Below are 56,419 nucleotides of genomic sequence, written 5' to 3' on the forward strand. Positions count from 1 at the left end.
TTGGTGACGACCCAGAGGCCGCCGTTGTGTTGCAGGACCATGCCGGGCTTGATGGTGTTGCCGTTGATTTTCATAGAAACCGCTGGATGTGAGGGCTGGAGGCGGCCCGGCCGCTCGTGGGCGGGCGCGCGAAATCGCGGCGAGCCGTAGAGGAACAGCGGAAAAAGGGCAATGGGCGCCGATCGTCGGTCTGCGGATCTAGTGGACGGTGGGGCCTTCGCGCAGCCTGGCCTCGGCGCGGTTGGCCAGGCGGACGCCCATGCCGGTGGGGGAGGCCAGCTTGCCCGCGCCGGGGTCCAGCTTGCGCGCCTCGTGGGCGAAGGCCGCCGCCAGACCCGCCGAGGACATGGCGGCGGCGATCTGGGTGCCGCGCTGCGTGGGGCGAACCGCCAGCCAGACGGCGCTGACGGCCTGGGCCGCGATCCACAGGGCCATGGCGGTTCGACGTTCCGGGCGGGCAGGCGCGTTCCAGACCCGCACGGCGGACAGGGTGGTGGCCGAGAAGACGGCCGGCAGGATCAGGCTGAGAGGGCCGCGCGGCCGCTCGGTGATCGGCGCGTCTCCGCCCAGAGGCTGAAGCGCACGGCGAGGCTGTGGCCGGATCAGCTTTGACGCCGCCGTCGTCGCCGCCAGGGCGAAGCCGGCGGTCAGGGCCACGCCCAGCGCCACATGAGTCCAGTTGCGGCCGTCGGCGTTGAGGAAGTCTGCGGCCTGGTCGCGGGCGGTGTCGAGGGCGTCTTCGATGCGGGTCATGGGACCGGAATGGCCGGACGGGGAAACTCGTTCCCGCGCCCGGCGTCCGGAAGGCGGATCAGTTGCCGGTGGCGGCGCCGTCGGTCTTGATCTCGCTCATGGCGGACTGAAGATAGTTCTGGGCGCCCAGCAGTTCGATCAGCTTGTGCTGGTTCTCCAGGAAGTCGACGTGCTCCTCGGTGTCGGCCAGGATCTTCATCAGCAGGTCGCGGCTGACGTAGTCGCGGGCCGCCTCGCACTGGGTGACGGCGTCGCGGGTCGTGGCCCGGCTGTCGATCTCCAACTGCAGATCGGCCCCCAGGCATTCGATCGGCTCTTCGCCGACCTTGAGCTTGTGCAGGTCCTGCAGGTTGGGAAGGCCGTCGAGGAAGAGGATGCGCTTGATCAGCATGTCGGCGTGTTTCATCTCGCCGATGGATTCCTGATAGATCACGTCGCCCAGGTGGCTGAGGCCCCAGCTTTCGAACATGCGGGCGTGCAGGAAATACTGGTTCACCGCCGTCAGTTCATTGGTCAGAACTGCGTTCAGGGTGCGGATGATCGCCGGATCGCCCTTCATGGTCGTCGCCTTTCGTCATGGGCGGCGACGGGAGGCCAGGGAAAGGCGCTCCAGACTCGATCGCTGCCGGATGCGCAGGCTTTTACCACGGCGAAGGCGTCGTGGATTACTTGCGAGTACTTATCACTGCATTGATAGTGCGAGTGAATTTCGCTTCAGGCGGTGTCGCGGCTATTCGGCGGCGAGGGCGAAGGCGGCCTGGGTGTCCTGAATCATCTGGCGCATTTCACAGACGCATTTGGCGCACTGGGCAGCGCATTGATTGGACGCGAAAATATCCTTGGGACGGGTCGCGCCCGCCTCGATGGCTTGGGCGACGTCGCGTCGGCGAAGGCCGTTACAGTTGCAGACGTACAAGGCGGCGAGCCCCGAAGCAGTTACTGAGAATGGCTCGCTATAGCATTTCTTAAGGCGAGTGCAAATCGTTCGCATGAGTTTGCGAGATTGACGACCGGCGCGGGGACGGGCAGGGCGGGGTCATGGCTCGTCAACCTGCAACTCCCGCCCGCCCGCCCTGTCAGCTGTATCTGATCACGCCGCCGGCGCTCGCCGACCTGGAGGCCTTTGCGGGCCTGCTGGAGCAGGCGTTGTCGGCCGGCCCCGTGGCGGCCCTGCAGATCCGGCTGAAGGACGCCCCGGACGATCAGATCCGGGCCGCCGTAGCGCGGCTGGCGCCGGTCGCCCAGGCGCACGGCGTGGCGGTGATCCTCAACGACCGCCCGGACCTGGCCAGGGCGACCGGCTGCGACGGCGTGCATGTGGGGCAGGAGGATGCGCCGGTGGCCGAGGCGCGGCGCATCATGGGCCCGGACGCCATGATCGGCGCCACCTGCCATGACAGCCGCCATCTGGCGATGGAGGCGGCCGAGGCCGGCGCGGATTACGTCGCCTTCGGCGCCTTCTTCCCGACCGACACGAAGGCCACCACGCACCGGCCGGAGCTGGTCGAGCTGACCATCTGGCAGGAAACCATGGAGACCCCCTGCGTCGCCATCGGCGGGATCACGGTCGAGAACGCCGCCCAGGTCGCGGCCGCCGGGGCCGATTTCGTCGCGGTCAGCGCCGGCGTCTGGAACCATCCCGAGGGGCCGGCGGCGGCGGTTCGGGCCTTCAATGCGGTGCTCGAAAGCGCCTTCTGACTTCAGAGGATATTTAGGAAGCTCGGTCAGGGTAGGGTGTTAGTCGCGTATATCGGACCCGATCATGAACATGAGCCGAGCGCTCGACAGGGCTGAAACCGTGCTTGCCGCCTCCGTGGACGGCGACGCCCCCCTGACTGCGCCTAACGCCGCCTTCTTCCGCCAGCCCCTGGCGCCGATCCTGACGGCGGTGGGCATGGCCGTGCTGGTGGTGCTGGCGATCAGCTTTGCCCGCACGAACGGCCTGGTCGCCGCCCTCTGGGGCGCGGGCGGGCTGGCCATGGCGGTCTGGCTGCGCGGCGGTCGCGGCATGACCTATGATCTGGCGTTCGGCGCCCTGGTGTCCGTCGGCGTGCTGGCCGGCGAGTTCCTGGTCGGCAACGGTCCGGCGCTGTCCGTCATGTTCACCGCCGTGAACCTGCTGGAGATCAGTCTGGCCGTGGTTCTGGCGCGCCGTTTCGTCCCCGGGTTGAGCGTCAATTCCGTCGAGGGTCTGGCGCGGTTCCTGGTGGTCTGCGCGGTCGCGCCGCTGCCGTCCGCGATCCTGAGCGCCGTGGCGCTGGACGCCATGGTGGGCGCGAGCCCGATCGACGGCTTCCGCATCTGGTGGTGCGGCCATGCTCTCGGACTGGCGGTGCTGGGCGCCTTTGGCCTGGCGGTGCAGCGCCGTCATCTGGTGATCGTTCGTCGCCCGGCCCGTCTGGCCGAGGGGGGCGCCCTGCTGGGGCTGATCGGCGCGGCCTGCTATGCGATCTTCTCACATCTGAGCCTGCCTTACGGCTTCTTGCTGATGCCGCTTCTGCTGATGATGGCGGTCAGGTTCCGGGTGGCCGGCATTGCTGCTGCTCTGGTCGTGGTGACGATCATGGCCATTGGCGGCACCATGGCGGGGCACGGTCCCTATCATTCCTTCAACGCCCAGAACCGCGCCCTGCTGGCGCAGCTTCTGGTGCTGCTGGGCTATATGCCCATTCTGATGGTGGCCGCCCTGCTGGAAGAGCGGGACCGGTTGGCCGAGCGCGCGCGGGCGGGGCGGGAGCGGGCCGAACGGGCCTCGGCCGCCAAATCCCGGCTGCTGGCCAATGTGGCGCATGAGATCAAAAGCCCGGTCGGGGGCATCATCGGCATCGGCGAACTGTGGGCCGGCGGCCAACTGGGCGCGACCTCGGCTGAACAGGTCGAGATGGCGCAGATGCTGGTCAAGACGGCGCGTCAGGTGGAGACCCTGGCCCATGACCTGCTGGACGTGGCGCGCGCCGAGTCCGGAGCGGTCAAGGTCGAACTGCGTCCCACCGATGTCGCGGGGCTGCTGGAAGACGTGCGACGCGGCCTGATCCTGAAATCTGAAACACGCGGCATCAACGTCGAAGTCCTGGTCGAGGGCGACGCCCTGATCGCGCAGGCGGACTCGCAGCGTCTGGCCCAGGTCATCGGCAACCTGGCGGGAAATGCGGTCAAGTATGGCGCGTCCGGCGGTCGGGTTCTGCTGAGGACCGCCTGGGCCGACGACCGCGTGCGGATCGAGGTGGTGGACTTTGGTCCGGGCCTGACGCTGGAAAAACAGGCGCAGTTGTTCGAGCCGTTCAATCGCCTGGGGCTGGAACGCTCCGCCATCGAAGGACACGGCATCGGCCTGGCGCTGGCCAAGCGTCTGACCGAACTGCAGGGCGGCGAGATCGGCGTCATTTCGGCGCCGGGGCAGGGCGCGACCTTCTGGGTAGAGCTGGCGGCGGCTTGACCGTCGGGCGGCGCGGGGGCCAAGGTTCTGTGATGAAAACCATCCTCCTCGCCTCGATCCTTTTGAGCACGGCGCCCGTCATAGCTCAGGCTCAGTCCCAGAGCGCTGAAGACCTGACCCGGCGGCTGAACGGCGGGCCGCCCGCCGCAGCCCAGGCCGCGCCGCAAGCGCAGGCTCCGGCGGCACGCCCGGCGCCTGCGACGCCTACGTCAAGCACTGCAGCATCAGCGGCGCGGCCAGCCCCGGCCCCGACAGCTGCCGCCACGCCCGTGCGCAGGCCCGCCGCTGCCCCGTCGGCTGCGGCCACATCGGCTGCGGCTCCGCCTGCGACGACGCCGAGAGCACCCGTGACGGCCCCCGCTGCGGCGCCTGTCGCTGCGTCCCAGACGCCGCCTGCCGCTGCGCCCGCCGCCGGCGCGCTGAACGCCGCGGCGATCGCCGGCCTGCCGTTCCGCATCGAACTGCCGAGCGGCGTCCAACTGTTCGAGGGGCGTGCGGCGCCGAACGCCAAGGTCTGGTCCGTCCGTAAGGCGGGCAAGACGCTGGCCATGATCTACGCCGGGCCGTCGTCGCAGTTTCCGATCTACCACGGCGAGCAGGTGACGGCGGCGGGCCGCGTTTCGGTGGTCGTGCCCGAGGGGACGCGTCGCGTCGCCATGGAGCATCTGTTCCAGCGCCCGGTCGCTCCGACCGAAATCCACGTCTGGGTCATGAGCCCGGATGGCGCCGACCGTGACGCCGCCGAGCGCATCGCTCAATCGGTGGATCCCAAGTAGCGCGACGGCTACTCGGACCAGACGGCCAGGTCGTTGCCGGACGGATCTCGGAAGTGGAAGCGCCGTCCGCCCGGGAAGGCGAAGATCGGGTGGGTGATTTCCCCGCCCGCCGCCTGAACCCGGGCCAGCATGGCCTCCAGATCCTGTGCGTAGAGGATGGGCAGCGGCTTGGGCGTCATGGCCTCAGTGGTGAAGCCGCCGTCCAGCCCCTCGCCGAAGGCGGCGTAGCCCGGGCCGTAGTCCTGAAACGCCCAGCCGAAAGCCGAGGCGTAAAAGGCCTTGTGCGCCGCCATGTCGGTGGCGGGCAGTTCGAGATAGTCCAGTTTTCCGTCTTCGCGCATGGAGCGCTCCTCTCAGGCTGTCGAAGTTGACGCTTGCACAGCGTCCGACTCTGCGCAAACCTGCAATTGGTTCGCAAATGCAGGAGTCGCCCATGATCGTCCTGAGTGCAGGATGCGCTTCGCTGGCGCAGTTGATGCGCGCCGACCAGGGGGCGCAGACCTTGTCGTTGACCGCGCCGACGCCCTCCAATCGAACGCGATCGGAAGGGCGTCCCCGGTTGGCGGTCTGCGTCTCGCCGGCGCGCCAGACGCGATAGGCTCAGACCAGTTCCACGGCCATGGCCACGGCTTCGCCGCCGCCGATGCAGAGGGAAGCCACGCCCTTCTTGCCGCCGCGCGCCTGAAGCGCCGCCAGCAGGGTGGAGAGGATGCGCGCGCCCGAGGCGCCGATGGGGTGGCCCAGAGCGGTCGCGCCGCCGTTGACGTTCAACTTGGCGCGGTCGATGCCGAGTTCCTGCTGAGCGATCATGGCGACGACGGCGAAGGCCTCGTTGACCTCCCACAGGTCCACGTCCTCGACCGACCAGCCGGCCTTCTTCAAGGCCTTCTGCATGGCGGGGACCGGGGCGGTGGTGAACAGGCCCGGCTCATGGGCGTGGGCGGCGTGGGCGACGACACGGGCGACGATGGGCAGGCCGAGCGTCTTGGCCGTGCTTTCGCGGGTCATGACCAGGGCCGCCGCGCCATCCGAGATCGAGGAGGCGTTGGCGGCGGTGATGGCGCCGTCCTTGGTGAAGGCAGGACGCAGGGTCGGGATCTTGGCGGGGTCGGCCTTGCCGGGCTGTTCGTCCTCGCTGACCGTCACGGGGCCTTTGCGCGTGGCGACCTCGACCGGGACGATCTCGGCCTTGAAGGCGCCCGAGGCGATGGCGGCCTGGGCGCGGGTCAGGCTCTCGATGGCGTATTCGTCCATCGCTTCGCGCGTGAACTGATACTGGGCGGCGGCGTCCTCGGCGAAGACGCCCATGGCCTTGCCGGGGGAGTAGGCGTCTTCCAGACCGTCCATCATCATGCTGTCGACGATGACGTCGTGGCCGATGCGGGCGCCGCCGCGGTGCTTGTTCATCAGGTAGGGGGCGCCGGTCATGGACTCCATTCCGCCGGCGACGATGACCTCGGCGGTGCCGGCCAGCAGGGCGTCATGCGCCATCATGGCGGCCTGCAGACCCGAGCCGCACATCTTGTTCACGGTGGTGGCCTCGACGTGCTTGCCGAGGCCAGCGCCGATGGCGGCCTGACGGGCCGGGGCCTGACCCAGACCGGCCGGCAGGACGCAGCCCATGAAGATCTGCTCGACCTTTTCAGGAGCGACGCCGGCGCGCTCGACGGCGGCCTTGACCGCGGCGGCGCCCAGGTCGGTGGCCTTGACCGGCGACAGCGCGCCCTGGAAGCCGCCCATGGGCGTGCGGGCGAAGGAGACGATGACGACGGGATCGGATGCGGCGGTCATGAGGGGCGTTTCCAGTATGAATCGTTTCGCCGGGGATTAGGGGAGGCGAAGGGGCGCTGGCAAGGTCAGAGCAGCTTGCGGCGCTGGCGGGCCAGGGCCAGGGGCCGGCCATCCGCGCCCCAGGCGACGGCTTCGTCCACCGACCAGCCGAGGCCGTGGTCCAGCAGCCGGTACTCGAAGAAGGCCCAGCCGTCGGGCGCGGTCTCCGGCGTCGGATCGGCCAGGAAGTCGTAGCGCAGATCGACCGTGGTCATCATCGGCGGCGCCGTGAAGGCGGTCCAGGCGGGCGGGTAGAGGGCGTCCAGCAGGTAGCAGAGCCGCAGTTCGTCCAGCGGCGCGCCGTCCTTCGTTCGCATCCACACCCGCTCGACGACGGGCTTGCCCTCGTTGCCGCCGAGGATGTTGGGACCGCCGTCGAAGCGATAGTCGACGTGCTGGGAAAAGCGCGGGGCCAGCGGGCCGCTGATGCCGGGCGCGTGCTTGAGGCTGTCAAGGGACGGGGGCGCGGCGAGCAGGGGGCTAAGCGGCTGGGGCGTTTCGCCATCGGCGCCATAGGTGGCGCTGGCGTGGTGGGTCAGGCGCGCGCCCTGGCCCCCCTCGACCACGGCGTAGGCGACGTTGCGGCCGCCGCGCAGCAGACGGGGGCGGAACTGGATGGCCTGACCGTAGCGGGCGGCGGCCAGATACTGGACGTTGAGGCTGCGCAGCGGCGCCTTCAGGTCCAGGCCCTGACGCATGGCCCCGGCGCAGAGAGCCGCCAGCAGGCCGCCGAAGGGAAAGCCCGCCTCGGGCGGGGCGCTGATCGGGCCGTTGGAGAAGTCGCCGGTCAGATGGGCCGACAGGCCCTGATCCGAAGGCGTCAGGGTCAGGGCGTCGTTCAGCAGGTCGGCTTCGGTCATTGGTCCACGCAACAGGCGAAAGAGGCGGGCGGAGACTGGAGCGTCCCCACCCGCAAGTCGAGGAATGCAGAAACCGCGACCGGGGAGCCGCTAGTTCGTTGCCAAAAGAAACTGACAAACTGCGTCCCGATTGGCAACCCACTTGTCAAAAGCCTGACGCGGGGTCACTTTCCGTCCATGGGACGCACCGCCGACTATAGCCGCCAGAGCTGCTCGATCGCCGCCACGCTGGAGGTGATCGGCGACCCGTGGACCCTGCTGGTCATCCGCGACGCCTTCAACGGCGTGCGTCGGTTCGAACAGTGGCAGGACCGGCTGGGCGTGGCCCGCAACGTCCTGGCGGCGCGGCTGAAGTCGCTGGTGCAGCACGGGGTGCTGGAGCCGCAGCTCTATTCCGAACGCCCGCCGCGCAACGAATATATCCTGACCGCCAAGGGCAAGGACCTGTACGGGGTGCTGGTGACCCTGCACGCCTGGGGCGAGAAGCACGTCTATGGCGAGGCCGACAGCGGCATCTCCATGGTCCACAAGACCTGCGGCCACGACCTCAAGCCCCGCATCGCCTGCGGCCATTGCAACGAGATCGTCAAACCCCGCGACATCGAACTGACCTGGGCCGAGAACCGCCCGACCGTGGGGGATGTCCTGCCGAAGGACGAGGCGGCCTAGGCGGCAAGCGGACCATCTGGAGGTCCGCTATGGGTGGGAAGCGGAAGTGATCAATCCCGAAGGGGTGCGTCAGCACCCTGCCGTGGCGCACGAATCCAAAACACTGCCCATCATTGCCAACCAAAATGCGACGACTACTATCGGTGCCAATAGAAGAACGCGCAGGCCTTTTCGGCCATTCTTGCGGACGTCGAAAACCGCAAGTGCGATCCACGCGATAGCTATCGCGACCTGGAGGTAAAGCCAGGGCGGTTCCGCTATCGGAAGAATGTAGAACAGCATTGTCGCCACCCCGGATTGGAGTGACGATAATCACCGGCTAGCAAGGCGTGCGCAATGTCCGCCATCGGTCGTGAAGCGAAGTTCGCTTAAGGGTGGAAAGCGGACTTCGGCGACGCAGGATTGCTAGATGGGTTCGGCCTTCGGAAACTCCCAGAGGCCGCTGAGAACATCGGGCCGGGGCCGGTAGAGCCGGACCATATAGTTCCAGCCGGGCATGATCGGCAGGCAGTTCGCGACCTTGCTGTCGCAGCCCCCGAACTGGATCACTACCGATCCGTCAGCTTCCTTCGTGGCGGTCAGGCTGTTGATCGAATAGGCGTTCTGTGGGTTCGCTTCGAAGTAGCCTTCCTTGCTGTAAAGGCTGATCGACCAGAAGCCGTCGACCGGCACGTCGCGGATGCGAAGGCGATGGACGGTCTTGCCGTCGTTCAGGGTCGGAACGACGTTGAGATAGATGGCGTCCTTCGGCGGATTGAGACCCCATCCAGTTGCGGTGACGATGAGGTGATGGATCGGGTCCACCTCCTCCGGAGTTCCCGCCGCTTCGCGCCAGTCCGGCAACGTGGCGCCAAGGATGGTAAGGGCATCCGCAATCGTCTTTCGGCTGTCTGGATCCCAGTTGGGGATATCGAACTCGCCGGCGCTCGCTTGCTCGACGACAATCGCGTCCTGGAGCGCGTGAACCTTCGCGAGATCGTCTTGATCACCTGGGTCGACCATCGTGCGGACCGTGATCTGTGCATAGCGAGAGCCGACGTCTTCCTCCCGGATCACATGCGGGCCGCGCCCATAGAGTGATCCTGCCGTGTAGTGATCCTGGCTAAATGCGGTCACGGACATGAAACGTTCGCCCGCGTCGGGAAGGGTGATCGTAACGGGCCCGGCCGCCAGATCGAATACGCTGGCCGAATAAAGCGTATCGCGATTGCCGCGCTGGACGATGTGATCCTCGATGGGCACGAGCTCGCGATTGTGACGGAACTTCCCAAACGCGTCTGGCACGAACCCGGCCAGCACCCGATCGCTTTCTGCCCGGACGAAGTTATCGACGGTGACAGGAATGAGAGGCTGAGTGTCCGACATTTTCCCTCCGTAGTCCCCCTGTCTAGGGTGGGGCGCTGCCGACTTGAACGTGAAGGGGAGTATGAGCGGCACCGAAGGTTCCCGCCATGAGGGCAAACCCCGAGCCTTGAGCCGAGCAGGCCCGAATGTCCGCTAAGGGTCGAAAGCAGACTTCAGCGTCCGGCGGCAAGTGGAACGAACGGTCTGACCGGCGGTTGAGGCCACCATACGCGGCGCGAGGAGATGGCTGGTGCGCAGGGTGATCGGTGCGGCCTTCGTGTCGCTGGACGGGGTGATGCAGGCGCCGGGCGGTCCCGAGGAGGATCGGACGGGCGGGTTCGATCTGGGCGGCTGGCTGTTTTCCTACTTCGACGAAGCGGGCGGACGGCGGATCGACGCCCTGTTCAGCCAACCGTTCGACCTGCTGCTGGGACGGCGGACCTACGACATCTTCGCCGCCTACTGGCCGTTCGTCGAAGGCGAGGACGCGGCGCTGGGCGAGCGGTTCGATCGCGCGGGGAAATACGTCCTGACGCGCGGCGCTCAGCCGCTGTCGTGGGCGAACAGCCATCGGTTGACGGGTCTGGACGCGCTGGCCGAGGTGAAGCGTGAGGAAGGGCCGGACCTGATCATCCAGGGCAGCAGCACGCTCTATCCGCAGCTTCTGGCCGCCGGTCTGATCGACCGGCTGATCCTGATGACCTTTCCGGTGGTGCTGGGCGGCGGCAAGCGACTGTTCGGGGAGGGCGCGCCGCCCCGCTCGATGCGGATGGTCGATCACGAGGTCACGCCTCGCGGCGTCGTCATCGCCACCTATGAACCGGACGGCCCGATCGAACCCGGCGACTTCGGCGCGGCCACGACGCCTAGCCCCGCCGAAGTGGAACGCCGCGCCCGGGTCGCCGCCGGGACGTGGTGACGGCGGTCCCGCGAGGCAGCGGAACCGCCGATTCGGTCAGTCCGCCTTGCGAACGTACTGGTTCAGGAAGGCCAGATAGGCTTCCTGGGCGGTGATGCGGTTGGCGCGGCGCTGGAAGCCGTGGCCTTCGTCCGGGAAGACGACGTATTCGACCGGGACGTTGTTGGCGCGGACCTTCTCGACCAGTTCATCGCTTTCGACCTGCAGGACGCGCGGGTCGTTGGCGCCCTGAACCACCAGCAGGGGGCGGCGGATCTTGTCGGCGTGGAACAGGGGCGAGATGGCGCGGTGGCGCTCGGCGTCGGTCGCCGGATCGCCCATTTCGTCGAACAGGGCCACGCGCTGCGCCCCCCACCAGGCGGGAATGGATTCCAGCGTCCGCACCCAGTTGGTCACGCCGAAGATGTCGATGCCGGCCTCGAACTTCTCGGGGTGGAAGGCCAGGGCCGCGGCGGTGATGTAGCCGCCGTAGGAGCCGCCCATGACCGCCACCTGATCGTCGGCCACCCAATCCTGGGCCCGCAGCCAGTCGCCGCCGGCGACGATGTCGCGCAGGTCGGCCTCGCCATGCTTCTTGTCGTCCATGTGGAAGAAGGTCTTGCCGTAACCGGACGAGCCACGGTTGTTGGCGCCTAGCACCGCATAGCCGTGATTGACCAGGTGCTGGACCATGGCGGAATAGCCGCGCCGCGTCTGGCCGCCCGGCCCGCCGTGGACCAGGACGACCGCCGGGGCCGGATTGGCCGCCGAGGCGCCTTTGGGACGATAGAGGACCGCCGGGACCTGCACTCCCCCTTCGCCCGGGTAGCGGACGATGGTCGCCTCGACCAGATCGCTTTCCTGGATGGCCGGGTTCAGGGCGGAGGTCAGACGTCGGGCCTGTCCGGTCGACAGGTCGGCTACGAAGACGTCGGCCGGCGAGGTGTCGGACACGACGGTGAAGGCGGCCAGATCGGCGCCGGGATCGAAACGGACGCCGGTGATGTCGCCCTGGGGCAGGCCGGTCAGGCGGACCGGGGCGCGGGACTGGGCGTCCTCGATGGTCAGTTCGGTGGAGGCGTCAGCGTTGACCGCCGTGACCCGGTAGCGGCCGTTAGGCGAATAGGAGACATACATGACGTCCCAGTCGGCCTGGGTCGTGCGGTTGTGGGCCTTGTTGGCGATGTCATAGGCGTAGGCCTGACTGAACTCGCCGTCCTGATCGCTGGTGTAGAGCAGGGTGGCGCTGTGCGGACCGAAGCCGGTGACGTCGTAGGCCACGTCGCCGTCATGCTGCGAAATCAGATAGGGCTCGCCCCCCGCCCGCAGGTCCGCCAGATAGATGTCGGAGTTGGCGCTGGTATGGGACTTGATCAGGGCGACCAGGGCGCCGTCGCCGGATACGGCCGCCACGTTGAGGCCCGGGTTCTGGAACACCAGCTTGCGCTCGTAAGTGGCGGCGTCATAGGCGTAGACGTCGAAGGCCGAGGCGTCGCGCTCGTTGCTGGTCAGCCAGAAGGTGCGGCCGTCATCGCTGAAACCGACGAAGCCAGCCTTGAGCTTGTCGCCCGGCGTCAGGTCACGCAGGGTCCCGTCGGTCTCGCGCACGTAGACGTGGGTCAGTTCGTTGCCGCCCTGATCCGCCGACACAAGCACGCGGCGTCCATCCGGGAAGTAGCTCTGGGCGAAGGTGGCGTTGGCGGTCGAGGCCGTCAGAGGCACAGGGTCGCCGCCGCCGACCGGCAGGGCGTAGGCGTTGAAAACCCCCGTCTTGTCAGAGGAGATCAGGATGTGGCTGCGACCCTCCGAGAAGGCCAGGCCGTCCGGATTGGCCATCGAGAAGCTGGTGGTCTCGAAGAACTGGGCGGCGGTGTAGGGCGTGGCGGCGGCGGATGCGGCCTGGGCTGGAACTACCGACTCGGTCGCAGCGAGGGCAGGGGCGGCGGCGACAAGCGCCAGGGCGGAAACCATGCAGGCGAAGGAGCGCATTCTGAGCCTCGTAGGGTGCGTGATAGCCGGATGAGGCGTCACCATGGCCGTATGGATGCAGTCTGTCTTCTATTTAATGATCGCCGTTCTTTGACGTCAGCGTCCAGCGCCGCCTTTTAACGCCATCAGGGGGATGACGATGTCTTCCTCGTCGTCGAGGTGGCGGATCAGACCGGGCGCCGCGCGGTCCAGCACGTCGGCCAGACGGTTGGCCTGGTCGGGGGCGTCGGACGACTGGCCCGCGACGGCCTGATGGAAGGCGACGGCGGCATGGTAGAGGGCGTCCAGATCGGCGTGGATGGCGTCGTGATCGCGGTCCAGCAGGTCGAGGCCGGCTTGGATGCGCGGCTCGATCAGGCGAAACTGCGGAAAGTAATGGCCGCTCTCAACGCGGTGGTGGCCGTCCAGATGGCCGAGGAAGGCCTGCAAGGTCGGGATCAGGGCGGCGTGCAGGCCGCGCGGGTCGAGCGCGCCAGAGCGCCAGCGCGTCGCGGCCAGGGCCATCTGCGCCTGCTGGGCGCGGAAGCCAGCGTGCATCTGCAGCCAGAAGGCGGCGGTTTCGGGCAGGGCGTCGGTCCAGCGCTCACGCGGGAAGGCGTCGCGCAGATACAGCATATCGTCGGGCAGGCAGGCGCGGACGCCCAGCGCCTGCGTGTCGTCGTGCGCGTCAGGCGACAGCGGTGGTGCTCCGGATGAAGCCGCCGCCCAGGACGCGATCCGGGTCAGTCGGATCGTAGAGGGCGCAGGCCTGGCCGGGAGCGACGCCTTCCTCGCCCTGATCGAAGACGACCGAGACGATGTCGTCATCGTCCAGCGTCAGACGGGCGGGTGACGGCTGACGGGTCGAACGGACGCGGGCCAGGACCGGGGCACCGTCGCGGGCGGCTTCCTCGATCGTGGCCTGATCGCCCAGCCAGTTGGTTTCTTCCAGCGTCAGGCTGGCGGTCAGCAGGGCCTCGCGCGGGCCGACAATGACGCGGCGGTTGTCGGGGTCGAGTTTGGTGACGAACAGGGGCTCGCCCACGGCGACGTTCAGGCCCCGGCGCTGGCCGATGGTGTAGTCGGTGATGCCGCCGTGCTGACCCAGAACCCGCCCGTCCATGTGGACGATCTCGCCGGCTTCACGGCCCTGCGGGCGCAGGCGGTCGATCAGGGTGCGATAGTCGCCGGACGGCACGAAGCAGATGTCCTGGCTGTCCGGCTTGGCGGCGATGCGCAGGCCGAGCGCTGCGGCTACGCCGCGCACCTGGGGCTTTTCCAGATCGGCCAGGGGGAAGCGCAGGTAGTCGAGCTGATCCTGGGTCGTGGCGAACAGGAAGTAGGACTGGTCGCGCGAGTGGTCGATCGCCTTGCGCATCTGCGAGCGATTGCCGACGGCTGCGCGGCGGACGTAGTGGCCGGTAGCCATGGCCTCGGCGCCGAGGTCGCGGGCCACGTCCAGCAGGTCGCGGAACTTCACCGTCTGATTGCAGCGGATGCAGGGGACCGGGGTCTGACCCTTCAGATAGCTGTCCGCGAACTGGTCGATCACGGCGTCCTTGAAGCGGCTCTCGTAGTCGAGGACGTAGTGAGGGATGCCGATGAGCTCTGCGGCCAGACGGGCGTCGTGAATGTCCTGACCAGCGCAGCAGGCGCCCTTTTTCTTGAGCGCCGCGCCGTGATCGTAAAGCTGGAGCGTGACCCCGACCACGTCATAGCCGGCCTTGGCCAGCAGGGCGGCGACGACGGTGGAATCCACGCCGCCCGACATGGCGGCGACCACGCGCGATCCGACGGGCAGGCCGACGGCCTGTCGCGCGCTCTCGATCGCAGCGTCCATGTCGGCGGCGCCGGACATGGGGGCGATGGTCGGAACGGGGCAAATGTCGTCAGCCAGGGTCATCGCCGCCATATAGAGGCCCTCGCGTTCGATTTCGAGGCAGGGACGTTAAAACGACAAAGGCCGCCTCCCTGACGGGAAGCGGCCTTTATCCTTGGGCCTATCGCGCTTCTCGCTACTTGAGGCCCATCAATCCCGGTAGCTCTGGATGCGCGTGGTGCGCAGTCCTTGCATGCCCCATTTGTCGATCGCCTGTTGCCAGGCGATGAATTCCTCGGCCGTCAGACGATATTTCGTCAGGGCGTCCTCGAGGCTGATCAGGCCGCCGCGAACGGCGGCGACGACTTCGGCCTTGCGACGGATCACCCAGCGGTTCGTTTCCGCGGGCGGGAGATCCCGCAGGGTCAGCGGCGTGCCCGTCGGGCCGACCACATATTGTTCGCCTCTGCTATTCAGGCGTCGCTCTTGCAGCATGGGCTTAAGCCTCTTTCACCACCACCATCGACGCGTAACCTAGGCCCGTCCCGGCTAAGGGGCGTTTAAGCGTCGTGGTGAAGGAATGGCTAAGACGCATCCTCCGTCCCCGGCGCATGAAACGCGCCGGAAACGAAGGATTCATCGAGTCTAACGGAGGCTTACTCATCGATTCCGGTTAGCCGATCAGCGCTTGATGCTGAGCAGTTCGGCCAGCATTTCGTCCGCCGTCGTGATGATCTTGGACGAGGCCGAATAGGCGCGCTGGGTGGTGATCAGGCTGGTGAACTCGGCCGAGAGGTCGACGGTCGAGGATTCCAGCTGCTGGGCGGCCAGCATGCCGGCGCCGCCCGTGCCCGCCGCCTTCAGGTTGAAGGTGCCGCTTTCCAGGCTGACGCGGAAGGCGTTGCCCGAAACCTGGCGCAGGCTGTCGGGGCTGGGGAAGGTGGCCAGGGCGACCTGGGCGATCCGGCGCATGACGCCGTTGTCGAAGATGGCGGTGACGAAGCCGCTTTCATCGATCTTGATCTCGGACAGGTTGCCGAAGGCGGTGCCGTTGGTGACCGTGGACTGGACGATCGAAGCGGTGTTCAGCTGGCTGAGGCCGCCCGCCGAGGTGTTCAGGTCCAGGGTCAGGATTTGATCGGAGATGCCGAGGCCGTCCGCCCACTTGATCCGCTGGCTGTTGGCCGGGAGCGTCAAATCGACGGCGGAGTCGGAGGCTTCGAAATCGATGGTGGCGTTGTTGGGGTCGTCGAACAGGCCGGTGCCGGCGGGCCAGCCCTGCATGGTGGAGACGTCGAGGCGACCCGAGGGCGTGAAGGCGATCAGACCCTTCTTGATCTGGCCGTTGGAATAGGCGCCGCCGGTGATCACGTCATCGGCCGGGACGGCGACGATTTCGGCGTACCACTGGTTCGCCACGTCGCTCTTCAGCAGACGGACTTCGACATTGCGCTGGCCGCCCTTGGAGTCCGAGACCGGGATGTTGATCTTGAAGTCCGGCTTGATGCCGACCGGGTTCTCGTCGTCGCCATTGTACATGGCCATGGAGTTGACCGACGAGTCGTACTTGGTCTTGGCGATGTTGTCGTTCGCGAGGCCCAGGCCGGGCGAGCCCATGGCGACGGTGACGCCGCCGCCCAGGTCCAGATCGGTCAGGGACTGGGCCACGCCGCCCACCGTGAAGCCGGTCAGTGCGCCGGCGGCGTCATAGGTGGCGACGCCGTTGATGGTCTGGGCGCCGCTCTTGACGGTCACATTGTATTCGCCGGTCGTTCCGGTGGGGGCGTAGCGGACCGAGAAGTCCTTCGGGCCGGAAGCGGCGGGGACCACGGCGACGTTGGCGTACTTCTGCGGGCTGGCGGCGGTCGAGACGACCTGGCCGGAATAGAGGTTGGCGTTGATCTGGGCGCGGGTGGTCTTTTCAGCCGTGCCGCCGACGGTGCCGATGTTGATCGAGCGCAGGCGCGTCAGATCGGACGGGTCGGTGGCGATGTCGCCGTTGGAATCGACGGGCCAGCCCTGCAGATACAGCCCGGCGCTGTTCTTCAGATAGCCCAGGTTGTCGATGCGGAAGGCGCCCGCGCGGGTGAACAGGCGGCTGTCGGTGGCGCCGACACCCTCGGCCTTTTCGGTGGTGACGAAGAAGCCCTGGCCGTCGATGGCCAGGTCGGTGCTCTCGGTCGTGCGCTGAAGCTGGCCTTCCTGGCTGATGAAGTGGCGCGCCGTGGTGATGACGCCGCCTGCGGCGTAGCCGCCGCCGGTCTTGGCCTGGCTGTTGACCAGGGTCTGGAACTCGCCCTGGGTGCGCTTGTAACCGATGGTGTTCACGTTCGCGATGTTCTGCGAGATCGCGGCCAGGGCGGCGGAGTTGGCGGAGAGGCCGGAAACGCCGGCCTGCATGGCGCTGTTGATGCTCATTGTAACGGCTCCTTAGGCGGAAACTGGATGGGGGAGAGGGACGCCGTTCAGGCGTCGGTCTCCGGCGTGATGGGGGGCTGAACGCTGGCGTTTTTCTCGTCGAGCGCGATGATGCTGGAGAGCGGCATGACCGAGCTGCCGATCGTGACGTAGGGTTCGTCGGCGTACATCTCGACGCCCGTGATGCGGCCGCGCATCAGGACCTGGGCGTCGACCTTGCCGCCGGTGGCGTCTTTGGCCGTGACCTTCAGCGTGTAGACGCTGCCGTCCTGGCCTTCGGTCCAGTTGAAGTCGTGCACGCCGGCGCCGGCTTCGGGCGCCGGGCCCTTCCAGACGACCTGGCCGGAGGCGTTCAGGACCTGAAGCTCGACATCCGAAGCGTTCGTGCCCAGCTCGTAGCTCCACGAGGCCTTGCCGTCGGCGGCCTTGGTCGCGTCCCAGACAGCGGTGGCGTCCTTGCCGATATAGTTGGAGGCGCTGGCCAGACCGTCGCCCTTCTGGCCGTTCAGCAGGGCGGTTAGCAACTGGTTGGACAGCAGTTGCTGCTCGACACCCGCCATCTGGGTCAACTGGGCGGTGAACTGATTGGAATCCATCGGCGACAAGGGATCCTGGTTCTTCAACTGGGCGGTCAACAACGAGAGGAAGGTCTCGAAGTTCGACGCCAGCATGGTCGAGCCGGTGTTGATCTTGTCGTTGGCGGTATTGGCTGTGACGGCGGTGACCATCGGTCAGACCTTCATATCGACGCGGTCAGGCGTCAGCGAAAGGGAGGCCCAGGGGCCGGAAGGCGGCAGGGCCGTATCGGCCTGGGCGGCCAGGCGGGCGGCGCCGGCGAAGGCGCGGCGGTCAGGGGCGCGGTCAAAGGCGCCTCCGCCGCCGAAGCCCGACGAGGGGTTGCGCTCCGAGAACTCCAGCGAGTCCTGGGTCAACTGGAAACCGGCGTCCTGAAGCTGACGGCGCAGCTCGTCGGCGCGGCTGCGTAGATCGGTGGCGGCGGCGGGATTGTCGAAGGCGAGGCGAGCGGAGAGACGCCCCTCGGAATCGATCTCCATGCTGACGTCGACGCGACCCAGCCCCTCGGGCGTCAGCGCCATGTCGAAGCGTGTCGAGCGGCCGTCCAGCTTCTTCAGGATCTGTGCGGCGATCTGGGCCGTGGTTTCGACGGTCGCGCGAGAGAGTTGCGACAGGCCGAGGTCGCGGGTCGGCGCAGGCGTTGCGTCCTGGAGCTCCGAAACCTGAGACGGGAGCGGAGCCTCGGGCGCGGCAGGCGTGTCGAGCAGGGGCGCCTCGGCGGGCGCGAGCGTCTGGCCGGCGGTCTTGTCGCTCACGGCGGGCGCAGGCGCTGCGGCGGTCTGGGCCGTTGCAGTCGAACCCGTCGGACGGGCGGTGCTCAGCCCGGTTTCGGCGGGCGCGTCGGATGAGGCGGCGTTGGAAGGACGCTCGTCCAGCCGGGCGGAGCCGTTGCGGGGCGGCGTGGCGTGAGGCGGCGTCGTCGCGGGCGTCGGCGCGGCCGTTGCGGGGGCGGCCGTCGAGGTCGAGGTCGAGGTCGGGGCGGCGGGCGGCGTGGCAGCGGCCTGCTGGGCCTTTGCGGGGGCGGCTTCGCTGTCGCCGTCCGCAAGGATGGGCAGCGGCGCCTGCTCGGGCGTCGTTTCGGTCACGACCACGGGGGCGGTCGGCGCGGGGGACGGCGACGGCATCGGCGGCCGGGACGCGGTCGCGGCGGCGGGGCGCAGGATGGTTTCGCTCGGCGTCGCGGCGTCTGGCGACGGGGCGTTGACGACTGTTTCCGAGACTTCGGCCTTCGGCTTCGAAGGCGCGGCGACTTCGGGCGACGTCATGCTGGAGGCGGCGCCCGCGGGTGGAGCGCCCGTTGCGGCGGAGGCCGCCCTGACGATCTGCGGCGTCTGGGGCGCCGGTCGCATGGCGGGCTTGTCAGCCTGCGGGACGGACGCGTCACTGACAGCGGCTTCAGCGGCCGGGGCGGGGGAAGTCTTGTCGTTGGACGGCGTCGAAACCGGAGACGCGGCCTGACGCGGGGCGAGCGGGGAGGTCTCGACCGGGCGCGAAGGGGGCGGCGTCGGGGCTTCAGAAGCGGGCGGGACGGACCGATCGGGGCGCACGGCGGCGTCGGCTTGAGCCGGCGGCTGAGGGGCTTGCTCGATCGTCGGGGTGTTCTGGCCCGGTTGAGCGATCTGCCCGGCGCTCGGCTCGACTGGCTCAAGCGATCCGTTGGGCGCTGCAGCGGGCGCGGCCGCTTGCGGCGGGAGCGGCGTTTCGCCCTGGTCAGCCGAATTCGGGAGGGGAGCGGAAGCCGGCGCAGGCGGCGTCTCCGAACCCTCGACTACGTCAGGCGCTGCGGTCTCGACGGCGAGGGCCGGAACGGCCGCGATCAGGGGGAGCGGGGGCCAGGGCGATGCCGGCACGACGGCGTCCGGGGCCAGGGCGTCGCTGGTATCGGCCGTCAGCGTCGCGTCTGATTCCGCCTCGGCGTCCTTGTCCGAGCCGCTGGTCGTGGCGGCCACCAGACCTGCGAACAGGTCGTCGTTCGCCGACGCCCCGGCGGGCGCCGGGGTCGCGCCGCCGGGGGCGGGCGAGACGAGGGATGACAGGACGCTCAGCGCGGACATGGACTGCGACAAGGCTTTCGCGAGGTGGATCGGCGCCTACTGCACCCGGGCTGTTCGCAAGGGCCGTCGCAAGGGCTGGGCCAAGTCCATGGCCTACGCTCAAATATTTGAAAATCATCGACAAATACCGATTTCGCGGGGGCGAGGCGCCTCGATCGGGCTCGGTCTTTCTTGCCGCGCCGCTACGCTTTTTGCCGAGCGGGGCCGGCGGGTTCGGCATGGCCCGCGATTTGCGGCCTGTGATGCGAACGCACAGGGGCTGAAAAGCCGATGATAAGTAAAATCAAGGAATTGGCTAGAATGGCTGACCGGAAAGCCGGGCAAGATTTGCGCGCAGGCCAGCAAGGCTTGCCGGGCGCGGCCCTGCATGGAGCCCGTATCTGATGTCCCTGAACTCGATCATGAACATCGCCACCTCGGGCATGAACGCCGCCCAGACCCAGTTGAGGGTGGTTTCCGACAACGTCTCGAACGTCAACACGCCTGGCTATATCCGCAAGGTTGCGGATCAGCAGTCCGTGGCCAGCCAGGGCATGGGCGCGGGGGTCGAGATCGCCCGCATGCGTCTGGCCACGGACCGCTTTCTTCAATCGGCTAGCCTGACCGCCGGGGCCGACGCCGGCCGGCAGTCCGTTCGTTATGAGCTGTTCGACCAGATCCAGTCGCTGTTCGGCGATCCCGGTGCGGACAGCGGCTTCTTCTCGCAACTCGACAACATCTTCGCCGCCTTCTCTACGTCCGCTGAGAACGCGACCTCGGGGGCGTTGCGGCAGGACGCCGTCTGGAAGACCCAGGCCGCGTTCGATGAAGCGGCCCGCATCAGCAAGAGCATCCAGGGCGCGCGCGAGGAGGCCGACAGCCGAATCCGCAGCGCGGTGGATCGCACCAATGGCCTGCTGGAGCAGATCGAGAAGCTGAACGTCGACATCGCCAAGGCCAATGTGGTCGGTACGGATTCCACCGGGGCCCAGACGATCCAGGCCACCCTGATCAACGAACTGGCCGAGATCATGGACGTCCGGATCACCACCCGCTCGGTCGGCGGCGTGGAGGTGCGCACGGGGGCGGGCATTCTGCTGGCGGGGCAGGGCGCGACCAAACTGGAATACAAGCCGGCGGGCGTGGTGTCGTCCGAGACGGTCTTCAACCAGATCATGGTCACGGAGCCCAATGGTCAGAAGCGGCCGCTGACCGAAGGTCTGGCCTCGGGCGAGCTCAAGGGGTTGCTGGAACTGCGTGACATCGACGCCCCGGCCGCCGCGGAGCGCCTGGGCGAGTTGATGACCCGCCTGGCCGACGAACTGAACCGGGCGCACAACGCGTCCTCCGCCGTGCCGGCGCCATCGGTGCTGAACGGCCGCAACACCGGGCAGTCGCTGGAGACGGCGCTGGCGGGATTCACCGGGACGACCACCATCACCACGGTGGACGCCCAGGGCGTGATCCAGAACTCGGCCCGGATCGTTTTTTCCGGCGGGGGCATGACCATCAACGGGGTGGCGGCCACGCCCGCGACCTTCCTGAGCACCCTCAACGCGCAGCTGGGCGGCGCGACCGCCAGTTTCGCCAACGGCCAGCTGAAGATCGAGGCCCCGGCCGGCAGCGGCGTGGCCATCGCCGATGACGCGACCAACCCGAGCCTGAAGGCCGGGCGCGGCTTCTCTCACTACTTCGGACTGAACGACCTCGTCACGACGGCGAGGCCCGCCCTCTACGACACGGGCCTGACGGCGGGGTCCCAGCACGGGTTCACCCCGGGCGAGACGATCAAGTTCCGCTTCACCGACGCCACGGGAACCCGCATTCGCGACATCGCCGTGGCCGTGCCGGCAGGGGCGGGCACCATGTCCGAGATGCTCGCGGCGTTGAATAATCCCGTCACCGGCGTCGGCAATCAGGGCAGCTTCAGCCTGAATCCGGCCGGGGAGCTGATCTTCACCGGCAACGGGACGCCGCCCTCGACGCTGTCAGTGGTGGAGGACGGCACCGCCCAGGTTCCGTCGGGCGTGGCGATGAGCGACCTGTTCGGCCTGGGCGGCGCGCGCGCCGCACGCGCCGGCGGCTTCTCGATCCGCGCCGACATCGCCAAGGATCCGGCTAACCTGGCCCTGGCTCAACTCAACCTCGCGGCGGCGCCCGGCACGATCGCCCTGAGCCGCAACGACGGCAGCGGCGGCCGGCTGTTGTCCAAGGCGGACCAGAACACCACCATCTTCTCGGCGGCGGGCGGGGCGGCAGGCGGTTCGCTGTCCCTGTCGCGCTATGCGTCGGAATTTTCGGGCGAGATCGGCGGCAAGGCCAGCACGGCCAAGACCCGCGCCACCAGCGCCGGCGCGCTCTATCAGGAGGCGATGTCCCGGAGAAGTTCGGCCGAAGGCGTGAACATGGACGAGGAACTGGTGCTGATGACGACCTATCAGCAAGCCTTTAACGCTTCGGCGCGTCTGATCCAGGCCGCGTCGGAAATGTACGACACCCTGATCGGAATGATGCGATGACCCGCGTTTCGACCTTTGGAAACTATCAGTCGGCCCTGCTGCATCTGATGTCGGCGCAATCGCGCGGTGAAGAGGCGCAGAACAAGGTCAACACCAAGAAGAACGCCACCGATCTGGTGGGTTTCGGCCGAACGTCCGAAACGGTCAGCGCGCTGAAGTCGAGCCAGACGCGCATTCAGGGCTTTATCGACACCTCCAAGACCGTGGCCGATCGGCTGGCGTCGCAGGATCTTGGGCTGGATCGGGTGGCGGACGCCGCGACCGCCGGCCGCCTGGCCATCGCCAACGCCATCGCCGCCGGGCGCATGGACGGCCTGATGGCGGCGATGGAGACCGAGTTCAAGATGGCCCAGGACGGCCTGAACATGAAGCATCAGGGCAAGTTCGTCTTCTCGGGCGGCGCGGTGGACCAGCAGGCGGTCGTCATGCCCGCCGCCCCCGCCGGCACGGATCTGGAGAAGCTGGCCGCGCTGCCGGCGGCGGGCGACGTCTTTCGCAACGACCCGCTGAAGCAGAAGTCGTGGCTGGACGAGAACGTGACGATGGACACGGGTTTCCTGGCCAATGAGGTCGGTCAGGAGCTGTTCGACGTCTTCCGTGATCTGCAGTTGCTGCATCAGGCCACGCCGCTGGAAGGCCAGATGACGGACGCGCAGAAGACCGCCCTGACCACCCTGATGACCCGGTTCGAGAACGCGGCCAAGGGCGTGGTCGATGTCCAGTCACGGAACGGGGCCATGCAGGCCCGCGTCGAGACCCTGCTGGAGTCGCAGGAGGGACGGAAAATCTCGATCGACACCATCCTGTCCGGCAAGACAGACGCCAACATGGCCCAGGCGGTGACCGAGCTGGAGATGTCCCAGATCGCCATTCAGGCCTCGGCCCAGGTCATCAGCCAGCTGCGTCAGGTGTCGCTGCTCAACTATCTGAGCTGATCCGAAGCCTTCGTCCTGCGTATTGAACGATAACGGTTTCGGCGCGTTCGCCTCTTCCACGAGCTTCGCCATGGGCGATCAGGCGAAGCTCGGCTAAAGGGTGGGCATGGACGTAGCGGATTTCCAGATCGAGGACGGACCGGAAGGCGGCGCCAGACTGCGCCTGACGGGCGACTGGACCACCATGGGCGTGGCCCGGACCGCGCGACGCCTGTCCAGCGATCTGGACGGGCGCAAGGTCGATGCGCTGGTGCTGGAGGACCTGGGCCGGTTCGATACGGCCGGGGCGTTGGCCATCGTTCAAAGCCTGTCCCAGCCTCTACCCAAATCCGCCTGGCGCGACCGGCCGGAAGCGGGTCGCATCTACGCCATGGTGGAGAAGCTGGAACGCGAGTCCAGTCCGCCGCCTCGCCGCCCGCACGCCCTGACGCGCACCTTCGCCAAGATCGGTCGGGGCGTTTACGACTTTGGGGCCGAGGCGATGTTGTCCCTGGCCTTCCTGGGACGGCTGATCGTGGCCGTGGGTTCGGCGTTGAGACATCCCGGCGCCATTCGCTGGCCCGCCTGGTTCAGTCAGGCGGAGCGTTCAGGGCTGGACGCCATCCCGATCATCGCCGTGACCAATTTCTTCATCGGCGCAGTCATCGCCTTCCTGGGGGCCAATCTGCTGACCCAGTTCGGGGCCGGCGTGTTCACCGTCCAATTGGTGGCCGTCTCGGTGCTGCGTGAGTTCGCCGTGGTCATCACCTCGGTCCTGCTGGCGGGCCGGTCCGCATCCTCGTTCGCCGCCGAGATCGGCTCGATGCGCATGAACCAGGAGGTCGACGCCATGCAGGTCATGGGCGTCAATCCGTTCCAGGCCCTGGTGATCCCGCGTCTGGCGGCCATGCTGCTGATGCTGCCTCTGCTGACGTTCGTCGGCATGGTCGCGGGCATGTTCGGCGGCATGCTGGTGACGTGGAGCGAGCTGTCCTACGGGCCCTCCTTCTTCGTTCAGCGCGTCACCGAGGACCCGATGATGGGCACGCACCTGATGGTCGGTCTGGTCAAGGCGCCGGTCTTCGCTGTCGTCGTGGCCGCCATCGGCTGTCGTCAGGGCATGTCTGTGGCGGGGGATGTGGAAAGCCTGGGGCGCCGCGTGACGGCGGCCGTGGTGCAGGCGATCTTCGCCATCATCTTCCTGGACGCCGTGTTCGCCATGCTGTTCCTGGAGTTGAACCTGTGAGCGCGCCGACCGAAAAGCCGATGCGCGAGACCGTCATCGAGGTGCGCGGCCTGCTGAGTCAGTTCGGCGACCGCACGATCCACGAAGATCTCGACCTGGACGTGCAGCGGGGCGAGGTTCTGGGCGTGGTGGGCGGTTCGGGCACCGGGAAGACGGTGTTGCTGAACTCGATCATCGGCCTGAAACAGCCCGAAGGCGGGTCGGTGAGGCTGTTCGGCTATGAGCGGGACACGCTGACCAAGGCCGAGGCCGCCGAGATCGAGCGGCGCACGGGCGTGCTGTTTCAGCAGGGAGCCCTGTTTTCGGCCCTGTCTGTCCTCGACAATGTCGCCTCGCCGCTGGTGGAGCACACGAACCTGCCGCGCGACACGATCCGCGAACTGGCCGAGATGAAGATCGCCATGGTCGGGCTGAAGCCGGAGGCGCACCACCTGAAGCCCGCCGAACTGTCGGGCGGCATGCGCAAGCGCGTGGGGCTGGCGCGCGCCCTGGCCCTGGACCCGGAGCTGATCTTTCTGGACGAGCCGACCGCGGGGCTGGACCCCATCGGAGCGGCCGCCTTCGACGATCTGATCCGTCAGCTGTCGGACGATCTGGACCTGACGGTCTTCATGATCACCCACGATCTCGATAGCCTGTACGCCATCTGCGACAAGGTGGCGGTGCTGGCCGACAAGCATGTTGTCGCAAAAGCCACGGTTCAGGAACTGGAGCGTTCCGACCATCCGTGGATCAAGGAATACTTCCTGGGGCCGCGCGGTCGCGCCGCTCACCAGAGCGCCGCCTGAGGAGAGCGGGACGAGATGGAAAGAGACGCCCACTACGCCGCCGTCGGCATCGCCACCGTCGCCCTGTTGCTGGCGCTGGCCGTGTTCACGATCTGGCTGGCCCGATTGCAGTTCAACAATGACTTCGATGTCTACGACATCGTCTTCTACGGCCCGGTGCGTGGTCTGTCCGAAGGGGGCGAGGTCCACTTCAACGGCATTCGCGTGGGCGAGGTCACGGCCCTGAACCTGGACCCGCAGAAAGGCGACCAGGTCATCGCCCGGGTTCGCCTGAACGGCACCACGCCGGTTCGCGTCACCTCGCGCGCCCAACTGGAGCCGCAGGGCATTACCGGCCTAAATTACATCCAGATCACCGCGGGCGAGCCCAACAGCGCCCTGTTGAAGTCGCAGTACCCCGAGAACGTCGTGCCGGTGATCCAGAGCCAGCCCAGCCCGATCGCGGAACTGCTGAGCGGATCTGGCACCGTGCTGGCCCAGACGGTGGACGCCCTGAACCGCATCAATCGCGTGATGTCGGACGACAACATCCGGTCCTTCTCCACAAGCATCAAGAACGTCGAAGGGCTGACGGCCGAACTGGAAGCGCGCAAGGGCATGTTCCAGCAGCTGGAAGAGACGATCACCAAGGCCAACGCCGCCGTCGGCGAATATCAGCAGCTGGGCGCCACTACGCGGCAACTGGTGGATACGGACGGGCGCCAGGCCATCGCCAACATCAACAAGGCGACGCAGGAGGCCCAGGCCGCCATCGCCTCGATCAACCGCTCGGCCACCGGGCTGGAGGGCCCGTTGGGCGACTTCGGCACCCAGACCGTGCCGCAGTTGAACGACACCATCCGTCAGCTGGATCAGGCGACGCGTTCGCTGCAGTCCCTGATCGACAACGTGCGTGAAAGCCCGCGCGACTTCATCGCCAAGGCGCCGTCCAGGGAAATCGAGGTGCAGCCGTGATCCGTTCAAGCCTTTTGATCGCCGCCGCTTCCGTCGCGGTGTCCGGCTGCGCCCTGTTGTCGTCGCCCGACCCCGTCCAGCTGTACCGTTTCGGCGGCGCCTCGGCCTTCGCCGGGACCGGCGCGACCTCGGCCTGTCCCGATGTCCAGGTCTCCATGCGACGCGTGGAGTTTCCCGAAGCCTCGCGCGGCGACCGTGTGCTGGCCGTAACCGGAGCGGAGGCGGCCTACATCAAGGGCGCGCGCTGGGTGTCGCCGGCCGAGACCCTGTTCGAGGAAAGCCTGCGCAACGCCTTCCTCGACGGCGCGACCTGTACTGTCCTGAGCAGCGGGCCGCTGACGCGCGACGGCCTGTTGCTGAGCGTGGACGTTCGTCGCTTCGAGGCCGCCTACGCCGCGCCGGGCGCCGTGCCGGACGCCAACATCGTGGTGCTGCTGCGTCTGGTCCGGCCCGGTGATCGCTCCATCGTGGCCGAGGACCGCATCTCGGTCAGCGAGAGCGCGGGCGAAAACCGCCAGTCGGCCATCGTCGCCGCCTTCGACCGGGCCACGGCCGAGGCCAGCCGCCAGATCGTTCTCTGGACCGACCAACAGGGTTTCCAGGCGACGCGGAGCTAAGGACCGGCTCTAGCATTCAACGCAAAGAAAAACCCCGGCGGCCTCGCGGTCGCCGGGGTTTCTGTTTTCAGTGGAACAGGGCGGTTCAGCCCAGGTTCGCCGCCACCGTGTAGTCAGCTTCGGTCTTGGCTGCGACCTCCTCCAGCGTCACGCCGTCGGCCAGTTCGATCAGCTCCAGACCCGAGCCGTCCGGCTTGACGTCGAAGACAGCCAGGTCGGTGATGATGCGGCTGACCACGCCTGTGCCGGTCAGGGGAAGGGTGCATGCCTTCAAGACCTTGGACTGGCCGTGCTTGTTGGCGTGGTCCATGACCACGACCACGCGCTTGACGCCGGCCACCAGGTCCATGGCGCCGCCCATGCCCTTCACCAGCTTGCCGGGGATCATCCAGTTGGCGATGTCGCCGTTCTGGGCCACTTCCATCGCGCCGAGGATCGACAGGTTGATATGGCCGCCACGGATCATGGCGAAGCTGTCGGCCGACGAGAAGTAGGCGGACTCGGGGATCTCGGTGATCGTCTGCTTGCCGGCGTTGATCAGGTCGGGGTCTTCCTCGCCCTCATAGGGGAAGGGGCCCATGCCCAGCATGCCGTTCTCGGACTGCAGGGTCACGACCATGCCGTCGGGGATGTAGTTGGCCACCAGGGTCGGGATGCCGATGCCGAGGTTGACGTAGAAGCCGTCCTGCAGCTCTTTCGCGGCGCGTTCAGCCAGTTGTTCGCGAGTACGAGCCATGGATCAGGCCTCCTTCTGGCGGACGGTGCGCTGTTCGATGCGCTTTTCGGATACGGTCTGGATCAGGCGATCGACATAGACGCCCGGCGTATGGATGCAGTCGGGGTCCAGCGAACCGGTCGGCACGATCTCCTCGACCTCGACGACCGTGACCTTGCCGGCGGTGGCCATCATCGGGTTGAAGTTGCGGGCCGTCTTGCGGAAGATCAGATTGCCACGCTCATCGGCCTTCCAGGCCTTGATGATGGCGAGGTCGGCGACCAGGCCGGTTTCCATGACGTAGTCGCGGCCGTCGAAGTTGCGCACTTCCTTGCCTTCGGCGACCAGGGTGCCGACGCCGGTGGCGGTGAAGAAGGCGGGGATGCCCGCGCCGCCCGCGCGGATGCGCTCGGCCAGGGTGCCCTGAGGGTTGAACTCCAGCTGCAGTTCGCCAGCGAGGTATTGACGCTCGAACTCCTTGTTCTCGCCGACGTAGGACGAGATCATCTTGGCGATCTGCTTGGTCTCGAGCAACTGGCCGAGGCCGAAGCCGTCCACCCCTGCGTTGTTCGAGATGACGGTCAGTCCCTTGACGCCCGAGGCCTTCAGGCCCGCGATCAGGTTTTCGGGAATGCCGCACAGGCCGAAGCCGCCGGACATGACGGTCATCCCGTCAAAGGTCAGGCCCTCCAGCGCGGACGTGACGTCAGCGTAGATCTTGCGCATCGCTCTCCCTTTTTCACCGTCTGATGAATATTGCGGTCTTATCCCGTCCTTAAAGCGGGCGAGGGCGGGGAGCAAGCGTCGGTTGGCGACCTTGACGGTTGACCCTGTCCGCAATCATTCGTCTAAACAGGCAAGGCCGTGTCGACGGCGGAACTCTGGGGAATAATTCATGCGCAACACGATCCTGCGAGCCGCCCTGCCGGCGGTGGTCCTGCTGGCCGCCGTCCCGGCTCTGGCCCAGCCCGCCTCGGCGCAAGCCGTAGCCGCCGCCCCGACCTATCAGCAGCCGCCGCAGCCGATCGCCCAGATTCTGGACGCCAAGCCCAACCCCACGGCTAGCCTGAGCCCGGATCGCAAGACCCTGCTGCTGCAGGACCGCTCCAGCCTGCCGAGCATCGCCGAACTGGCCGAGCCCATGCTGCGCCTGGCCGGCTATCGCATGAACCCGCAGAACAACGGCCCCGCCAATAGCCGCGTCGCCTGGCTCACCGGTCTCAGCTTCCAGACGGTCGAGGGCGGCGCCGCGCGCGCCGTGGCGGGGCTGCCCGCCAACGCCCGTCTGACCTTTGTCAGCTGGGCGCCGAACGGGAAGGCGGTGGCCTTCCTGCTGAACACCCCGACCGGGCTGGAGCTGTGGACCGCCGATGTGGCCTCGACCCAGGCGCGCCGCCTGACGGGACCGACCGTCAACGCCGCAAACGGCTCGGGCTTCAGCTGGCTGCCAGACTCTTCGGGTCTTCTGGTTCAGGCGGTGCCCGCCGGCCGTCGTTCCGCGCCGGACGTGACGCGTCCGCCGTCGGGTCCCACCGTGGCCGAGACCGGCGGCCGTGCGGCCCCGGTGCGGACCTATCAGGACCTGCTGTCCGATGCGGGCGACGAGGCCCTGTTCGAGCACTACTTCACCAGCCAGCTGACCATCGTGCCGCTGAACGGTCGTGCCCGGACCCTGGGCCAGCCCGGCGTCTTCCTGAACGCCTCTGTGTCGCCTGACGGTCGCTTCATCCTGCAGACGCGGGTCAAGAAGCCTTACAGCTACGTCGTCCCGGCCAGCCTGTTCCCGGCCGACGTGATCATCACGGATCTGAACGGACGCGAGGTCCACCGCGTCGCCGATCTGCCGCTGCGCGACAACGTGCCGACGCCGTTCGACGCCGTGGCCCCCGGCCCGCGCTCGGCCCAGTGGCGCGCCGACGCCGACGCCACCCTGGTCTGGGTCGAGGCCCAGGACGGCGGCGACCCGCGCAACGCCGCCGAGGTGCGCGACCGGGTCTTCATGCTGCCCGCGCCCTTCAACGACCGTCCGCGCACCCTGATCGACCTCAAGGAGCGCTATGCCGGCGTGCAGTGGGGCCGCGAAGATGTCGCCATCGTCAACACGCGCTGGTTCAACACCCGCCACGAGACCCGCACCCTGGTCGATCCGTCCAACCCCGGCGCAGGCCGCGTTCTGGTCGATCGCAACTATCAGGACCGCTACAACGACCCCGGCTCGGTGGTTGTCGAGCCGAACGCGCGCGGCCGTTCGACCATCCGCTTCACCGCCGACGGCTCCAAGGTCTTCGTTGAGGGCGACGGCGCGACGCGTCAGGGCGAGTATCCCTTCCTCGACACGCTGGACCTGAAGACCGGCGAGACCGAGCGTCTGTGGCGTTCGGCCCAGGGCGAGTTCGAAACCGTCGTCGGCATTCTGGACGAGAACGGCCGCAAGCTGGTCACCTATCGCGAGAGCAGCGTCGATCCGGCCAACCTGCGTTTGCGGGACCTGGACGGCGGCGTGACGCAACTGACCCAGTTCCCCGATCCGGCGCCGCAACTGGCCGACGTGAAGCGCGAACTGATCACCTATACCCGCGACGACGGCGTGCAGTTGTCGGGCACCCTCTATCTGCCCGCCGGCTACGACAAGGATCGCGACGGCCCGCTGCCGCTGGTGATGTGGGCCTATCCGGCTGAGTTCACAGACGCTGCGGTGGCGGGTCAGGTCGTGGACACCGACAACCGCTTCGTGCGTCCCGGCGGCATCAGCCACCTGTTCCTGCTGACCCAGGGCTATGCCGTCCTGGACGATCCGACCATGCCGATCATCGGCAAGGACGGGGCGGAGCCAAACGACACCTACATCGAGCAACTGTCGGCTAGCGCCAAGGCGGCGGTCGATGCGGTGGTGGCCCTGGGCGTCGCCGATCGCGACCGGATCGCCGTGGGCGGGCACTCCTACGGCGCCTTCATGACGGCCAACCTGCTGGCCCACACCGACCTGTTCAAGACGGGCATCGCGCGCTCGGGCGCCTATAACCGCACGCTGACGCCGTTCGGGTTCCAGGCCGAGCAGCGGTCGTACTGGGAGGCGACCGAGACCTATACGGAGATGTCGCCCTTCACCTACGCCAACAAGGTCAATGAGCCGATCCTGCTGATCCACGGCGGGGCCGACGACAACTCGGGCACCTTCCCGGTGCAATCCGAGCGCTTCTATGCGGCGCTGAAGGGCAATGGCGCGACGGTGCGTTATGTCGTCCTGCCGCTGGAAGCCCACGGCTATCGCGCGCGGGAATCGGTCGGCCACACCCAGTGGGAAATGGTCACCTGGCTGGATCGCTACCTGAAGCCGAAAACGGCGACGACGGCGCAGTAATACGGACCCTTCTCCCCTTGAGGGAGAAGGTGGCCCGTGAGGGCCGGATGAGGGGTGTCGGCGCGACCTTCGATGGGATGCCGTGAGCCTGGCGTCTTAGCACCCCTTATCCGTCTTGCTTGGCAATCCACCTTCTCCCTCAAGGGGAGAAGGAAGGCGTCATTTGTCCCATTCTGGCACATCGCCATAGAGGCCGGCCAGAAAGACGATGAAGGCGCGCACCCGGTTTTCGGCGCGGGCCCGTCCGGCGGTCAGGGCGAAGATGGCCACGTCCGAGGCCCCCGCATACTGCGGCAGGACCACCTGCAGCCGCCCGTCGCGCAGCTCATCTCCCACGTCCCAGGTCGAGCGCAGGGCGATGCCGGCGCCGGCCAGCACCAGTTCACGCGCCACCTCGGATGAATTGGTCCGCACCCGGCTGCGGGCGCGGAAGGTGACGGGACCGTCGGGGCCTTCCAGCCGCCAGGCCGACTGGTTCTCGGCCGCCAACTGGGCGTGGGCGCGCAGATCGTCGAGGGTCTGCGGCGCGCCGTGTTCCGCCAGATAGGCGGGGGCGGCGCACAGGACGCGTCGATTGGGGGCCAGCCGGTGCATGGCGGGATCGCCCGCCTCATAGCTGCCGATGCGGACCGCCACATCGACGTCCTCTGCCATCAGGTCGACGAAGGCGTCGGTCAGGTTCAGTTCCAGTGTCAGTCGCGGGTGGGCTTCGAGGAAGGGTGTCAGCAGCGGGGCCAGTCGTCGTCGTCCGAACGAGGTCGGGGCCGAGACCCGCAGCAGGCCGCGCGCCTGGGTCGTGCGGCGCGACACCAGGGCCTCCAGATCCTCGACCCCGTCCAGAAGCTGCATGGCGCGGTCATAGACCAGCCGTCCGGCCTCGGTCGGGGCCAGTCGCCGCGAGGTGCGCTCGATCAGTCGCACCCCCAGCCGATCTTCCAGCCGCGCCAGTCGCCGCGAGGCCACGGCCGGCGACAGGTCCAGCCGCCGGGCGGCGGCGGACAGGCTGCCTTCCTCCAGCGCACGGACGAAGATCTCATACTCGGCCAGCATGGCGGGGCCTCATCGTTGCTGTTTGTGCAAAGATAGGCGTCGATCTTCGCCGTGGCTAGGCGGCGGACGCGCCGCTAGGGTTCAGGCTCAAGGAGAGACCGCCATGTCCACCGCATATGTCCGCCACGGAAGCCTGAGCGTCGCCGCCGAACTGGACGCCTTTGTCCGCGACGAGGCCGCGCCGGGTACGGGGGTGACGCCCGACGCCTTTTGGGCCGGGCTGGAAGGGCTGCTGGATGCTTATGGACCCAAGAACCGCGCGCTGCTGGCGCGCCGCGATGATCTGCAGGCGAAGCTGGACGACTGGCACCGCGCCCATCCCGGCCAGCCGGACCCCGAGGCCTATCAGGCCTTCCTGCGCGAGATCGGCTACATCGAACCCGAACGCACGGATGTTCGTGCCGAGACGGCCAATGTCGATCCCGAGATCGCTGCGATGGCCGGGCCGCAGCTGGTCGTGCCGCTGACCAACGCCCGCTATCTGCTGAACGCCGCCAATGCGCGCTGGGGCAGTCTGTATGATGCGCTGTATGGCACGGATGCTCTGGGCGAGGCACCCAAGGGTGGCGGTTATGACGCCGAGCGCGGAGGCAGGGTCATCGCCCGCGCCCGCGCCCTACTGGATCAGGCGGCGCCTCTGGCCGAGGGCGGTCATGCCGAGGCCGTGGAATACCGTGTTGAAGGCGGGCGGTTGATCGTCGCCCTGTCCGGCGGGCGGACCACGGGGCTGACCGATCCGGCGGTCTTTGTCGGCCATGCGGGCGAGGGGGCGGCGCCCTCGGGCGTCCTGTTGCACCACAACGGCCTGCATCTGGAGATCGTCATCGATCGTGATCACCGCATCGGGCGCTCCGATCCGGCGGGCGTGGCCGACGTCGTGGTCGAGGCGGCCCTGTCGGTCATCGCCGACGCCGAGGACAGCGTCGCGGCCGTGGACGCCGAGGACAAGCGGCTAGTCTACGCCAACTGGCTGGGTCTGATGCGCGGCGACCTGTCGGCGGGCTTCGTCAAGGACGGCCAGACGATGCAGCGACGCATGAACGGCGACCGGGCCTATACGGCGGTCGATGGTTCAGTCCTGACGTTGAAGGGGCGCAGCCTGCTGATGGTCCGTAACGTCGGCCTGCACCTGGCGACCGACGCTGTGCTGGACGGGGAGGGGCGCGAAATTCCGGAAAGCCTGCTCGACATCGCCATGACCGGCCTGATCGGTCTGCACGACCTGAAGCGCCCGGCGGATCAGCGCAACAGCCCGGCGGGCTCCATATATGTGGTGCGGCCCAAGATGCATGGCTCGGAGGAAGTCGCCTTCGCCGATGCGGTGTTCGGTGCGGTCGAGGCCATGGTCGGCCTGCCGCCGCTGACGCTGAAGATGGGCATCATGGACGAGGAGCGGCGCACCAGCGTCAACCTGGCCAACTGCATCGCGGCGGCCAAGGGGCGGGTGGCTTTCATCAACACCGGCTTCCTGGACCGCACCGGCGACGAGATCCATTCAGTGATGGAGGGCGGGCCGGTGGTCCGTAAGGAGGCCGTGCGCAACACGGGCTGGATCAAGGCCTATGAGGATCGCAACGTCGACATCGGCCTGAAGGCCGGGTTGTCGGGGCGCGCCCAGATCGGCAAGGGCATGTGGGCCGCGCCCGACCGCATGGGCGAGATGCTGGCGACCAAGGCGGGGCATCCGCGCGCGGGGGCCTCGACCGCCTGGGTCCCGTCGCCGACGGCGGCGACCCTGCACGCCCTGCACTATCACGAGGTCGACGTCTGGGCGCGTCAGGCCGAGATCGCCGAACGTGCCGCCACCGGACTGACGCCGCTGCTGACCCCGCCGTTCGCGACGGAGGCGTCGGGCGCCGATGAGATTCGGCAGGAGTTGGATAACAACGCGCAGGGCATCTTGGGCTATGTCGTGCGCTGGATCGATCAGGGCGTCGGCTGCTCCAAGGTGCCGGACATCCATGACGTCGGGCTGATGGAAGACCGGGCCACGCTGCGCATCTCCAGTCAGCACCTAGCCAACTGGCTGCGCCACGGCGTGGTCACCGAGGGCGAGGCAAAGGCGGCGCTGGAGCGGATGGCGGTGGTGGTCGATCATCAGAACGCTGGGGACGCCGCCTATCGCCCGCTGGCCCCTGGCTACGATGGTCCTGCGTGGAACGCTGCTTGCGATCTGGTGTTCAAGGGACGCGAGCAGCCCAACGGCTATACCGAACACCTGCTGACCGCCTGGCGGCGCCGCGCCAAGGCCGGTTGATTTCCCACAGAAAATACCCGCGCTGTCCCAAAATGAAGCGAAAGCTTGTCAAACCTTAACGGCGCTCGTAGAACCGCGGTCGTTAACGTTTCATTAACGCTTGCGGGCCGGGGCTGAGGTCTTGCCCGCTGCGGGCATGTGCCAAAATGGGATGGCACGTCTCTTGGAACGCTGACAACGAAACCCCCTCCTGATGGCGGGGGAGCGACCGTTAGCGGTTCGGGGAGGCTTCTTGTGGGTTGGCTGGGTAATGCCTTTGGCAGTGATGTCTTGCGTGTCGGCCTTGTCGGTCTGACGTTGGCGGCGGCTGCCGGCGCGTCGCCTGCTGCGGCTCATACGTCGTTGCCGGGCAACGTAAGCAATAGCTTGCGCATCAAGGTAGTCGGCGAAGTCGCGCCGAGCTGCGCGCTGAGCCAGACAGTTCATGAGGACGAGTTCGACGTGCTGGACGACGCCACGGGCGGCTCCCGCGACGCTTCGATCTATCTGCCTTTCGCAGTCGACTGCAACGCAGCCTTCGACATGAAGCTGAGCTCTCTTAACGGGTCGCTCGATTTCAAGGGCGTCAGCGCGGCGACGGCGGCGTTCCGCCGGTCCATCGCCTATAGCGCCGAGGTTCGCCTGCCGGGCGGCGTCGGCGGCGTCATGAGCTGCGGCAGCGCGGCCATGGAGCGGCGCGGCGGATGTAAAACGGCCATCGCGACGGACGACGTGGTCCAAGGCGCGGGCTCGATCAAGGTTTCGGTAGCGCGTGACGGACAGCCGCTTCTGCGCGGCATCTACAGCGACACCCTCACACTTACGCTTCAACCCCGATTGGGAGGGGGAGAGCGTGACTGAATGACCGCATTCCTACGCGGATAGCGGCATTGCCGGGAAACCGGCGAACAAAAGCCATCGCATGACGCGGCGGCGATCACTTGGAGAGAAGACATGAAAAAGATCCTGATGGCCGCTCTGGCTCTGTCCACCCTGGCCGCTCCGGTCATGGCTCAAACCTGGCAGGGCAAGACCTACGCCGACGGCGTCGCTACCTATGACGTCAACGCCAAGGCTGCGTCGTTCTGCAAGTTCGGCACGAACAACAACGATGCTGGCCAAGTCAACGCTGCCGGTTCGAACCGTTCGATCAGCCTGGCCGAAGGCGACCGCACCTTCAATATGGATGTCCAAAACCCCAGCGACAACACGGTTCGTGCCGCCACGATCAGCTTCGTGTTCAACCACGCTGTCTGCAACGCGCCGTTCACCGTCAAGGCCACCTCGACCAATGGCGGCATGAAGTACAGCGGCTCGTTCACGGGCTCGACCAACGATTTCTTGACGGTCATCCCTTATGCCTACAGCTTGAACTTTGGCGGTGGCGGCGACGGCCACCTGCTCGCTACGACCGGCCAGCGTACCCTGCTGGACAGCAGCACGGCGCGGGCAGGTTCGGCCACGCTTCGCTTCTCGGTTGACCCCCAAGACAAGCTCCTGCTGCAGGGCGACTACACGGACAACGTGGTAGTCACCATGACGCCCAAGGCCTAATCATGGCCTGAATGCGGCCTGGCGCATGATTGTGCGCCAGGCTGTCTTCACGGGGATTTAAGGCCGGTAGGGCGACCTTCGTAGGCTTACCTGCGTTTTTTTGGGGGATTTCGAATGTCGCTGCGCACCTGGTTCGCGGCTGTTGGTTGTGCGAGCGCCTTGGCGGCGATCGCTGCGGCTTGGCCTGCTCTTGCTCTTCTGGTGAAGCCGATCGTCATTGAAATGACGACGGCCGGCGCCGGGGCCAACGCCACCGTCGAGGTCGTCAACGATCGAAATACGCCCGTCACCGTCGAACTGACCGTCGAGAAGCTCAATGTGCCCGAGCGCGGCGCCGTAGAGACCGAGGCTGACGCCGGCGACGATTTCCTAATCTTCCCACCTCAGGCGATCATCGCGCCGGGCGGCCGTCAGAATTTCCGGGTCCGCTGGGTCGGAGACCCGCAGATCGCCAAAACCAAGCTGTTCATGTTCACGACGTCTGAACTGCCTGTGGAAATCGCTGAGGGCACCACGGGCGTCCAGCTCTATTACGCCGTCCAGTCGGTCGTGGCTGTCAGCCCGCCCGGCGCCAAGGCCGAGGTGAGCATTAGCCAGGTCGAACGTTCGCAGATCGGCGAGGAGAACGGCGTTCTGGTCAGCTTTGCGAACCAGGGGGCGAAACACGCCTTCATCTCGGGCGCCCAGATCGAGCTGCGTTCCGGCACCTGGCGCAAAATCTTGACAGACCAGGACCTGTCGGCCGCCTTTGGGCTGGGGCTGGTCCCGGCTGCCGGCTCGCGCACCATGTTCATGCCTGTCGCAGACGTCCCGGCTGATGGCGTGATCACTTGGACCTATACCCCGACTGCGCCGCGATGAGGTTGAGCCTTTCCACCGAACGCGCGGGGCGGGGGCGCCGTTTCCGCGATGTCGCCCTATGTTCCGCGACGCTGCTGGCCTTCCAGTCGCGCAGCGAAGCGGCTGCGGCTGCGGCTTATGACCAGGCGACGGATACGCCGATCGTCACTCAGGCACCGAGCCAGAAATTGAACCCGACGTCGCGGGACGTCATTCTGGATGTGCCGCTGCGCGAGCGGGGGCCGCTGGGCCAGGTCGGCATCAAGATCACGCCCGACGATACTGTCCTGTATTCCGGCCAGGATTTCCAGAATGCGCTGTCCCGCGTCGTGACGCCGGATGTCCGCAACGCTCTGGCGGCCCAAGCGCAGGCCGATGGATGGCTGACCGAGGACGCCCTACGCTCGCTTGGCTTCGGGATTGTGTACGATCCGGCCTTGGTTGAGCTTCAACTGCAACTTCCCAACAGCGCGCGCCAGAGCCAGCGCGTCGATCTCGGGTTCAGCAATAGCGAAGACCCGGTGGTCGGCCCCGATCTGTCGTCGGCATTTTCGGCCTATCTGTCCTATCGTGCGTCGCTGGACTATGTTCATGAAGGTCAGGATGCGGGCCTCCAGACGCCGCGCGTCGATCTTGATTTCAACGGCCGCCTGTTCCGTCGTTTCGCCTTCGAAAATCAGTTTAGCTATGACGCCTCGTTGGATGATCCCTTCATTCGTCAGGCGTCGCGCCTCACCTATGATCAGCCCGGAAAGAACCTGCGCTGGGTCGGCGGGGATTTGAGCTCCAATCCCGTGTCGTTCCAGGGGCAGGAGAGCGTCGCGGGTCTGGGCGTGCAGCGCTACTATCGCGGGTTCACCAGCGGGCGCAGCGTCAGTTCGACCTCCGCGCGCAGGTTGACGCTGGAGCGCAACGCGACGGTCGAAGTCTATATCAACGGATCGCGCGTTCGGACCCTGCAACTCGCGCCGGGCAATTATGACGTGGCCGATCTGCCGCTGACGGCCGGCGCCAACAATGTTCAACTGGTCGTCCTGGATGAACTGGGCGGACGTGAAGTCGTCAGCTTCGATTTCTTCTCGGACCTGCTGTTGTTGGCTCCTGGGGTCGACGAGTTCGATTTCAAGTTCGGGGTGCGCGCGCCCTTCGAGAACGGCAGCCGTGATTATCGCGGCGATCAGGCTATTACGTCCGGCTACTATCGGCGCGGCGTCAATGAGGTTCTGACGCTGGGCGGCAATTTCCAGATCATGCAGGATATCCAGCAGATCGGCGCTGAAGCTGTGTTCGGGACACGCATGGGTCTGTTCAGGACCGACCTGTCCATGAGCGAGACGTCGCGCGGAGGATCGGGCTACGCCGCTCGTGTCGAGTATCGCTACACCAAGATACTGCCGGAACTTTCGGGCGTGCGTCGCTTGGATGCGTCGTTCGAGACCCGCAGCCGAAATTTCGGGTCTGTGGATGTTCTCGATCCGAACAATCCTTTCGCCTACACGGCGCTGGTTCGTTACTCTCAGCCGCTGGCTGAGCGCTGGAACGCGTCCGTCGGCGCCGATTATTCCAAGGGGCGGGGCAGCGAGAAGGATCGCTATGGCGCCTCGACCTTCGTGGCCTACGATTTCTCACCCAACACTAATCTGACCTTCGGCGTTACCTACCAGAAGGGCGGCGTGGCGGATGAAACGAGCGCTCGCTTTGAAATCATCCACCGCTTCGGCGTGAGAGCCAGCGCGGCGGCGTCGTACGAAACCGCCCAGGAGCGGCTGCGCGCCAATTATACGCGTGCGCCTCAGCGCTCGCTGAACGACTACGCCATAACTGCGGATTTGCAGCGGACGCGCGACGACCTGGCCGTTAACGGGACCATCGCCTACCTCGGCAACCGCGGCGACCTCGAACTGTCGCATCAGACAGCCTTCGATCAGACCGAAAATGAGATCGTCGGGCAGACCACGTCCGTTCGCGCCACAGGCTCGATCGCCTTCGCCAATGGCCGCGTCGCCGTTGGGCGGCGTCTGTATGATTCCTTCGCGATCATTCGTCCGCATGAAAGCCTGGAGGGCCGGCCGGTTGAAATCCGCGCGGCCTTCACCCAGGACGCGATCGCCCGTTCCGGCATGTTTGGTCCGGCTCTGGTGCCGTTGTCTTCCTATTCCAGCCAGACCATTCCCTATGATGTGGCGGATGCACCCATCGGTTATGATTTGGGGCTGGGCCATTTCGAGTTCTATCCTTGGCTCGACTCCGGCTTCTCGCGGGTCGTGGGCTCTGACTTCAATGTCACCGTCACCGGCGAACTGTTGGGTCCTGACGGCGCTCCGTTGGCGCTCGCGTTCGGGATCGCTCGGTCGCTGGATATTCAAGGCGCGCCCGAGGTCCAGATGTTCACCAACCGCGTGGGACGCTTTGGTGCATCCGGTCTGGCACCGGGGCGTTGGCGGCTAAGCATGAACGGCGGATTGAATTTTGATATGGAAATCCGAAAGGAACAGGGCAACCTGATCCGTATCGGCGCTTTGAGACCTAATAATGAGGAGAACGCGCCATGAAGCCTGTGCTTTGGCTGCTTGCGGCCACCGCTGCTACCTTCGGCGTTTCTAGGCCCGCAATGGCCGAATGTGAGGTCACGTCCGTCAGCGTGACGGGCGGTCAACTTGTCGCCGACTATGATGGCCTTCAACAGTCCGACCTCCGGCTTAACGCTCCGCTGCGCATCGTCGCCAACCGGGACTGCCGACGCGAGGACGTCGCGGTGGTCATCATGGCGGATGCAGGTGGGAGCCAACCAATCGGCTCCAGCATTCTGTTGGAATCGCCCAGCGGCGTTCTGCGCGCCAATCTGAGGGCGGGACGCTCATCTCAACCTCGGCCATCCGGAGCGGAAGACAGCGACAAGGTCGGCGATGTGCAGGTCGACGGCACCGGCGGCGGGCTCGACAGCGAACTGATTCTGACGGTCCCGGCGGGGCAGGATGTTGCTCCAGGCGACTACAAGACACGCGTTCGTCTGGCGGCTTCGGAAAAACGTGGGCGTGCAGGCGACCATCTGGATATCATCGTGCGGGTGCGTCCCTTCGTCGGCCTCGCTGCAGGCAGCGGCACGACCCTGGACCTGGGTGTGCTGAACAGCGGATCTCAGGCGCAGAATGCCATTACCTTCAGGACATACGCCAACACGCCTTATCGGATCGTCCTGTCGTCGGACAATGACTGGAAACTGGAACGCGAACGCACGTCCGGCAGCGTCGCCTATGATCCGATGCTGGGCGGCGTCGCCCTGACGGGCGGCAGTGAACGCGTGGCTCGCTATGGCTACGTCCCTGGCGGTTCGGAGGTCATTCGGTTCAATGCGAAGGTTGGCGATCTGCCTCTCGTTCCAGCCGGTCGATACTCTGACTGGGTCACGGTTCGCATCGCGGCCGATCTCGGCCGCTGAGGTCAGAGGTCTGCAAACAAAAACAGCCGTGGTTCAGGTATCCTGGGACCTCGCACCACGGCTGACAATTTTTGGTGAGTTCGGGGGAGCTAGGTCCAGTCGACATTCAGGGATTCCCGCCGGTCTGGATGCGTGATTCATAGGTCTCCGTTTTGGCGGAGTTGCATGATGTGCGTGAAGCGGTACGAGCTGAGCGATACGCAGTGGGAGCGGATCGCGCCGCTGTTGCCGGGCAAGGCGGGCGATCCCGGCCGCACGGTGTCCAACAACCGGCTGTTTGTGAACGCGGTGCTGTGGGTTCTGAGGTCGGGCGCTCACTGGCCTGACCTGCCGGAGCGCTACGGCAAGTGGAAGACGGCGCATCAGCGGTTCAGCCGCTGGTCGCGGGCCGGCGTCTGGGAGCGGGTGTTCGCCGATCTGATCAAGGACCGGGACAACCAATATCTGATGCTCGATTCCACCCTGGTCCGGGCGCACCAGCAGGCGACGACGGGTCGGGGCTCCGGCCCAATAAAGGGGCCTCGATCCGGCTGTGGGGAGTTTCCGAGGTGGACTGACGACCAAGATCCACATGGCCTGCGACAGCCTGGGGCGGTCCGTCCGCTTCCTGCTCGCCGCCGGCCAGAGCCACGACATCCTCGCCGCACCAGCCCTGATCGAAGGCATGACGCCGCAAACCCTCATGGCCGATCGCGCTTATGATTCAAGCGCCTTCAGACAGGCCATCGCCAGCCTGGGGGCCAAAGCCGTCATCCCTTCCACCCGCTCAAGAAAGACCCCGATCCCACACGATCCGGTTCTCTACCCACTGCGCAACCGCATCGAGCGCTGCTTCAACAAGCTCAAGCACTTCCGGCGGTTCGCAACCCGCTACGACCGACTCGCCAGACACTTCCTGGCCTTCGCTCAGTTCGCCGTTTCCATGATCTGGATGCGGTGAATGTCGATTCGTCCTAGCCCGCAAGTCGAGGTCTCGTCGCTGCGGGCGATCTCTGGACTCGTTTGAGGCGTGACCCTAGAGCGGCGAAATCGACAGGCGCACCAGGATCGGCTCGTCCGAGGCCGTCGTCTCGAAGTCGGCAAGACGCCACAGCTGCACCTGACGGGCCGCTTGGGGATTGGTGTAGAACGCCACGCCGTCGGTGACATTTCTTGGTGTTTCATCGATCATCAATGTGCCCGAGCGCACGTTCATGAAGCGGGCTTCGACACGATAGCCGGAACCGCTGTTGCATATTTCTCGGACCGCACCGAGGTCGATGCTGTTGTCCTGAACGGAGGAAGAGGGCACCGGAAGGCCGTCGAACGGCGCGCTGATGCGGCAGAACGAGGCCACACGAGCGTTAAGCCTGAACGTCATGCTCGGTCCGTCGGCCGCATTGGCGACAGGCACCATCCCGAAGGTGATGGCAGCGCCGGCGGCGATCGCCAGATATGTACGGCGTTTTGCCGAGATACTCTTGATCATGACGTCCTCATCACCCTTGATTTCAAGTGGACGATACTTGGCGGCTCTTAACTTCAGGCGATCAGACAGGCTTAGCCGGGGCTTAAGTTCTATCGTAAACCGTCGCTAACCTTGTTGATCTGGGAGCGCCGGATACGGCGACGGTCGGGGGCTGGAACGCATGAAAAAGGGGGCGCGATCCGGATCGCGCCCCCAATAAGATGGGTTAGCCTGTATGGGTGGCGTCAGGTCTTGGCGCCGGCTCGACCCTTGCCCAGTTCGCGGTTCAGCCATAGGGCCAGCAGGGTGCAGATGGCGCCCGACAGAAGGTAGCCGCCGCCGGCGATCAGGCCGAACCTGCCCGACAGGGCCAAGGCCGCCAGTGGGGCAAAACCGGCGCCGAACAGCCAGGCCAGGTCCGAGGTCAGGGCCGAGGCGGTGTAGCGGTTGCTCAGGCTGAAGCTGGAGGCGATGGAGCCGGAGGCCTGGCCGAACGAGAGACCCAGCAGGACGAAGCCGAGGATCATGTAGGCCAGTTCGCCGATCGGGCCGCCGTCCAGCATCTGGGGCGCGAAGCCCGAGAAGGCCGCGATGCCCGCGGCGGTGACCGCCAGCAGGGCGCGACGGCCGTAGCGGTCAGCCAGCCAGCCCGAAGCCAGGATGGCGACCAGGCCGAAGACGGCGCCGACGAGCTCGATCATCAGGAAGCGGCTGGGCGCCTCTTCGGTGTAGAGGAAGACCCACGACAGCGGGAACACCGTCACCATGTGGAACATGGCGAAGCTGGCCAGGGGGGCGAAGGCGCCGATGACGATGCCGCCGCCTTCTTCGCGCACGGTCTTGCTCACAGGGGAGGGGTGCAGCTCCAGCGTCTCGAACGCGGCCTGGAAGGCGGGCGTCACCACGATGCGCAGGCGGGCGAACAGGGCCACCACGTTGATGGCGAAGGCCACGAAGAAGGGGTAGCGCCAGCCCCAGTCGAGGAAGTCGGCGGCCGACAGCTTGCTGAGGAAATAGGCGAACAGGGCGCTGGCGACGATCAGGCCGAAGGGCGCGCCGAGTTGCGGCACCATGGCGTACCAGCCGCGACGGTTCTCCGGCGCGCTGACGGCCAGAAGGGAGGCCATGCCGTCCCAGGCCCCGCCCAGAGCCACGCCCTGGCCGATGCGCAGCACGATCAACATGACCGCCGCCCAGTGACCGACCTGATCAAAGCTGGGCAGGAAGCCGAGCGCGACGGTTGAAATCCCCATCAGGAACAGGGCGATGGTCAGCTTGGTGCCGCGCCCGAAGCGTCGGTCGATCTCGATGAACAGGGCCGTGCCAAAGGGACGGGCGATGAAGGCCACCGCGAAGACGGCGAAGGACAGCAGGGTGCCGCCCAGCGGTCCTGCATAGGGGAAGACCAACTGCGGGAAGACCACGACCGAGGCGATCGCATAGACGAAGAAGTCGAAGAATTCCGACGTGCGACCGATGATCACGCCGATCGCGATTTCTCCGGCGTCGATTTTGCCGTGTCGCGCGTTGATCTGGCTGGCGTCCCGCTCGAGGGGCTCTGAAGAAGGCGCGCCGCTGGTGGCGTTCATGACCGATGACGTTCCCTGGACCCGGGCGCGACAGACGCGCCGACATGGTAAGAATGGCGAAAGCCGTCATTTGCTCCCGATCGTCTGCGGGGGGGATAGGACGGATTGTCCAATGTCGTCCCTCGGCGGGCGGCGCTACGGGCCGGGCACCATGACCGTGCCAGCACCCCATTTCCGGACAGGAGCCGCCGTGCGCCGCCTGCGACCTCTCTTGCTGTTGCCCCTTCTGGCCTTGCTGCCGGGGTGCGAAGCCGTCGTCCTGTCGCCGGCCGGCGATATCGCCGCCCAGCAGCGCGACCTGCTGGTCTGGTCGGTGGTGCTGATGCTGATCATCGTCATCCCGGTGATGGCGATGGTGATCTTCTTCGCCTGGAAATACCGGGAATCGAACAAGGAAGCCCGTTACGAGCCGGACTGGGATCACTCCACCCACCTGGAGCTGGTGATCTGGGCGGCGCCGCTGCTGATCATCATCTGCCTGGGCGCCATCACCTGGTCGGGCACCCACCTGCTGGACCCCTATCGGTCGCTGGACCGGATCAACAAGGGGCAGGCGATCGCCGAAGGCGTCGAGCCCTTGCAGGTCAACGTGGTCGCTCTGGATTGGAAGTGGCTGTTTATCTACCCGGAGTACGGGATCGCCACGGTCAATGAACTGGCCGCGCCGGTGGATCGGCCGATCCGTTTCCACATCACGTCGTCGGGCGTGATGAACTCCTTCTACATTCCTGCCCTGGCCGGTCAGATCTACGCCATGCCGGGCATGGAGACGAAGCTGCACGCCGTGATCAACCATCCGGGCGAGTACGTCGGCTTCTCGGCCAACTATTCCGGCGACGGCTTCTCCAACATGCGTTTCGCCTTCCACGGTCTGGATCAGGCGGGCTTCGATCAGTGGGTCGCCGGCGTTCGCGCTGACAGCAAGAGTCTGGACCGCGAGACCTATCTGGAGCTGGAGAAGCCCAGCGAGAAGGTGCCGGTTCTGCACTACGCCACGGTGGACGAGGGTCTGTTCGACGCGGTGCTGAACATGTGCGTCGAGCCGGGCAAGATGTGCATGGGCGAGATGATGGCCATCGACAAGAAGGGCGGCCTGGGTCTGACCGCCGTTCACGCCACCTGGCCGCTGGTTCACGACAAGTACGCCCGCCGCGGTGAAGCGGTCCTGGGTTCGGGTGATTCCTACGTCATGGCCGTCTGCACGCCGCTGGAGGCCGAGAAGGCCGCCGTGGACGCGGCCCGCCGCCGTCAGGAACTGGCCGTCCAGATGGAGCGTTCGGCGCCGGTCGCCCGCATGACCGGCGCAGGCCTGTCGCGTCCGGGGCAGCCGACCGCCCTGGCCCAGGCCGCTCCGTCCTTCGTCTCCGCTTTCACCGCGCCGACTGTCGCCGACGCGTCCGCGTCGCAATCCTGAGCGCCTGACCGACATGTCTATTGATCAAATCGCATCCATGATCTTCGGCCGGCTGGACTGGAACGCCCTGCCGTTCCACGAGCCGATCCTGGTCGCCACTTTTTCCGTCGTCGTGCTGGGCGGTCTGGCGACTCTGGCCCTGATCACCCGGTTCAAGCTGTGGGGCTATCTCTGGACCGAGTGGTTCACCACGGTCGACCACAAGAAGATCGGGATCATGTACATGATCCTGGGCCTCGTCATGTTCCTGCGCGGCTTCGCCGATGCGGTGATGATGCGTCTGCAGCAGGCCATGGCCTTCGGCGGCGCCGAGGGCTACCTGAACGCGCACCACTATGATCAGATCTTCACCGCCCACGGCGTGATCATGATCTTCTTCGTGGCCATGCCCCTGATCACCGGCCTGATGAACTATCTGGTGCCGTTGCAGATCGGGGCGCGGGACGTGTCGTTCCCCTTCCTGAACAATTTCAGCTTCTGGATGACTACGGCGGGCGCGGTGCTGGTCATGGCCTCGCTGTTCATCGGCGAGTTCGCCCGCACGGGCTGGCTGGCTTACCCGCCGCTGTCGGGCATCGGCTACAGTCCGGGCGTCGGCGTCGACTATTACATATGGTCGCTGCAGATCGCCGGGGTGGGGACCACCCTGTCGGGCATCAACCTGATCGCGACCATCGTGAAGATGCGCGCGCCGGGCATGGGCCTGATGAAGATGCCGGTCTTCACCTGGACCTCGCTGTGCGCCAACGTCCTGATCGTGGCCTCCTTCCCGGTGCTGACCGCCGTGCTGGCTCTGCTGACGGCTGACCGCTACATCGGCACCAACTTCTTCACGAACGACTTCGGCGGCAACCCGATGATGTACGTGAACCTGATCTGGATCTGGGGTCACCCGGAGGTCTACATCCTGATCCTGCCGCTGTTCGGCGTCTTCTCCGAAGTCACCTCGACCTTCTCGGGCAAGAAGCTCTTTGGCTACACCTCCATGGTCTATGCGACGGTGGTGATCACCATCCTGTCCTACCTGGTGTGGCTGCACCACTTCTTCACCATGGGCTCGGGCGCGTCCGTGAACTCCTTCTTCGGGATCACGACGATGATCATCTCGATCCCGACAGGGGCCAAGTTGTTCAACTGGCTGTTCACCATGTATCGCGGCCGCATCCGCTTCGAGCTGCCGATGATGTGGACGGTCGCCTTCATGTTGACCTTCGTGATCGGCGGGATGACAGGCGTCATGCTGGCGGTGCCGCCGGCCGACTTCGTCCTGCACAACTCGCTGTTCCTGATCGCCCACTTCCACAACGTCATCATCGGCGGGGTGCTGTTCGGCCTGTTCGCCGCCATCAACTACTGGTGGCCCAAGGCCTTCGGCTTCAAGCTGGACAAGAAGTGGGGCCTGGTCAGCTTCTGGTGCTGGGTCGTCGGCTTCTGGATGGCCTTCCTGCCGCTCTACGTCCTGGGCTTCATGGGCGTGACGCGCCGGATGCGCGTCTTTGACGATCCGTCGTATCAGATCTGGTTCATCATCGCGGCGGTCGGCGTGGGCGTCATCGCCATCGGCATCCTCGCCATGTTCGTCCAGTTCGCGGTCTCGATCATCAATCGCGACAAGCTGCGCGACGAGACGGGCGACCCCTGGCACGGGCGCACCCTTGAGTGGGCCACGTCCTCGCCGCCGCCGGACTATAACTTCGCCAAGACGCCGATCATCCACGACTCGGATGCCTGGTGGGACATGAAGGCGCGCGGCTACGAGCGCCCGATCACCGGCTTCAAGGCCATCCACATGCCATCCAACACGGGTGCAGGCGTGATCCTTTCCGGCCTGGCTCTGGTCGTGGGCTTCGCCCTGATCTGGTACATGTGGTGGCTGGCGGCGCTCGGCTTCTTCGCCCTGATCGCCTACGCCATCTTCCACACCTTCAACTACAAGCGCGACTACTACATCCCGGCCGAGACAGTGCAGGCGACGGAAGACGCACACACCAAGGTTCTGGCCGAGGCCCTGACCGCCGCAGCGACGAAGGGGTGAACCGATGAGCCACGCAGCCTCCCTGAACCCTGACTACGTCGACGAGGCCGGCCGGCCGATCTACCACCCGGTCGAGGAGCCGCATCACCCGGAAGGCCACAGCACCATGCTGGGCTTCTGGATGTATCTGATGAGCGACTGCCTCATCTTCGCGATGCTGTTCGCCGTCTATGCGGTCATCGGCGCGAACTACGCCGCCGGCCCGGCGCCCAAGGACCTGTTCGACCTGCCGCTGGTGGCGCTGAACACCTCCATGCTGCTGCTGTCGTCGATCACCTACGGCTTCGCCATGCTGGCCATGGTCAAGAACCGCACGGCCCAGATGCAGACATGGCTGGCGATCACCGGCGTCTTCGGCCTCTGCTTCCTGGGGATCGAGCTCTATGAGTTCGCCCACATGATCCATCTGGGAGCCACGCCTCAGCGCAGCGGCTTCCTGTCGGCCTTCTTCGTGCTGGTGGGCACCCACGGCCTGCACGTCACCTTCGGCTGCATCTGGCTGGTCACGCTGATGATCCAGGTCTGGCAGAAGGGGCTGATCCCGGCCAACAAGCGCCGACTGATGTGCCTCAGCCTGTTCTGGCACTTCCTGGACGTCATCTGGATCGGCGTCTTCACCTTCGTCTATCTGTTCGGGATGCTGCGATGAGCGCCGAGGCCCACAACGACCACGCGGTCGATCACCACGACGATCACCACCACGGCGACGATCACGATCACGGCTCGTTCAAGACCTATATGACCGGTTTCCTGCTGTCGGTCGTGCTGACGGCGATCCCGTTCTGGCTGGTCATGACCGACGCCCTGCCGGCGGCGACCACCGGCCTGATCATCACGGCATTCGCCGTGGTGCAGATCGTGGTGCACATGATCTTCTTCCTGCACATGAACCATAAGTCCGAGGGCGGGTGGAACATGCTGGCCCTGATCTTCACCATCGTGGTGGTGGTGATCGCGGTCGCGGGCTCGGTCTGGGTTATGTATCATCTGAACGTCAACATGATGCCCACCCACGACATGCAGGGCATGGGCTGAGCCTGATCGGCGAGGCCAGGGGAGAAGCGCCATAGAGCCGTCGTCGCGACCTGCCCGGCCGCCGCGCGCCATGACCGTCCTGATCCTGGGCGCGGTCATGTTCGCCGTCCTGTTTGCAGGATTTTCGGCGCTGGGCGTGTGGCAGGTTCAGCGCCTTCTTTGGAAGCAGGACCTGATCCGTCAGGTCGACGCCCGCATCCACGCCGCGCCTGTGGCCGCGCCGCCGCCGGATCAGCTCGTCACGCGTCAGGCGGATCAGTACCGTCGGGTCGTCGTCAGCGGTCGTTTCGACCATGCGCGCGAGGCGCGGGTGAAGGCGGTGACGGATCTGGGCCCGGGCTACTGGGTGCTGACCCCGCTGATGACCGATCGCGATTTCACCGTCCTGATCAATCGAGGGTTCGTCCCGTCCGAGCGCCAGCAACCGGCTGATCGCGCGGCAGGGCAGGTCGAGGGGGTGGCCCGCGTCGTCGGCCTGCTGCGGCTGACCGAGCCGGACGGCGGCTTCCTGCGCGCCAATGACCCGGCGGGCGACCGCTGGTTCTCGCGCGACGTGGCCGGGATCGTTCAGGCCAAGGGCGTGCAGGGGCCGGTCGCCTCCTATTTCATCGACGCAGACGCGACGCCCAACCCCGGCGGCTGGCCGCGCGGCGGGTTGACGGTTGTGCGCTTCGCCAACAGCCACCTGATCTACGCCTTGACCTGGTTCGGCCTGGCCCTGATGTCGGCGGCGGGTCTTGTTCTGTTCCTACGCGAGGAGAAGAGGCGGAGGGCCGGGCGATGAACGCGATGCGGTCGCCGCGAGGCCTGTTGGGTTTGGACGACGGGGCCGAGGCCCCTGTGTCGCCAGGGGCGGCCGGGCGCCGGAACATGCTGCTGCTGATCCAACTGCGCTGGCTGGCCGTGGTGGGGCAGGTCGTGACCATCGCCGTGGTCCACTGGGGGCTGAAGATCCCGCTGCCGCTAGGCATGCTGCTGCTGGCGCCGGCCGGGCTGGCGCTGATGAACCTGGCCAGCGCGCCGGTCACCCTGCGCCGCCAGAGCGTGACCGATCCTGAATTGCTGCTGGCCCTGTTCGTGGATGTTGCGGCGCTCAGCTGGCTGCTGTTCTTCAGCGGAGGCGCCGGCAATCCCTTCGCCGCCCTCTATCTGATGCAGATCGTGCTGGCGGCGGTGCTGCTGAGACCGCCCTACGCCTGGGGCTTTGTTCTGGTCACCAGCGCCTGCCTGGCCTTCCTGGCGGTCTGGCACCAGCCCCTGCTGTTGCCGCCCAGCGCCGATGCGCGGCTGAGCCTCATTCAGGCGGGCGCCCTGGTCAACTTCATCCTGATCGCCGTGCTTCTGGTCGCCTTCGTCACCCGCACGACCCAGAACGTCCGCGCCCGGGACGCCTATCTGGCCGACGCCCGCCAGCAGGCGGCGGAGCAGGATCACATCGTCCGCATGGGGCTGTTGGCCTCGGGCGCCGCGCACGAGCTGGGGACGCCGCTGGCCTCGCTGTCGGTCATCCTCAGCGACTGGAAACGGATGCCGGAACTGACCGCCAGCGCCGACCTGACCTCCGACATCGCCGAGATGCAGGCCGAGGTCGAGCGCTGCAAGACCATCGTCACCGGCATCCTGATGTCGGCGGGCGAGGCGCGCGGCGAGGCGCCGACCATCACCACCCTGGGCGCCTTCCTGTCCGAGATCGTCGCCGACTGGCGCGAGAAATCGAATGACGCCATGGCCATAATACTGCGCGGCCCGGCGCGCGATCCACGCATCATCGCCGACCCGGCCCTGAAGCAGGTGTTCAGCGCCCTGCTGGACAATGCTCACGAGGCGGGGGCCGAGCGGATGATCATCGCCGCAGCGCTGGATGACGACCTGCTCTCGGTCGAGTTCAACGACGACGGTCCGGGGTTCGCCCCCGACATCCTCGACCGCGTGGGTCAGCCCTATCAGTCGACCAAGGGGCGGGCAGGCGCCGGCCTGGGGCTGTTCCTGCTAGTCAATGTCATGCGCAAGCTGGGCGGCGGCGTCGTCGCCGCCAATCGACGCGACGGCGGCGGCAGCGTCCGCCTGACCCTGCCTCTGGAGGCCTTGGCGCCCAAATGACCCAACCGACCGACGCGCCCCGCCAATTGCTGATCGTCGAGGACGATGAGGCCTTCGCCAAAACCCTGCGCAAGTCGTTCGAGCGGCGGGGCTATGAGGTGGTTTCGGCGCGCAGCCATGAGCAGTTGCTCGAACTGCTGGCGATTCATCATCCGCAATACGCCGTGGTGGACCTGAAGCTGGGGGCGGCTTCGGGTCTGACCTGCGTCCAGACCCTGCACGCCTTCGATCCCGATCTGGACATCGTGGTCCTGACGGGTTTCGCCAGCATCGCGACGGCGGTCGAGGCGATCAAGCTGGGCGCCCGCCATTACCTGGCCAAACCCGCGGGCACGGACGAGATCGAGGCCGCCTTCGCCCGTCAGGACGGCGATCCTGACGCGGCGCTGAGCGCGCGCCCCACCTCGATCAAGACGCTGGAGTGGGAGCGCATCCACGAGGTTCTGGCCGAGACCAACTTCAACATTTCCGAGACCGCGCGCCGTCTGGGAATGCATCGCCGCACCCTGGCGCGGAAACTGGAAAAGCGTCAGGTGACCTGACGACCGTCAGTGCGCGCCGCGCCCGAACAGGCGCAGGGTTTGATGCAGCCCGACAGCGAGGATCGCGCCGACGATCAGGCCCAGAAGGCCCGAAATCAGGGCCGTCGTGGTCCAACTGACGGCTGCGCCCAGAGGGCCGAACAGGCCGCCGGCGGCGTGAGCCAGATGCTCCACCGGCTCAGCCGGCCAGGCCAGGCCCAGCGTATGCGTGCCATGCAGCAGTATGCCGCCGCCGACCCACAGCATCGCCACGGTGCCGATGACCGACAGGGACGCAAAGATCGTCGGCATGGCCTTGACCAGACCACGCCCGATCGCCTGGCTGGTCCTTGAGGGACGCTCGGCCATGTGCAGGCCGATGTCGTCCAGCTTCACCAGCAGGCCCACCGCGCCATAGACCGCGACCGTCATGGCCAAGCCCACGACGATCAGGACGCCCGCCTGCGTAAGAAGGGGCGCGTTGGAGACGTCGGCGAGGGCGATGGTCATGATCTCGGCGGACAGGATCAGATCCGTGCGAACCGCGCCGGACACCGTGGCGGCCTCCAGATGGGCCGGGTCGTCGCTCACGGGTTTTTCCTCGGCGTCGTGGCCGCCGAACATCTCCATCACCTTCTCCGCGCCCTCGAAGCACAGATAGGCTCCCCCGCACATCAGCAGCGGGGTGATGGCCCAGGGGGCGAAGGCGGTCAGCAGCAGGGCGACCGGCAGGATCAGCAGCAGCTTGTTGCGGATGGAGCCAACGGCGATCTTGCCGATGATGGGCAGTTCGCGGCTGGGCGACAGGCCGGTGACGTATTTCGGCGTCACGGCGGCGTCGTCGACCACGACCCCTGCGGCCTTGGTCGCGGCCTTGCTAGAGGCGGCGCCGATGTCGTCGATGGAGGCGGCGGCCAGTTTGGCGATGCCCGCGACGTCGTCGATCAGGGCCATCAGTCCAGAAGGCATGGGGAAACACCAGCAGAAGGGAAGGGAGCGCCAGTCCTTCCTGCCTGCGACAATGCGTCTTGGAAAGAGGCAAGGGCGCACGTCAGCTACGCAGCGACGAGCGCGTCAGCGTCCTGTGGTCGGGCTATGTTGTCGAAACAGGAAAAAGAGGACGATGGTGGGTGATGTAGGGTTCGAACCTACGACCCGCTGATTAAGAGTCAGCTGCTCTACCAACTGAGCTAATCACCCGTACCGTCGTCTGCGCCGTTGGTGCGGCGCCGGTCTTCGCGGCGACCCGTAGAGGTTGCCCGAAGGGCGCTCCTATTACTCAGGAAGCAGCGGAGGCGCAAGCGTTGATTGCGGCATTTTCTAAAGTTTGTCCCGCGCGCTAAGGTCCGGCCGGAATCAGCCGCCGGCAGATGCGGCCAAGGGGAAACGTAGATATGGCGTTTTGGAACCGTCGACGCTCGATCGATGCGATGCTCGCTCCGCACACGGGGCCGGCGTTGAAGAAGACGCTGAGCTGGCCGCACCTGATGGCTCTGGGCGTCGGCGCCATTGTCGGCACCGGCATCCTGACCCTGATCGGGGTCGGCGCCGGACTGGCCGGTCCCGCGGTGCTGATCAGCTTCGCCCTGGCGGGTCTGGTCTGCGCCTGCGCCGCACTAGCCTACGCCGAGTTGTCGACCATCATGCCCGCCTCGGGCAGCGCCTACACCTATTCCTACGCCGCGCTTGGCGAGATCTTCGCCTGGGTCGTGGGGTGGAGCCTGATCCTGGAATATTCGCTGGTGGTGTCGGCGGTGGCCGTGGGCTGGTCGGGCTACGCCATTCCCTTCCTGGCGGGCATGGGTATCGACCTGCCGCTGGCCCTGACGGTCGGGCCCCACGTCGAGGGCGGCCTGATCAACCTGCCTGCCGTCTTCATCATCGCCGTGGTGACCGGTCTTCTGCTGATGGGCACCAGGGAAAGCGCCACGCTGAACGCGGTGCTGGTCGTGATCAAGATCGCCGCCCTGGTGGCCTTCGTCGCCATCGCCCTACCGCGCTTCGACGCCGCCAACTTCACGCCCTTCATGCCGCACGGTTTCGGCGCGCCCTTCGTTCAGACGGGGGTCATGACTGCGGCGGCCATCATCTTCTTCGCCTTCTATGGCTTCGACGCCATCGCCACGGCGGCGGAGGAGACCAAGAAGCCCGAGCGCGACCTGGCCATCGGCATTGTTGGTTCGATGGTGATCTGCACCGTCCTCTATATCGCCGTTGCCGCGGCGGCGATCGGCGCGGCCCCAGTGTCGTCCTTCGCCGACAGCCCTGAGCCTCTGGCCCACATCATGCGCGGTCTCGGCCAGGGCGTCGCCGCCCAGTGGATCGCGGCGGCCGCCGTCGTCGCCCTGCCGACCGTGTTGCTGGCCTTCCTGTTCGGCCAGAGCCGGATCTTCCTGGGTATGGCGCGCGACGGCCTGCTGCCCAACCGTCTGGCCCGGATCTCGAACCGAGGCGTGCCGACGGTGGTGACGATCTTCACCGCCATCGTCGTGGCCGTTCTGGCCGGCATCATGCGTCTGGACGAACTCGCATCGTTGGCGAACGCCGGCACCCTGATGGCCTTCATGGCCGTGGGCGTCAGCCTGATCGTGCTGCGGGTGCGTGAGCCGAACCGCGAGCGCAAGTTCAAGGCGCCGCTATGGTGGCTGGTCGGCGGCGTGGCCATCGTGGGCTGCATCATCTTCTTCTTCAGCCTGAAGGCCTCGACACAGCTCTATTTCCTGCTGTGGAACCTGGGCGGCCTGGCCATCTATCTGCTGTGGTCGTCGCGCAACGCGCGTCTGGCCAAGAGCGGCGAAGCCTGATGGCGGCGCGTGATCTGACGGGGGCGGTGGACTTCACCGTCCTTGAAACCATGACCGGCGGCCTGGACGACATCACGGAAGAGGTGTTGGGGCTGTTTGTGCAGCAGGCCGTCCTGTGGTCGCCCATGCTCGACGCCACGTCCGAAGGATGGCGCGATGCGGTGCACACTATCCGGGGGGCGGGCGCGGGGATTGGCGCACGTGACCTGGCCGCAGTCTGCGCCGAGGTCGAGCATGGCGACCAGACCCTGGCGCCCGCCGGCCTGGAGCGGGTCAGGACGGCCCTGGACGCCGTGTTGACCGACATCGCCGCCTATCGGCACGAACTGGCCTTGAGGAGCCTGAAGGGCTGAAGGCGGGGCGTCAGCCTCGCGTCTGGTCGAACCGGGCGAACTCGTGGGCGATGCAGCGGTCGATCAGCAGGCGCCAGACCGGCTCGGCGATGTCGGGCGACAGGCCGGCGGGTTGGGCGGCGGCCAGGACCTTTGTCACCACATCGTCGATGCGGGCCTGGTCGAAGACGGCGTCGCGGTTCGGCTTGATGCGGGCGGCGGCGTCCATGTAGCGCTGACGCTCGGCCAGAAGCGTCACCAGAGCCCGGTCCAGCGCATCCACGCCCTGACGCACGTCGAGCATGGTGGCGCAGTCTTCCGGGGCCTTGCGCTCGTCGATGGCGACGGTGCGAGGGGCGGTCATTAGATCAGCCGACAAAGGCGCGCTCCAGAACATAGTCGCCGGGCTCGGCGTTCGAGCCTTCTTTCAGGCCGTAGGATTCCAGCAGTTCGCCGGTTTCCTTGATCATGGCCATCGAGCCGCACAGCATGACGCGATCGCTGTTGGGTGAGAAGCCGATGGGCAGTTGCAGGTCGGCGAAGACGTCGCCCGACTTGATGCGGTCGGTGATGCGGCCCGGGGTCTCGAAACGCTCGCGCGTCACGGTCGGATAATAGGTCAGCTGCGCCCGGGCCTCGTCGCCGATCAGCGGATCGTCGTGGATCTCGTGACTGAAGAAATCGCGATAGGCCAGGTCGGCGACGTTGCGCACGGTGTGGCAGACGATGACCTGCTTGAAGCGCGAATAGGTCTCGGGATCGCGCGCCACGGACAACCAGGGCGCCAGGCCCGTGCCGGTGCCGATCAGCCACAGGCGCTCGCCGCCGGTCAGGGCGTCCAGCACCAGGGTGCCGGTCGGCTTCTTGCCCATCAGAACGCTGTCGCCCGCGACGATCTTCTGCAGGCGCGAGGTCAGCGGGCCATCCTCGACCTTGATCGAGAAGAACTCGAGTTCCTCCGCCCAGAAGGGGCTGGCGATGGAATAGGCGCGCAGCACCGGCTTGCCGCCATCCTCGCCGGGCAGGCCGATCATGACGAACTCGCCCGAACGGAAACGGAAGTCCTCAGGGCGTTTCAGACCGAAGCTGAACAGCTGATCGTTCCAGTGGCGGACCCACAGGACCTCGAGGTCGTGGAAGGGGCTGGCCTTGGCGGGCGGCGCGGAAGGGGAGGCGTCGGACATGGCGACTACCTAGGCCGTCACGGGCGAATGCGAAAGGCTCGCGGGCGTCGCAGACGTGCAGATTTGCGGATGACGGCGGCGGATTCCGTCTCTAGCTTCGCCGCCATGCGCACATTTCTTCTTGCTTCGACGATCCTGATGGCTGCGACCTCGGCCTTCGCCCAATCCTCTCCCCAGCCCGTGACGCCCCCTGCCGCAACGGCGCCGGCGTCTTCGATCCTGACGGTCGAGCGGGTCTTCGCCAATCCGTCTCTGTCCGGGCCGGTGGCCAAGGGCGTCAGCCTGTCGCCGGACGGCGAACTGCTCGCCTTCCTGCGTTCGCGCGAGGACGACGTGGACGTGCTGGACCTGTGGGCCGCGCCGGTGAAGGGCGGCGAGCCGTTCAAGCTGATCGACGCCCGCGCCCTGGCGCCCGACGCCGGCGAACTGTCCGAGGCTGAGAAGGCGCGGCGCGAGCGCATGCGCATCAGCCAGCGCGGCGTGGTCGAGTATTCGTGGGACGAACAGGGGCGCTACATCCTGGCGCCGCTGGAAGGCGACATCTTCCTGGCCAACCGCGCCGATGGTTCGGTGCGTCGTCTGACGGAAACCACGGCGGACGAGATCGACGCCAAGGTCTCGCCCAAGGGCTCCTTCGTCAGCTTCGTGCGAGATCAGGATCTGGTTGTTATCAATCTGGCGTCAGGCGCCGAGCAGGCGATCACCAGCGACGGCGACGGCCTGATCACCTGGGCCACGGCGGAGTTCATCGCCCAGGAAGAGCTGGATCGCGACACCGGCTACTGGTGGAGCCCGGACGAGCGCTTCATCGCCCTCCAACGCACGGACGAAACCCAGGTCGACGTCATTCCGCGCCTGGACATCACCGGGGGCGGCGCATCCGTGATCGAGCAGCGCTACCCGCGCGCGGGGCGTCCCAACGCCGTGGTCGAGCTCTATGTGCAGGACGTTCAGGCCGGCAAGCGGGTCAAGGTCGACCTGGGCGCGAATACCGACATCTATCTGGGCCGCGTCAACTGGGCCAAGGACGGGCGGACCATGTACGTCCAGCGCCTGTCGCGCGACCAGAAGACCCTGGATCTGTTGAGCGTCGATCCGGCTACCGGCGCCAGCCGCGTCATCGTCACCCAGCGCTCGGACGCCTGGGTGCCGTTGAACCATGACTTCAAGCCGCTGACGAACGGCGACTTCATCTGGGCTTCGGAAGAGAGCGGCTGGAAGCACTTTTACCTCCACACCCGGGACGGTCGTCGCCTGCGCGCGATCACGCGCGGCGACTATCCGGTCAAGTCGCTGGAAGGCGTCAACGAGGCGACGGGCGAGGTCTTCTTCACCGCCTCGATGCGCGACGGCAAGGAATATCCGATCGAGCAGCAGCTGTTCCGCGCCAGCTACAAGCGGACCGTGACGCCCACCGAAATCACCCCGCGCGGCGGCTGGTGGAGCGCTTCGGTCAACCGCACCGGCACGGCCTATGTCGGCAACTATACCGACGTGAACACCCCGGCCCAGTCGGCCCTCTATTCGATCGACGGAGCGCGTGTGCGCTGGATCGAAGAGAACAGGCTGCAGCCCGGCCACCCCTTCTGGCCCTATGCGGAGCGCCAGCAGAAACCGACCTTCGGCACGCTGCAAAGCCACGGCGAGACGCTGATGTGGCAGATGACCACGCCGCCGGGCTTTGACCCGACCAAGACCTATCCGGTCGTCATGCAGGTTTACGGCGGCCCGTCGGGCGGCGGGGTCAAGAACGCCTGGCAGGGCGCGACCAACCAGCTTCTGACCGAGGCCGGCTATATCGTCTTCCGCATGGACAATCGGGGCGAGGGCGATCGATCGGCCGCCTTCAAGCAGGCCCTCTATCTGAAGATGGGCCAGCCCGAGATCGAGGATCAGGTCATCGCCGCTGACTATCTGCGGTCGCTGCCCTACGTCGACGACAGCCGCATCGCCATGATGGGCTGGTCCTATGGCGGCTTCATGAGCCTGATGGCCCTGACCGAGCCGAAGATGGGTCTGGCCTCGGCCTTGGCCGGTGCGCCGCCGACCGAGTGGAGCCTCTACGACACCGCCTACACCGAGCGTTACATGTCGACGCCGCAAGCCAATGTGGAAGGCTATGCCGCCTCCGACGTGCTGGGCCGTCTCGACAACCTGACCGGGCGTCTGCTGCTGCTGCACGGCATGGCCGACGACAACGTCATCTTCGAGAACACCACGCGGGTGCTGAACGCCCTGCAGGAAAAGAGCATTCCCTTCGAGACCATGCTCTATCCGGGGCAGCGCCACGGCGTGCGCGGCAATGATCGCCAGCTTCACCTGTGGCGCACCTACCTCGACTTCCT

Annotated in this window: 51 protein-coding genes, 1 tRNA gene and 1 pseudogene (2 of these 53 only partly in view); 29 read left to right on the forward strand and 24 right to left on the reverse strand. The window is 66.5% G+C overall.

What is annotated here, in order from left to right; translation table 11 throughout:
- The 4 genes from efp to B4A39_RS03015 form a co-directional block, all read right to left on the reverse strand.
- A protein-coding gene (gene efp, locus B4A39_RS03000; RefSeq protein ID WP_292033110.1) for an elongation factor P crosses the window boundary here: on the reverse strand, nt 1-74 show its beginning. Its footprint begins 493 nt before the window's first position; 74 of the gene's 567 nt are visible here — the first part of the coding sequence; it begins with the start codon at nt 72-74; the stop codon falls past the left edge of the window.
- A 124-nt stretch (nt 75-198) separates the two neighbouring features.
- The gene (locus tag B4A39_RS03005; protein ID WP_292033112.1) at nt 199-753 is read right to left on the reverse strand and encodes a TspO protein; all 555 of its coding nucleotides are present in this window, start codon (nt 751-753) and stop codon (nt 199-201) included.
- A gap of 58 nt (nt 754-811) precedes the next feature.
- Complete coding sequence (bfr, locus tag B4A39_RS03010) at nt 812-1,312, reverse strand: bacterioferritin (RefSeq protein WP_292033114.1); 501 nt, start codon at nt 1,310-1,312, stop codon at nt 812-814.
- 171 nt (nt 1,313-1,483) lie between these two features.
- A complete protein-coding gene (locus B4A39_RS03015) occupies nt 1,484-1,669 on the reverse strand; it encodes a (2Fe-2S)-binding protein (RefSeq protein WP_292033117.1) in 186 nt (61 codons plus the stop codon).
- A 122-nt stretch (nt 1,670-1,791) separates the two neighbouring features.
- Here B4A39_RS03015 and thiE point away from each other — a divergent pair, with 122 nt between their 5' ends.
- The 3 genes from thiE to B4A39_RS03030 all read left to right on the forward strand — a co-directional run bounded on the left by thiE (nt 1,792) and on the right by B4A39_RS03030 (nt 4,965).
- A complete protein-coding gene (thiE, locus tag B4A39_RS03020) occupies nt 1,792-2,451 on the forward strand; it encodes a thiamine phosphate synthase (RefSeq protein WP_292033118.1) in 660 nt (219 codons plus the stop codon).
- A gap of 64 nt (nt 2,452-2,515) precedes the next feature.
- Entirely contained in the window at nt 2,516-4,189 is a 1,674-nt protein-coding gene (locus B4A39_RS03025) for a sensor histidine kinase (RefSeq protein ID WP_292033122.1), read from the forward strand.
- A gap of 347 nt (nt 4,190-4,536) precedes the next feature.
- Nucleotides 4,537-4,965 carry a hypothetical protein gene (locus B4A39_RS03030; RefSeq protein ID WP_292033123.1) on the forward strand — a complete coding sequence of 143 codons (429 nt, stop codon included), beginning with the start codon at nt 4,537-4,539 and terminating at the stop codon, nt 4,963-4,965.
- An 8-nt stretch (nt 4,966-4,973) separates the two neighbouring features.
- On the opposite strand, the gene B4A39_RS03035 is transcribed toward B4A39_RS03030, so the two are convergent.
- The 3 genes from B4A39_RS03035 to B4A39_RS03045 all read right to left on the reverse strand — a co-directional run bounded on the left by B4A39_RS03035 (nt 4,974) and on the right by B4A39_RS03045 (nt 7,655).
- Nucleotides 4,974-5,306 carry a VOC family protein gene (locus tag B4A39_RS03035; RefSeq protein ID WP_292033125.1) on the reverse strand — a complete coding sequence of 111 codons (333 nt, stop codon included), beginning with the start codon at nt 5,304-5,306 and terminating at the stop codon, nt 4,974-4,976.
- A gap of 259 nt (nt 5,307-5,565) precedes the next feature.
- The gene (locus B4A39_RS03040; RefSeq protein ID WP_292033127.1) at nt 5,566-6,756 is read right to left on the reverse strand and encodes a thiolase family protein; all 1,191 of its coding nucleotides are present in this window, start codon (nt 6,754-6,756) and stop codon (nt 5,566-5,568) included.
- Nucleotides 6,757-6,821: 65 nt separating this feature from the next.
- The gene (locus B4A39_RS03045; protein ID WP_292033128.1) at nt 6,822-7,655 is read right to left on the reverse strand and encodes an acyl-CoA thioesterase; all 834 of its coding nucleotides are present in this window, start codon (nt 7,653-7,655) and stop codon (nt 6,822-6,824) included.
- A 177-nt stretch (nt 7,656-7,832) separates the two neighbouring features.
- Between B4A39_RS03045 and B4A39_RS03050 the strand changes: the two genes are divergently transcribed.
- A complete protein-coding gene (locus tag B4A39_RS03050) occupies nt 7,833-8,324 on the forward strand; it encodes a winged helix-turn-helix transcriptional regulator (RefSeq protein ID WP_292033131.1) in 492 nt (163 codons plus the stop codon).
- A 405-nt stretch (nt 8,325-8,729) separates the two neighbouring features.
- Here B4A39_RS03050 and B4A39_RS03055 read toward each other — a convergent pair whose 3' ends face one another.
- Nucleotides 8,730-9,689: a DUF1214 domain-containing protein gene (locus B4A39_RS03055; RefSeq protein WP_292033133.1), complete on the reverse strand. Its 960-nt coding sequence runs from the start codon at nt 9,687-9,689 to the stop codon at nt 8,730-8,732.
- Between the two features lie 229 nt (nt 9,690-9,918).
- Between B4A39_RS03055 and B4A39_RS03060 the strand changes: the two genes are divergently transcribed.
- Complete coding sequence (locus B4A39_RS03060) at nt 9,919-10,587, forward strand: dihydrofolate reductase family protein (RefSeq protein ID WP_292033134.1); 669 nt, start codon at nt 9,919-9,921, stop codon at nt 10,585-10,587.
- A gap of 36 nt (nt 10,588-10,623) precedes the next feature.
- On the opposite strand, the gene B4A39_RS03065 is transcribed toward B4A39_RS03060, so the two are convergent.
- From B4A39_RS03065 to B4A39_RS03095, 7 genes are all read right to left on the reverse strand, one after another.
- On the reverse strand, nt 10,624-12,555 hold the full coding sequence (locus tag B4A39_RS03065) for a S9 family peptidase (protein ID WP_292033136.1): 1,932 nt from the start codon (nt 12,553-12,555) through the stop codon (nt 10,624-10,626).
- A gap of 96 nt (nt 12,556-12,651) precedes the next feature.
- Nucleotides 12,652-13,170 (reverse strand): hemerythrin domain-containing protein, encoded by a 519-nt coding sequence (locus tag B4A39_RS03070; protein WP_292033137.1) that lies wholly within the window; start codon nt 13,168-13,170, stop codon nt 12,652-12,654.
- Nucleotides 13,171-13,222: 52 nt separating this feature from the next.
- Nucleotides 13,223-14,446, reverse strand: a complete 1,224-nt coding sequence (gene mnmA / locus B4A39_RS03075; protein WP_292033139.1) for a tRNA 2-thiouridine(34) synthase MnmA — start codon at nt 14,444-14,446, stop codon at nt 13,223-13,225.
- Nucleotides 14,447-14,563: 117 nt separating this feature from the next.
- Complete coding sequence (locus B4A39_RS03080) at nt 14,564-14,848, reverse strand: DUF1153 domain-containing protein (protein ID WP_105563033.1); 285 nt, start codon at nt 14,846-14,848, stop codon at nt 14,564-14,566.
- Between the two features lie 186 nt (nt 14,849-15,034).
- On the reverse strand, nt 15,035-16,771 hold the full coding sequence (gene flgE / locus B4A39_RS03085) for a flagellar hook protein FlgE (protein ID WP_292033144.1): 1,737 nt from the start codon (nt 16,769-16,771) through the stop codon (nt 15,035-15,037).
- A gap of 47 nt (nt 16,772-16,818) precedes the next feature.
- Nucleotides 16,819-17,499 carry a flagellar hook assembly protein FlgD gene (locus B4A39_RS03090; protein ID WP_292033146.1) on the reverse strand — a complete coding sequence of 227 codons (681 nt, stop codon included), beginning with the start codon at nt 17,497-17,499 and terminating at the stop codon, nt 16,819-16,821.
- Nucleotides 17,500-17,502: 3 nt separating this feature from the next.
- Entirely contained in the window at nt 17,503-19,401 is a 1,899-nt protein-coding gene (locus B4A39_RS03095) for a flagellar hook-length control protein FliK (RefSeq protein ID WP_292033148.1), read from the reverse strand.
- Between the two features lie 383 nt (nt 19,402-19,784).
- Between B4A39_RS03095 and flgK the strand changes: the two genes are divergently transcribed.
- The 6 genes from flgK (at nt 19,785) to B4A39_RS03125 (ending at nt 26,418) form a co-directional block, all read left to right on the forward strand.
- A complete protein-coding gene (gene flgK / locus B4A39_RS03100) occupies nt 19,785-21,899 on the forward strand; it encodes a flagellar hook-associated protein FlgK (RefSeq protein WP_292033150.1) in 2,115 nt (704 codons plus the stop codon).
- Nucleotides 21,896-22,834 (forward strand): flagellin, encoded by a 939-nt coding sequence (locus B4A39_RS03105; RefSeq protein ID WP_292033152.1) that lies wholly within the window; start codon nt 21,896-21,898, stop codon nt 22,832-22,834. The genes flgK and B4A39_RS03105 overlap by 4 nt, the downstream gene beginning before the upstream one ends.
- A 106-nt stretch (nt 22,835-22,940) precedes the next feature.
- Nucleotides 22,941-24,059 (forward strand): MlaE family ABC transporter permease, encoded by a 1,119-nt coding sequence (locus B4A39_RS03110; RefSeq protein WP_292033154.1) that lies wholly within the window; start codon nt 22,941-22,943, stop codon nt 24,057-24,059.
- A gap of 20 nt (nt 24,060-24,079) precedes the next feature.
- Nucleotides 24,080-24,847, forward strand: a complete 768-nt coding sequence (locus tag B4A39_RS03115; protein WP_292033334.1) for an ABC transporter ATP-binding protein — start codon at nt 24,080-24,082, stop codon at nt 24,845-24,847.
- A gap of 15 nt (nt 24,848-24,862) precedes the next feature.
- Nucleotides 24,863-25,801 carry an MlaD family protein gene (locus B4A39_RS03120; protein WP_292033156.1) on the forward strand — a complete coding sequence of 313 codons (939 nt, stop codon included), beginning with the start codon at nt 24,863-24,865 and terminating at the stop codon, nt 25,799-25,801.
- A complete protein-coding gene (locus tag B4A39_RS03125) occupies nt 25,798-26,418 on the forward strand; it encodes an ABC-type transport auxiliary lipoprotein family protein (protein WP_292033158.1) in 621 nt (206 codons plus the stop codon). Before B4A39_RS03120 ends, B4A39_RS03125 begins: the two co-directional genes overlap by 4 nt.
- A gap of 85 nt (nt 26,419-26,503) precedes the next feature.
- On the opposite strand, the gene B4A39_RS03130 is transcribed toward B4A39_RS03125, so the two are convergent.
- Complete coding sequence (locus B4A39_RS03130) at nt 26,504-27,154, reverse strand: 3-oxoacid CoA-transferase subunit B (protein ID WP_292033160.1); 651 nt, start codon at nt 27,152-27,154, stop codon at nt 26,504-26,506.
- A gap of 3 nt (nt 27,155-27,157) precedes the next feature.
- A complete protein-coding gene (locus tag B4A39_RS03135) occupies nt 27,158-27,859 on the reverse strand; it encodes a CoA transferase subunit A (RefSeq protein WP_292033162.1) in 702 nt (233 codons plus the stop codon).
- A gap of 169 nt (nt 27,860-28,028) precedes the next feature.
- On the opposite strand from B4A39_RS03135, the gene B4A39_RS03140 reads away from it, so the two are divergent.
- The gene (locus B4A39_RS03140) at nt 28,029-30,494 is read left to right on the forward strand and encodes a S9 family peptidase (protein ID WP_292033163.1); all 2,466 of its coding nucleotides are present in this window, start codon (nt 28,029-28,031) and stop codon (nt 30,492-30,494) included.
- Nucleotides 30,495-30,653: 159 nt separating this feature from the next.
- On the opposite strand, the gene B4A39_RS03145 is transcribed toward B4A39_RS03140, so the two are convergent.
- Nucleotides 30,654-31,544, reverse strand: coding sequence for a LysR family transcriptional regulator (locus B4A39_RS03145; protein ID WP_292033165.1), 891 nt, complete (start codon nt 31,542-31,544; stop codon nt 30,654-30,656).
- 103 nt (nt 31,545-31,647) lie between these two features.
- Here B4A39_RS03145 and B4A39_RS03150 point away from each other — a divergent pair, with 103 nt between their 5' ends.
- The 7 genes and pseudogenes from B4A39_RS03150 to B4A39_RS03180 all read left to right on the forward strand — a co-directional run bounded on the left by B4A39_RS03150 (nt 31,648) and on the right by B4A39_RS03180 (nt 40,553).
- The gene (locus B4A39_RS03150) at nt 31,648-33,801 is read left to right on the forward strand and encodes a malate synthase G (RefSeq protein ID WP_292033167.1); all 2,154 of its coding nucleotides are present in this window, start codon (nt 31,648-31,650) and stop codon (nt 33,799-33,801) included.
- A 234-nt stretch (nt 33,802-34,035) separates the two neighbouring features.
- Nucleotides 34,036-34,641, forward strand: a complete 606-nt coding sequence (locus B4A39_RS03155) for a hypothetical protein (RefSeq protein ID WP_292033168.1) — start codon at nt 34,036-34,038, stop codon at nt 34,639-34,641.
- 93 nt (nt 34,642-34,734) lie between these two features.
- Nucleotides 34,735-35,334: a hypothetical protein gene (locus B4A39_RS03160; RefSeq protein ID WP_292033169.1), complete on the forward strand. Its 600-nt coding sequence runs from the start codon at nt 34,735-34,737 to the stop codon at nt 35,332-35,334.
- 114 nt (nt 35,335-35,448) lie between these two features.
- Nucleotides 35,449-36,195 (forward strand): fimbria/pilus periplasmic chaperone, encoded by a 747-nt coding sequence (locus tag B4A39_RS03165; protein ID WP_292033171.1) that lies wholly within the window; start codon nt 35,449-35,451, stop codon nt 36,193-36,195.
- A gap of 2 nt (nt 36,196-36,197) precedes the next feature.
- Entirely contained in the window at nt 36,198-38,726 is a 2,529-nt protein-coding gene (locus B4A39_RS03170) for a fimbria/pilus outer membrane usher protein (RefSeq protein WP_292033173.1), read from the forward strand.
- On the forward strand, nt 38,723-39,613 hold the full coding sequence (locus B4A39_RS03175; protein ID WP_292033175.1) for a hypothetical protein: 891 nt from the start codon (nt 38,723-38,725) through the stop codon (nt 39,611-39,613). The genes B4A39_RS03170 and B4A39_RS03175 overlap by 4 nt, the downstream gene beginning before the upstream one ends.
- 174 nt (nt 39,614-39,787) lie before the next feature.
- Nucleotides 39,788-40,553: pseudogene (locus B4A39_RS03180) on the forward strand (IS5 family transposase).
- Nucleotides 40,554-40,628: 75 nt separating this feature from the next.
- Here the strand turns inward: B4A39_RS03180 and B4A39_RS03185 are convergent.
- A complete protein-coding gene (locus B4A39_RS03185) occupies nt 40,629-41,081 on the reverse strand; it encodes a hypothetical protein (RefSeq protein ID WP_292033177.1) in 453 nt (150 codons plus the stop codon).
- A gap of 224 nt (nt 41,082-41,305) precedes the next feature.
- Nucleotides 41,306-42,649, reverse strand: coding sequence for an MFS transporter (locus B4A39_RS03190; protein ID WP_292033179.1), 1,344 nt, complete (start codon nt 42,647-42,649; stop codon nt 41,306-41,308).
- 112 nt (nt 42,650-42,761) lie between these two features.
- On the opposite strand from B4A39_RS03190, the gene cyoA reads away from it, so the two are divergent.
- From cyoA to B4A39_RS03225, 7 genes are all read left to right on the forward strand, one after another.
- The gene (gene cyoA / locus B4A39_RS03195; RefSeq protein ID WP_292033181.1) at nt 42,762-44,063 is read left to right on the forward strand and encodes a ubiquinol oxidase subunit II; all 1,302 of its coding nucleotides are present in this window, start codon (nt 42,762-42,764) and stop codon (nt 44,061-44,063) included.
- Nucleotides 44,064-44,076: 13 nt separating this feature from the next.
- On the forward strand, nt 44,077-46,098 hold the full coding sequence (cyoB, locus tag B4A39_RS03200) for a cytochrome o ubiquinol oxidase subunit I (protein ID WP_292033183.1): 2,022 nt from the start codon (nt 44,077-44,079) through the stop codon (nt 46,096-46,098).
- A gap of 4 nt (nt 46,099-46,102) precedes the next feature.
- A complete protein-coding gene (gene cyoC, locus B4A39_RS03205) occupies nt 46,103-46,747 on the forward strand; it encodes a cytochrome o ubiquinol oxidase subunit III (protein WP_292033186.1) in 645 nt (214 codons plus the stop codon).
- On the forward strand, nt 46,744-47,133 hold the full coding sequence (gene cyoD / locus B4A39_RS03210; protein WP_292033188.1) for a cytochrome o ubiquinol oxidase subunit IV: 390 nt from the start codon (nt 46,744-46,746) through the stop codon (nt 47,131-47,133). The genes cyoC and cyoD overlap by 4 nt, the downstream gene beginning before the upstream one ends.
- A gap of 70 nt (nt 47,134-47,203) precedes the next feature.
- Nucleotides 47,204-47,917 (forward strand): SURF1 family protein, encoded by a 714-nt coding sequence (locus tag B4A39_RS03215; RefSeq protein ID WP_292033190.1) that lies wholly within the window; start codon nt 47,204-47,206, stop codon nt 47,915-47,917.
- Nucleotides 47,918-48,003: 86 nt separating this feature from the next.
- A complete protein-coding gene (locus B4A39_RS03220) occupies nt 48,004-49,233 on the forward strand; it encodes an ATP-binding protein (protein WP_292033192.1) in 1,230 nt (409 codons plus the stop codon).
- Nucleotides 49,230-49,775: a response regulator transcription factor gene (locus B4A39_RS03225; RefSeq protein ID WP_292033197.1), complete on the forward strand. Its 546-nt coding sequence runs from the start codon at nt 49,230-49,232 to the stop codon at nt 49,773-49,775. The genes B4A39_RS03220 and B4A39_RS03225 overlap by 4 nt, the downstream gene beginning before the upstream one ends.
- A 6-nt stretch (nt 49,776-49,781) precedes the next feature.
- Here the strand turns inward: B4A39_RS03225 and B4A39_RS03230 are convergent, their stop codons facing one another.
- A complete protein-coding gene (locus B4A39_RS03230; protein ID WP_292033199.1) occupies nt 49,782-50,723 on the reverse strand; it encodes a DUF808 domain-containing protein in 942 nt (313 codons plus the stop codon).
- A gap of 155 nt (nt 50,724-50,878) precedes the next feature.
- Nucleotides 50,879-50,954: transfer RNA gene (locus B4A39_RS03235), tRNA-Lys, on the reverse strand.
- 194 nt (nt 50,955-51,148) lie between these two features.
- Between B4A39_RS03235 and B4A39_RS03240 the strand changes: the two genes are divergently transcribed.
- Both B4A39_RS03240 and B4A39_RS03245 read left to right on the forward strand, forming a co-directional pair.
- Nucleotides 51,149-52,558, forward strand: a complete 1,410-nt coding sequence (locus tag B4A39_RS03240) for an amino acid permease (RefSeq protein WP_292033200.1) — start codon at nt 51,149-51,151, stop codon at nt 52,556-52,558.
- Nucleotides 52,558-52,911 (forward strand): Hpt domain-containing protein, encoded by a 354-nt coding sequence (locus B4A39_RS03245; RefSeq protein ID WP_292033201.1) that lies wholly within the window; start codon nt 52,558-52,560, stop codon nt 52,909-52,911. The genes B4A39_RS03240 and B4A39_RS03245 overlap by 1 nt, the downstream gene beginning before the upstream one ends.
- A 10-nt stretch (nt 52,912-52,921) precedes the next feature.
- Here the strand turns inward: B4A39_RS03245 and B4A39_RS03250 are convergent, their stop codons facing one another.
- Together B4A39_RS03250 and B4A39_RS03255 are read right to left on the reverse strand one after the other, a co-directional pair.
- Nucleotides 52,922-53,254, reverse strand: a complete 333-nt coding sequence (locus B4A39_RS03250) for a chorismate mutase (protein ID WP_292033202.1) — start codon at nt 53,252-53,254, stop codon at nt 52,922-52,924.
- A gap of 4 nt (nt 53,255-53,258) precedes the next feature.
- Nucleotides 53,259-54,074: a ferredoxin--NADP reductase gene (locus B4A39_RS03255; RefSeq protein WP_292033203.1), complete on the reverse strand. Its 816-nt coding sequence runs from the start codon at nt 54,072-54,074 to the stop codon at nt 53,259-53,261.
- A 105-nt stretch (nt 54,075-54,179) separates the two neighbouring features.
- Between B4A39_RS03255 and B4A39_RS03260 the strand changes: the two genes are divergently transcribed.
- Nucleotides 54,180-56,419: the 5' portion of a S9 family peptidase gene (locus B4A39_RS03260; RefSeq protein WP_292033204.1), read on the forward strand. Its footprint extends 43 nt past the window's final position; only the first 2,240 of its 2,283 coding nucleotides appear in the window; the start codon lies at nt 54,180-54,182; the stop codon falls past the right edge of the window.

This window comes from Brevundimonas sp. UBA4553, assembly GCF_002387245.1.
Classification (GTDB): Bacteria; Pseudomonadota; Alphaproteobacteria; order Caulobacterales; family Caulobacteraceae; genus Brevundimonas.

Bases quoted from the DNA above. Each gene is read 5' to 3' on its own strand.
- B4A39_RS03005 (WP_292033112.1), bottom strand. From the start codon at position 753: ATGACCCGCATCGAAGACGCCCTCGACACCGCCCGCGACCAGGCCGCA.
- bfr (WP_292033114.1), bottom strand. From the start codon at position 1,312: ATGAAGGGCGATCCGGCGATCATCCGCACCCTGAACGCAGTTCTGACC.
- thiE (WP_292033118.1), top strand. From the start codon at position 1,792: ATGGCTCGTCAACCTGCAACTCCCGCCCGCCCGCCCTGTCAGCTGTAT.
- B4A39_RS03025 (WP_292033122.1), top strand. From the start codon at position 2,516: ATGAACATGAGCCGAGCGCTCGACAGGGCTGAAACCGTGCTTGCCGCC.
- B4A39_RS03035 (WP_292033125.1), bottom strand. From the start codon at position 5,306: ATGCGCGAAGACGGAAAACTGGACTATCTCGAACTGCCCGCCACCGAC.
- B4A39_RS03040 (WP_292033127.1), bottom strand. From the start codon at position 6,756: ATGACCGCCGCATCCGATCCCGTCGTCATCGTCTCCTTCGCCCGCACG.
- B4A39_RS03045 (WP_292033128.1), bottom strand. From the start codon at position 7,655: ATGACCGAAGCCGACCTGCTGAACGACGCCCTGACCCTGACGCCTTCG.
- B4A39_RS03050 (WP_292033131.1), top strand. From the start codon at position 7,833: ATGGGACGCACCGCCGACTATAGCCGCCAGAGCTGCTCGATCGCCGCC.
- B4A39_RS03055 (WP_292033133.1), bottom strand. From the start codon at position 9,689: ATGTCGGACACTCAGCCTCTCATTCCTGTCACCGTCGATAACTTCGTC.
- B4A39_RS03065 (WP_292033136.1), bottom strand. From the start codon at position 12,555: ATGCGCTCCTTCGCCTGCATGGTTTCCGCCCTGGCGCTTGTCGCCGCC.
- B4A39_RS03070 (WP_292033137.1), bottom strand. From the start codon at position 13,170: ATGCTGTATCTGCGCGACGCCTTCCCGCGTGAGCGCTGGACCGACGCC.
- mnmA (WP_292033139.1), bottom strand. From the start codon at position 14,446: ATGGCGGCGATGACCCTGGCTGACGACATTTGCCCCGTTCCGACCATC.
- B4A39_RS03080 (WP_105563033.1), bottom strand. From the start codon at position 14,848: ATGCTGCAAGAGCGACGCCTGAATAGCAGAGGCGAACAATATGTGGTC.
- flgE (WP_292033144.1), bottom strand. From the start codon at position 16,771: ATGAGCATCAACAGCGCCATGCAGGCCGGCGTTTCCGGCCTCTCCGCC.
- B4A39_RS03090 (WP_292033146.1), bottom strand. From the start codon at position 17,499: ATGGTCACCGCCGTCACAGCCAATACCGCCAACGACAAGATCAACACC.
- B4A39_RS03095 (WP_292033148.1), bottom strand. From the start codon at position 19,401: ATGTCCGCGCTGAGCGTCCTGTCATCCCTCGTCTCGCCCGCCCCCGGC.
- flgK (WP_292033150.1), top strand. From the start codon at position 19,785: ATGTCCCTGAACTCGATCATGAACATCGCCACCTCGGGCATGAACGCC.
- B4A39_RS03105 (WP_292033152.1), top strand. From the start codon at position 21,896: ATGACCCGCGTTTCGACCTTTGGAAACTATCAGTCGGCCCTGCTGCAT.
- B4A39_RS03110 (WP_292033154.1), top strand. From the start codon at position 22,941: ATGGACGTAGCGGATTTCCAGATCGAGGACGGACCGGAAGGCGGCGCC.
- B4A39_RS03115 (WP_292033334.1), top strand. From the start codon at position 24,080: ATGCGCGAGACCGTCATCGAGGTGCGCGGCCTGCTGAGTCAGTTCGGC.
- B4A39_RS03120 (WP_292033156.1), top strand. From the start codon at position 24,863: ATGGAAAGAGACGCCCACTACGCCGCCGTCGGCATCGCCACCGTCGCC.
- B4A39_RS03130 (WP_292033160.1), bottom strand. From the start codon at position 27,154: ATGGCTCGTACTCGCGAACAACTGGCTGAACGCGCCGCGAAAGAGCTG.
- B4A39_RS03135 (WP_292033162.1), bottom strand. From the start codon at position 27,859: ATGCGCAAGATCTACGCTGACGTCACGTCCGCGCTGGAGGGCCTGACC.
- B4A39_RS03140 (WP_292033163.1), top strand. From the start codon at position 28,029: ATGCGCAACACGATCCTGCGAGCCGCCCTGCCGGCGGTGGTCCTGCTG.
- B4A39_RS03145 (WP_292033165.1), bottom strand. From the start codon at position 31,544: ATGCTGGCCGAGTATGAGATCTTCGTCCGTGCGCTGGAGGAAGGCAGC.
- B4A39_RS03150 (WP_292033167.1), top strand. From the start codon at position 31,648: ATGTCCACCGCATATGTCCGCCACGGAAGCCTGAGCGTCGCCGCCGAA.
- B4A39_RS03160 (WP_292033169.1), top strand. From the start codon at position 34,735: ATGAAAAAGATCCTGATGGCCGCTCTGGCTCTGTCCACCCTGGCCGCT.
- B4A39_RS03165 (WP_292033171.1), top strand. From the start codon at position 35,449: ATGTCGCTGCGCACCTGGTTCGCGGCTGTTGGTTGTGCGAGCGCCTTG.
- B4A39_RS03175 (WP_292033175.1), top strand. From the start codon at position 38,723: ATGAAGCCTGTGCTTTGGCTGCTTGCGGCCACCGCTGCTACCTTCGGC.
- B4A39_RS03185 (WP_292033177.1), bottom strand. From the start codon at position 41,081: ATGATCAAGAGTATCTCGGCAAAACGCCGTACATATCTGGCGATCGCC.
- B4A39_RS03190 (WP_292033179.1), bottom strand. From the start codon at position 42,649: ATGAACGCCACCAGCGGCGCGCCTTCTTCAGAGCCCCTCGAGCGGGAC.
- cyoA (WP_292033181.1), top strand. From the start codon at position 42,762: ATGTCGTCCCTCGGCGGGCGGCGCTACGGGCCGGGCACCATGACCGTG.
- cyoB (WP_292033183.1), top strand. From the start codon at position 44,077: ATGTCTATTGATCAAATCGCATCCATGATCTTCGGCCGGCTGGACTGG.
- cyoC (WP_292033186.1), top strand. From the start codon at position 46,103: ATGAGCCACGCAGCCTCCCTGAACCCTGACTACGTCGACGAGGCCGGC.
- cyoD (WP_292033188.1), top strand. From the start codon at position 46,744: ATGAGCGCCGAGGCCCACAACGACCACGCGGTCGATCACCACGACGAT.
- B4A39_RS03215 (WP_292033190.1), top strand. From the start codon at position 47,204: ATGACCGTCCTGATCCTGGGCGCGGTCATGTTCGCCGTCCTGTTTGCA.
- B4A39_RS03220 (WP_292033192.1), top strand. From the start codon at position 48,004: ATGCTGCTGCTGATCCAACTGCGCTGGCTGGCCGTGGTGGGGCAGGTC.
- B4A39_RS03225 (WP_292033197.1), top strand. From the start codon at position 49,230: ATGACCCAACCGACCGACGCGCCCCGCCAATTGCTGATCGTCGAGGAC.
- B4A39_RS03230 (WP_292033199.1), bottom strand. From the start codon at position 50,723: ATGCCTTCTGGACTGATGGCCCTGATCGACGACGTCGCGGGCATCGCC.
- B4A39_RS03240 (WP_292033200.1), top strand. From the start codon at position 51,149: ATGGCGTTTTGGAACCGTCGACGCTCGATCGATGCGATGCTCGCTCCG.
- B4A39_RS03245 (WP_292033201.1), top strand. From the start codon at position 52,558: ATGGCGGCGCGTGATCTGACGGGGGCGGTGGACTTCACCGTCCTTGAA.
- B4A39_RS03250 (WP_292033202.1), bottom strand. From the start codon at position 53,254: ATGACCGCCCCTCGCACCGTCGCCATCGACGAGCGCAAGGCCCCGGAA.
- B4A39_RS03255 (WP_292033203.1), bottom strand. From the start codon at position 54,074: ATGTCCGACGCCTCCCCTTCCGCGCCGCCCGCCAAGGCCAGCCCCTTC.